This window comes from Polaribacter sp. 2305UL8-11, from assembly GCF_058147165.1.
This window is the reverse complement of the sequence record NZ_JBYVJW010000015.1, coordinates 57,672-109,295: the sequence shown is the minus strand read 5'-3', so window position 1 is coordinate 109,295 and position 51,624 is coordinate 57,672. Positions and strand designations below refer to the sequence as shown.

The window sequence follows — 51,624 nt, the reverse complement described above, 5'->3', positions numbered from 1 at the left end:
ATGTCCTGTTCAAATTAACTTTGGGAATATAACAAATCTTGATGTAAAAATTACCAACCATTTTTTGCCACATTACCTAAAATTTAACTTTAGGAAAAATAAAAAAGATAGAGCCTTTCTACTTCGTACAAAATAAATTCCAAGCATGAAGCAGCTTCAAAAATTAATGCTTTTCAAAAACTTTAACACCCGCTTTTACTTCAACATCTAAATGGTTTTTTCTGGGTGTTAATGGGCAAGAATATTTATCATTATAAGCACAATATGGGTTGTATGTATTGTTGAAATTTAAAGTAACTTTTCCGTCTTTAATATCAGTAATCATCACATCCATATAACGTCCTCCACCATAAGATTCGTTGCCAGAAGTATTGTCTGTAAAAGGTAAAAATAGATAATCTTTGTATTTCTCATCACGCAAATCATCCTGACTTTGGTAAATGGTTAATTCTAATTTTTTATCTTTTAAAGTAAAGTTTAGTTTACCATATTCTTTATAAAGTGGCTTTCTATTTGTAGTTGTTGCCATTTCAAAAACAGGAGCGTTTTCTATTGCAGTAAAAGTAGCCTTTACAATAAAAGCAGAATCTATGGGAAAAAAATCAAGTCCTTTAAAGTTTTTTAAATCCTTCTTTTTTAAAGGAGATTTTGAAGCATCTTTAAAGCGAGCATTTTCTTTTTGTTGGTATTTAGTTTTGCCCATTAATTCTCGTTTGTCTTGAGAATTACAAGAAATGATTAATAGTAAAGTAAAAAATAAAAGTGTTTTTTTCATTTTAATTTGGATTAAAACTTGGTGTTTTTGGAGTGGTTTGATAATTTTGAAGCAATTTGTTAGATAAATTTTCAAACTGATTGGTTTCAGAAAGTTGTTTCAATTGATTTGGATCAAACCTTCCTTTTAAATAGAAAACAGAGGTTTTTGCTAATGTTGAATTAAAAATAATAGCTTGTGTTACAATATTGCCATCTTCTTTTACAGAAATAATTTTTGTTTTTTCTGTAGTATTTGTTCTTAAAATATCTGTGAATTTATTGGAGGTTACCAAATCCATTTCTTGAATTAAAGATTGTTGTTTTAAAGAAGAAATGTTATTAAAAGTGATGAATTTAAAATCTTTAACATTGCCAAACAAACTATTTATTTCTGGAGAAATATTGGTTAACAAAGCTCTCATAAAATTAGGAACCTGAAACGCAGTTACGCCTATGTCTCTTTTGTGATTGTTAAAAAAACTCTGAAAAGATTTTCCACTTCCACAAGAAAAAATTATTAGTAGCACAAGCAATAATAGAGTTGTTTTTTTCATAGTTGCTAAAGTATAAAATTAGTCAATAGTTTTTTGTAAAATTAAAAATTTATCATCCATAACGTTTCCTGTTAAAATAAGGTTTCCAAAAGGAGCAGCAACAGTAGAAGCAGACATTTTACTGCCATCTTCCATATAAATTTGTTTAATAGAATAATCTCCTTTTTTACGATAATTTATTTTTATAATTTCTGATGGAGATGTTTCTTTATCTCCTTTTGCATAAGCAGCAAAATGCAGTAAATTTGGGTGTGAACCAATCCATAAATTGTTTTCTGCATCAAATTCTATATTATCCACTCCAGTTTTACAATCGATATCTTCTATAAAATCAAGTGAATTGTCTTTGTTTTTTTGATAGACTTTTACTAAAAATTTTCTGGGTGAAGCAACAAATAACAAGTTTCTATTTTTATCAAAGTTTATTCCATTTGCGTATGCTATTCCGTCTGCAACTTGTGTGTATTTTTTTCCATCAAAATAAACCACATTAGAAATTGATAAACCTAAATAATCTTCAGCAAGTCTTTTTAAATCTTGTTTGTATTTATGGTCATTTGTAAAATAAAAACTTTTTTCGTCTAATAAAACTAAGTCATTTGGGCTGAAAATTAATTCGTTTTTTAGCGTTCTTAGGTGAATTAATTTTTGATTCACCAATTCAAAAATCTCAATAAATTCTGCTTCTTTGGTATGATTTATAGCAGCTATTGTGTAAGTGCTATCTTTTTTAAAGATAGAAATTCCATGAGGTGCAAAAGGTTTTTTAAAGTTTTTTGTTAAATGAATAGGTGTGTAATCTTTATTTTTTAAATCGATAAAATACAAACCTCCAACTTCTTGTTTTGTATTCGGAAATTTATTTCTTGCAGTAGAAGATATAATTGCAAAACTATCTTTTTGACTAATTGTAATATCTTCTGCACCAACTAAATTAATCTTTTTTAAAATTTTGCCTTCAAAACTATTTTCTATAGTTCTAAAATACCCAGTAGAAATAAAAATATTGGCAACAAAAAGAATTAAAAGTATTAAGATTGAATATAAAATTCGTTTTTTAAATTTCATTTAAATTAAAATTTACCAATCAAAAATACAACATTCAAAAATTTTATGTAGCTTTGGTGCATAAATAATAATAAAATGAAAACTGTCAGAACATTTATTACCCAATTATCGTGGATTTCACGAAAAGATCGGTCTATTTATGTGTTTTGATAATATCAATATAAAATCAAGCAATTGTAAAAGTCCGACTATTTAGTCGGACTTTTTTATTATACAAATATCAACTCAACCAAAAATGAATACACTTTTTAAAAATTACATAAATACTTTTAGAGGACTCTCTAAAGAAGTTTGGTGGTTAGCGCTGGTTACTTTTATCAATAGATCTGGAACAATGGTTATTCCTTTTTTATCATTGTACCTAAATAAGAGTTTAGGTTTTTCATTAGAAAATGTTGGTTGGATATTGTCTTTTTGGGGGATAGGATCTTTTATAGGTACTTGGATTGGAGGAAAATTAACTGATAAAATTGGCTATTATAAAGTAATGCTTTATAGTTTGTTTTTAACAGGTTTGTTTTTTGTTTTTTTACAATACGCATCTACTTTTGTAGAGTTTTCTATAGGTATTTTGTTAGTAATGTTAGTGGCAGATACTTTTAGACCAGCAATGTTTGTGGCTTTAAATGCTTATAGTAAAATAGAAAATAAAACGCGTTCGGTTACTTTAATTCGTTTGGCAATAAACTTAGGTTTTGCTGGTGGTCCTGCTATTGGCGGATTAATTATTACTGGAATTGGGTATTCTGGTTTATTTTGGGTAGATGGCATAACTTGTGTATTAGCTGGTTTTTTGTTGTTACAAGTTCTTCATCCTAAAAAAGTAAAAGAATTGGATGTAATAAAAGTAGAAAACCCAAAATCTGCCTATAAAGACAAAATTTATTGGGTGTTTTTTATTGCCATGTTTCTTTTTGCTTTTACCTTTTTACAATATTTTTCTACAATGCCATTATATTATAAAGATGTAAGATTTATGACAGAGCTAGAGATAGGTTTGTTAATGGGATTTAATGGTTTTTTTATTTTTATTTTTGAAATGCCTTTAATAAAATGGTTAGAGAGTACAAAGTTTTCTAAAATAAAGCTAGTTGCTTTTGGCTTGTTTTTAGTTGCACTAAGTTTTTTTGTACTAAATACTACAAACCTATTTTTTATAATTATTTTAGGAATTTTACTCATGTCTATTGGAGAAATGATTGGTTTCCCATTCTCGAATTCTTTTGCATTAGATAGAGCAAAAAAAGGTAATTCTGGAGAATATATGGCTATGTATAGTATGGCATTTGCGCTTTCGCATATTTTTAGTCATACTTCTGGTTTACAAATGGTAGATAAATTAGGTTATACATCTATGTTAAATATTATTGGTGTTTTATCTTTGGTTGGTGTGGCTGTTTTACTAATTTTATTTAAAATGGTAGAAAAAGAAAAATAATTAAATTTTAATAACTCCAATTTTCATTAAAATAAACATTGTAATACCTGCAATTACTATTGTAATGAGAAATAAAATAACTAAACCAATTAAAAAACGAAGTAATTTTACAAATGTTTTTAATACGGAATGGTTGTAAATTTTTCTAAAAACATACATATAATAGAAAATGTAACCCAACATACTATAGGTGTAAACAGAAGGATGGGTAATCATAGAAACAGTAAATGCAACAATTGTAAAATAGGTAGCAAAGCCATATATGTATGCATTCATAACAATATGTTCTCCAAAATTATAAGGTTTCCAATAGGTCCATTTGCTTAAAATTGCATAAATAAAAAGAAATACAAAGGTTAATAAATTAAAATAGCGAAGCATAAATTGCCACAAATTATGCATAAACTGAAGTTGTAATTTAGCAATGCTTTTATTTGCTTCTATTTTTTTAATTTCTTTTTCAGGTAAATTTTCTGGAATTTCCTTTTCTATTATTTTTGTGAGGTTTTCAATATTTTTTGAATTTACAGAAGTTTGAACTTCTATAAACTCGTCTGCATAATAATTAAAAATAAGTAGAGAAAGTGCAGCACCAATTCCTAAAAAAGCAAACGGATTTACATAGCGCTTTCTAACACCTGTTAAATATTCTTGAATAACTTCATCAGGATGTGTAAGCAATTTTTTAAGGGTAAGAAAAAACTTACTATCTACACCAAAAACATTTATAAAAAAGTCTGTGATTAAAATTTTAAAAGTAATTCTATATGTAATTACTTTTGCGCCACAATTATCACAAAATTGGGCATTTTCTTCTAGTGGATCTTGACAGTTTTTGCAATTCATATTTACTGTTTTTCTACAAAATGTTTAAAATTTTTCAGCCACTTTTCAACTTGTTTTTTAAACATACTTGGAAATAGAAGTTTCATCATTTTTACAGCAAAACCTTTAAATGCTGTATAGTTAATTTCAGCATCGTATTTTGTAGTATTGTTATCAATCGCAGTAAAAACAGATTTCATTGTGTTTTCTGTATGTTTATGATAGTAAAAAGCTGAAAAGGAGTTAGGTAAGTCATTTTTTAAAATGGTTTCTGTTAACTCCATTTCACCTTTTCCCATTTTGTAATAAATCTTAGAAATTGTATTTACTTCTCCAACTCTACCAGAAATTAATTGTTTTCTTAAAAAATTATCTTGGTATTCACCCAAAAAATCTGGGTTTGCAAACAAATTTGCAACCAATTCTTTGGGCCTGTTGATGATTACTGAACAAGTAAATTTCATGTTTCTATTCTTTTAATACAGAAAACTCTATACTAGAATCTGTAAAAACGGTATGTGTTTGGGTTTTAAAGTCTTTTTCATCAGCTTTATAAATGTTGTCTACATAAGTTTGCGGATTTAAATCTATTAAAGGAAACCAAGTACTTTGTACTTGTATTTGTAATTTATGTCCTTTTTTAAACGTGTGAAAAACATCTTGTAACTTAATATTTACATCCGTTTTTTTATTGGGAGTAAAAGGTTCTGGTTTTTCAAAACTATTTCTAAAACGTCCACGTAAAACTTCACTTCTAACCATTAAGTGGTAATTGCTCATTTTTAAATGGTCTTGTAATTTATCATTTTCTTTATCATCTTTTAATTCTGTTGGATGTACATCAATCACTTTTACAATCCAATCTGCTGCAGTACCAGTTGTTGCAACTTTTAACTTTGCTAAAATATCTCCAGCCAAAGTATAATCTTCGGTTAAAATATCGGTTTCAAAAACCAAAACATCAGGTCTTCTTGCTGCAAAACGTTGGTCGTCTGTCATATATTTTCTCGGTGTAAAAACCGTTTTAATATCTTCAGAATATGGTACTGGACGTTTAATGTCACTTATGAAGTTTATTTTAAATATTTTATCATGCCAAGTTTTAGTTAATTTCTGATTTTCAAACATAAACCACTCTTGTTTTACAACATTTTTAGGAGGCCAAGCATCATAGGATTTCCATTCTTTCTTTCCAGAATCGTATACATAAGCTTCTGGTAAACCAGAATTTTTATCGCCTTTTCCTTTTAAGAAATGATGAAAGAATTTAGTTTCTATTTCTTTCTGAAAATTTAAGGAAATAGAATCACCAAAATAATAATTACCCACATAATTTTTAACAGTATTTCTTGCCCATTTTCCATGATCCCAAGGTCCAAAAACGAGTGTATTGTAATTTTCTTTGCCATGTTTTTCAATGCCTTTATAAGTTTCTAAAGGCCCATATAAATCTTCTGCATCAAACCAACCACCTACAATCATAGTTGCTACAGAGCTAGGAACTTTGTCCATGTGCTGTATAATACCTTTGCTTTTCCAAACAGAATCGTAATTTGGATGCTCTGTAATTTCTTTCCAGAAAAAATCATCTATTTTTTCTTTTTTAGAGCTATTTGCAACGTCTAATTTATCATACTGGAAATATTCGTTTAGGTTTTTTAAAGGACCTTTGTCTAAGAAAAACTGATATTGATCTTGAGAATTCATTTTTGGGAAAGAATACCAAGCAGAATCTGTTGGTGTATCTTTATAGGTTCCAAAAAGTGAAATTGCTCTAAAATAGCTCAATAAAAAAGCGCCATTATGATGAAAATCATCAAAGAAAAAATCGCCAATACAAGCTTGTGGAGAAGCTGCTTTTAATGCTGGATGTGCATCTATAGTAGAAACAGTTGCATAATGTCCAGGGTATGAAATTCCCCAAGTACCAACTCTGCCATTGTTGTTTTCTACATTTTTTACCAACCAATCTATGGTGTCATACGTATCTGAAACTTCATCAGATTCGTTTTCTTTTTTATTCGGGATGTAAGCACGCATATTATCATATACACCTTCACTCATCCAACGTCCACGAACATCTTGATATACTACAATATATCCATCTTTCATTAAATGTGTGTTTGGTCCAATTTTAGTTTTCATTCCTTTTCCATAAGGTCTAGAACTGTAAGGTGTTCTTTGCATTAGAATAGGATATTTTTTAGAAGTATCTTTTGGAGCATAAATAGTAGTGTGTAATTTTACACCATCACGCATTACAATATCTACTTCTTTTTTTGTGAAATTATCTACAACATAAGTGTCTTTTTTTTCTATATCATTTTTTGTAGTTGGGGTACAATTAAATAAAAAAAGTGATACTAATAGAAATACAATTGAAGAGAAAAAGTGTTTTTTCATAATTTGTTTAGTAAAATTTGAGAAGTAAATTTACGAAACAAAAAGTATTGTGAAAGATGAAGTTTGTTAAATTACTGTAGAGTTGACTTTAGCTCCTTTTATTAGGGTGATTTTTTGAGTTCCTGATTTAGCTTGTAAGTTTTTATTTATGTAACCAATAAATAATTTTTCTGGATTAATAATATGCTTTTTTTGACCATTTCCTTCAACAGTTAATGTTTCAGCAAAAACTTTGGCTGTTACAGGAGTATTGCTATTATTAGTCATGCTAATTGAGCCATCTATATGAATTTTGGTGGTTTCTATTTGAAAAATATCGTTTAATAATGTGTCAGGTACCTCAAAAGATTTTACCTGATCTATAACAGGTACAGAAGAATTTGTAAATATATCAATTAAAAAACTTGCAACAAATATTAAAATATCAGGAATTAATGTTGTCCAAATAGAATTTTTAGTAGTTAATGTGTTTTTAAAGTCTGTTATTGTAGATAATTCAGCATCAAAATTAAAATTGATATCTGCAGTTGCATTACCAGTAATTGTCATAGTTAAACTATCAATTGGAATGTATCCTGTAGTAAGTTGAGTTTTGGTTGTAGACATTTTTTTAATTTAAATAGCACTAATTTAATTTGTAAATCAGTGCTATTTTTTGGTTTTTTTATAGTGGTACAATATTTAATTTTCCACCAGTTTTTTTAACACCATTTGTGCTTCCAGAAGCATCTGCAACTGTACTATTAGAAGAGTTAATTACATTTAAAGAAGTGTTATCATCAAAAGTAATAGTTGTAACTTCTACAAATACAAAGCCTTCAGTAGGTATAAAACTTGTACCAACAGCGTCTAAAGTTCCATTAATATTTACATTGGTTTCTTGTTGCTGATGCAAACTTTTTAAGAAACCTTGTTGGTGTGAAGAACTCGCAGTTAATTGTTTATTGTGTGTGTTATGGTAAGCCCCAGCAGAACCTCCAAACAACCATCCAAATGCACCACTAGCAGAAAAGCCATCAGAAACACTAGACCACTGTTCGTTAGAAAAAGCACTTTTATTGTCTTTTAACCAAGAAGTTACTGTGTTTTGTGTTAATGTTTTAACATTCATGTTTACATTTAAATGTGCAGTTATTCCTCTTTGTACAGAAACTCCTGCCTTAGAAATTAAACCATAACCGTTTGTAATTTTTGCAGATTTATAAGATGTGTCTTCACCTTGAAATCCTGCCATTGGTGTAGCCACCACTGCTAAATTTGTGTTCATAATAAATAGTTTTAAAGATTAATATTTTACTTTAGTTTGATGACGTAAAGGTATGTTGTTGATAGACTGTATTTTAGAGAGTGAATACGTAAAAGCTAAAATGAGGGTTTTTACTTAAGTAGAATAGCTTGAAAGAAAATTCACGTAAAATGTATACTTTTAAACTTTAAAGGAAATAGAAATGATAAAATATAGATTGTTTTTTTTATTGATGATTACTGCTGTAAGTTGTCAATCTAAAAAAGAAGAGAAAGGAATTTTTAACTCTGTTAAAGATGACATAACTAAAGAGAAAAAGATTTTTCCAAAATTAGAAAAAGATAGATACAATGTTGCTTTTTTAATCATGGATGGAACTTTTAATACAGAGTTAACAGCACCTTTTGATATTTTTCAGCATACCATTTTCAGGAAAAATATAAAAGCAATGAATGTTTTTACAGTAGCAAATACAGACAAAGCTATTACCACTTTTGAAGGAATGCGAATTCTGCCTGACTTTAATTACTTAAAAGACAGCTTACCAAAAATTGATATTTTGGTGGTTCCATCTGCAGAACATCATTTAGATTTTGATTTAGAAGATAAAGCTATGATTGATTTTGTGAAAAAAGTTGATAAGAATGCGATTTACGTAACCTCACATTGTGATGGCGCTTTTGTATTGGCAAAAGCAGGATTGTTAAAAGACAAAGTTTCTACTACTTTTCCTAGTGATATTGATAAAATGAGAGCAATGTTTCCTGATTTAGATATTAGAAAAGATGTTTTATTTGTGCATGATGGAAAATACATTACTTCTACTGGTGGCGCAAAATCTTTTGAAGCTGCTTTGTATTTATGCGAATTTTTATATGGTAAAGAAATTGCAAAATCACTTGCTGGTGGTTTGGTTATAGATTGGAATTTAGAAGATGTGCCACACTTAATTGTAGAGTAATGAGGGAAAATTTAGAAGAATTTCCTTTGTACAAAAAGGCAATGGAAATTTATGATTTAGTTAGGAAGGTTGCAGATTTATTTGAAAAAAATGAAGATGTACAAGATGCAGAACAACAAATGTTGCTGGGTTATAAAGATTATTTGATAGAAAGTTCTTTGATAATTCCTGCAAAAATTGCTGGTGTTTTTAATGAAGATATGTTGTATGATATTAAAATGGAAAATGCAGCTATTATTAGAAAAGAAGCTCGATCTATTTTAGCAAATACATCTGGGATGAAAATGTTGGGTTTTCCTGATACTGATTATTTAGAATTGATAAGAAATGGAATTGAAGAATTTAGAATTTTGTTTGCAGAATGGGTAAAAACATTTGATGAATGGAATTATATTATTGATAGATGGGGGCTTTTTAACCCACCAGGAGTTAACTACGATGATTATGATATTGATGATGATTTACCTTTTGACAATCCTTTTTTAGATGATGATAATTAACTTCTTCTGTAAGGTTTTAAAAACCTTGTAGGTATATTAAAAGTGAAATATTTTTTTAATTTTGCAATTAATTGGCAAACAAGTTTAGCCCAGATCGAACGGTTTGTTTGAGCTCTTTTTTATGCTGAACTCGATTCAGTATCTTTTGTAATAATGAAACATGTTATTAAATAAGTGAGATGCTGAAATAAATTCAACAAAAAAAGCGAGTAGTGAAAGCTGGAAATAGCTTCAAAGAAAGTTCTTGATACAATTTTTCTTGATTCTTTAGAAAAATCACTCTAACTGACAATACTTCAAAAATTTTCTCCTTATTTTTGCAAATTATGCAAGAAACTAAAAAACATCTATTAACAGATTGGTTACCAACCACAAACAAGGAAGTAAAAATTCGTGGTTGGGAGGAATTGGACGTGATTTTATTTAGTGGAGATGCGTATGTAGATCATCCTTCGTTTGGACCAGCTGTAATTGGACGTATTTTAGAAAGTTACGGTTTGCGTGTGGCAATTGTACCACAACCCAATGTGAATGATAACTTGCAAGATTTTGAAAAATTAGGCAAACCACGTTTGTTTTTTGGAGTAACTGGGGGTTGCATGGATCCTATGGTTTCTAATTATACTGCCAGCAAAAAAAGACGCGATAAAGATGCATATACACCAAATGGTGATAAAGGTTTTAGACCTGATTATGCAACTTCTGTGTATTCTAAAATATTAAAAGAAAAGTTTCCAGATATTCCTGTTTTAATCGGTGGAATTGAAGCTTCTTTAAGACGTGTAACACATTACGATTATTGGTCTGACAAGTTATTGCCAACTATTTTGGAAACCTCGAAAGCTGATATGTTGGTGTATGGAATGGGTGAACAACCTTTGCGTGAAATAGTACAATTAATGCAAAAAGGTGTACCATTTTCTAGTTTAAAAAACATAAAACAAACGGCTGTTTTTATTGATGCTAAAAAAGAAAAATTACCAGTTGTAAATGATTGGGAAGATGTAACAATTAACTCTCATGAGGCTTGTTTAAAGGACAAAAAAACATTTGCGTCTAATTTTAAAACGATTGAGCAAGAATCGAATAAATTAAAAGCGAGAAGAATTTTACAAGATGTTGCAGGAAAAACATTGGTCATAAATCCACCTTTTCCAACTATGACAGAAAAGGAAATTGATGGTTCTTTCGATTTGCCTTATACAAGATTGCCTCACCCTAAATACAACAAACGAGGACCAATTCCTGCGTTTGAAATGATAAAATTTTCTATAAATATTCACAGAGGATGTTTTGGAGGTTGTAGTTTTTGTACCATTTCTGCACATCAAGGAAAATTTATTGCCAGTAGAAGTCAAGAATCTGTCTTAAAGGAAATTGATAAAGTGGCAAATATGCCAGATTTTAAAGGCTATTTATCTGATATTGGTGGGCCTTCTGCAAACATGTATCAGATGAAGGGGAAAGTGCAATCTATTTGTGATAAATGCGTGGCACCAAGTTGTATTTCGCCAGTAATTTGTTCTAATTTAGATACGTCTCATAAACCTTTAACGGAATTATATCAGGCAGTTGATAAGCATCCAAAAATTAAAAAATCTTTTATTGGAAGTGGAATTCGACATGATATGTTGGTGCCAGAATTTAATAAAAATGCAGATCCAAAAGAGTTGGATGCCTATACAGAAGAGGTAATGACAAAACACGTTTCTGGGCGTTTAAAAGTGGCACCAGAACATACTTCTGACCCTGTTTTAAAGTTGATGCGTAAGCCTTCTTTTAAATATTTTCATTTATTTAAAAAACGTTTTGATAAGATAAATATCAAGAAACGATTAAACTTGCAATTGATTCCGTATTTTATATCTAGTCACCCAGCAAGTGAAGTAGAAGATATGGCAAATTTAGCTGCAGAAACGAAAGATATGGGTTTTCAGTTAGAGCAAGTACAAGGATTTACACCAACTCCAATGACAGTTGCCACTGTTATTTATTATTCTGGATATCATCCTTATACATTAAAACCAACTAAAACTCCGAAAACTAAAAAGGAGCGCGAAGACCAACATAAATTTTTCTTTTGGTATAAAAAAGAAAACAAAGATTGGATTCGTAACACATTAAACAAAGTTGGGAGACAGGATTTATTAAAAAAATTATTGCCAGAAAATAATTCTTGGCAAAAAAATAAAAAAGCAAAAGCAGCAAAAAATACTTTTGATGATGCTGTTCCTTTTAATAGAAGGAAAAAAAAGGTGAGTAGAGCTCCTAAAAGGAGGAGGTAAATGACCTTTATAGTTTAATTATATAGCGTTTGTTTTTAACTTTTTGTACCTCATCATTTAATAATTTTAAATCATTATGATTTGATTTTTTTATTAAATCTTTTTTTATAGAGTAATAAGACTTCAACTTTAATTCATTTTTTTTATTCAATTTTAGTTCAAAGCAGTATTCGCCAAAGTCCTTTTTAAATTTTACAACCCCTTTCTCAAGACCTAAAATTTTTATATTAGATGGAAAGCTTATATATAATTCGAAGCTATCTGAATAGGGATAATCTAGATAATAGTCTAAACCATTTGAATTATTTTCTAAAATATTATGATTTATTAATTTATCAATTGAAAAACTTACTAAACTATCATTTAAATATGTTAGAATATTGTTTAGTTTTCCTTTTGAATTAATTTTATAAGTATATGGTTTTTTATGACTTAACCTTATACTAATAATAGAATCAATTTGGATAGTATTATCTTTACCTTCAAATTCAAACATAGCATTATAATAGTTATTTGCATCTTCGTTGTTATTAATTTCATTTAAAAAACCTCTTAGTTCTGTTGACAAACCTCCTGACACTGTAAAACGAGATTTAAAAGTAATTTGCTTATCAATTATATCAACTTTACTAAATATAATTTGGTTAATTCTATTATAAACTGAATTCATACCAGGCAAAGTAATTTTTGCAATTGAAACAGAATCTACTTTGGCTAATTGTAAATCTCTTGATATGAATTTACTTTTTTTGGTTTTTACTTTTAAACTAGGTTTAACTAAAACAGCATTAGTGTTATATAAAGAAGTAGGGATTTCATCAATATTATACATAAATGTTTCATTATGAGGGTATAAAAAATTTATTGAACCTTTTTTGTTCTCGAAAGCAAAAAAGATATGGTCAAATTCTCCTTTTCTGATATAATCATAATCAATCACTCCTGATCTTTTACTTTTAGCAAACACAGCCCAATAATCAATTTCTAAGTCTTCTAAAACTTGTCTATAAAACCTTCTTATACTTATTGGGTCAAATTTCTTTTTTTTAAGAAAATAACCACTAGATTTTATAAATTCTTCTTGTAGTGGAGTGTTTATAGTAAAGTTTCTGAGAACTTCATTATACAATAAATTAAATTTATAATATTTTGAGCTATCTTTTGCTTTTCCAATTATTCTTCTTTTCCACCTTTTATAGTAGGATGATTTCTCAAGATCAAGTTTCATTGGCTGAGTAAGAATATTGAATTCATCATTATAAACATCTTTCCAAGTTCTAAACTCAGTTTCTTTTTTTTCTAATGAGTAGTATAAATATGGTAATTCACATGGTAGACAACTATACTTATTTTCTTTAAATCCTTTTACACTGTCTAAAGTAAAACCAAGATATACAAGAGTATCATTACTTATAACTTGAGGTTCAGGAAAATTATTATAAGGTTTATATCTTACTAATAAATCTGGTTTAGTTTTAATTGTATATTGAGTGTTTTTGCTTGGTAAATTTTTGTGTAAACTAGCATAAGCTAGTAAGTTAGATTCTCTTAAATTCTCAAAAAACACGTAAGATGTTTCAATGGTATCTCCAGGTTCAACAGCAGGAATAGGATAGTTTATTTCATTAAATTTTTTATTTTTTGAGGTGTTTTTAAAAACTAAACTAGAATCAAGTTCTATAATTGTACCATTAGATTTAAGAGTTTTGACTTTAATGCTTTGAATGTGGTTGCTTGTGTAATTATCTAATTTTAAAAAAGCATAATTTTCTACACCATTTGAGTTATTTACTACTAATTTGTTATTTATAGAAGTATATTTTTTATACCTTCCCCAGTTTTTTACATAAGTAACATCAGTGTAAAAGTGAGAATAATAAGCATCAGAATTTCTACAAAGTAATTCAAATGAATCTTGAGATTGATTAATTTTTATAAAACCAAAGCAAAAAATGCAGATTGAAAAAATAGTTAGACTAAAGCTTTTTTTTCTTGAATATAATTGGCTCATTTATTATTTTTTTAAATGATTTTAAGATTTCATTTGTTATATTAATATTGTTTTTATTTATAAAAACATCATTAAAAATAAAATCGTACTCTAATAAAATTTCTAAACTAGAAATTGACTTTATTTTTAAAGAAAAAGATATTTCTTTTTCTTTAAAAATATATTCTTTAGGCTTAAAAAGTACAATAGGTTCATCAATTTTAATTCTAACTTTTACTTTTTTATAGAAAGGAGATTTAATATATGTGCCAACCAATAGACTTTCTCTGTTTTGAGTTTCCATTAATTTTGGTAAAAAATCTATGAATAAATATTTATTTAAATCATCATTAAATGTTTTCCCACTTATTTTAATATCTCCTTTAAAACTTAGCTTTTTTAATTTATTAGAAAAAGTTAAATTGGAAATTGATTGGTTACCAAAAATTTCTTCAAAATGTGGTTCTATAAAATTTTTAAAATCTTTTTCATACTTAAGTAGTCTTTGTAGGTAATTATCTGTTATACCATAATAGTTTATTTTAAAAGAACCATCTAAAAGAAGTTTTTTTGATTCTAATTTTAAACTCATTTGATAATCTATTATATTTTGTTTGGGATCAAAGCTTTTGGCTTCTATAAATTCGCCTCCATTTGAATTAACTATTAAAATTGTTCTTCCTTGTAAACTTTGTACAGGAGTTTCTTGGATATGTATTGGGTCTGTAGGGTCTAATAATATTTTATTTTTATCTATATATGCTATACAAATTACATGATTTGCAGAGCTTAATGAAGGGAAATCACAATCACTTGTATGGTCAAATGTAGCAGCTAAAGCAATATCACTATCAATGCCTTTATACTTTAATGCTTCAGATAAAAAGTTTGAAAGATCTTTACAATCTCCTTGTTTATTTGTAAAAACTTCATTAGCATGAGATGGGATAAAAGCTCCCATTCCAATTTCAATAGCTACATACTTAAAATTGTTTTTCACATAGTTGTATATGATATCTAATATTTCGTATTTATTAGTTGTATTAGCAGTAAGTTCGTCTATTTTTGATTTTGAAGAATAACTTAGTCCTCTTTTAGAAGTGATGTTTTTATAATACCAATTGTTCATATATTTAAGAGGTTCTTCTTTGAATTTATTGGGTACTACTATTGTTTTCATTAATGGAACTTCAATTTTTTTGTATATTCCAAAAAATTGAAGGGGGTCATGAACTATTTTTTTAGGTATTACTTTTAAATTCCAAATTGAGTTATAGTCAGTCATAATAGAATCAATTGAATAAAATTCTAGTGACTCTTTCTGTATTGTTTTGTATGATAAATTAAATTTATTTGGGATTTTAATTTGATATTTTAGAGTATCAATTTTATTATATGAAAAAAAATGTATGCTAGAGAAATACATTAATTCATTGCAACTAACTTGATATTTTAGAAGGATTTCTCTATTTTTTGGTATTTCAATAGTTTTAATTTTTTTACTAGCAATATATTCTAATTTTACATCTTCCTCATGAATTTGCAATTTTTTTATTTTCTTCATTCTCTTCCCTTTTATAGTATAAAGTTGAATATTAGAAATTTTTTCTAATTCTGTATCATAAAAGATAGGGTAGACACGAGTAACGTTACTTTTCTTAAATTTAATAGTGATTTCTCTTAAGAATGATGAATCTTTTTTAACCTCAATTTTTTCTTTTTTTAAACCTATTTGGATGTCTTGTCCATAAAAAATGATATTAAAAAATATTAAGGTAAATAATAATAAAAAATGTTTTAAGTATTTCAAAATGCAATTTAAGGAGGCAGTAATTTAAAATGCAATATATTATTTCATATCCGTTTTTTAAAAAAAAGAGCTATTTATTTTAAAAAAGATATATACTCACTAACTATAATTTTGATAAAAAAGACTAAAATCTAATAAATACTTATTATTTAAATAATCACTCTACTTCAACTCCATTTTTATAAGTTGTTATACCAGTAAGTTTTCCATTTTCATCATAATTTTTCCAAGTTCCATTTCCGTTTTTTAAAGTACCTTTTTCCAAAGGGTTTCCTTCTTTGTCAAACATAATTAATACTTCCCAACGTAAACCTGTATAAATGCCTTTTTCACTATATTTATAAACTACAGATTGTTTTAATTGTCCATTTTTATAATACCAATTTGCAACTCCATCTCGTACACCATTTTTCATTTTTGCTGTATGCTGTAATTGGTTACTATTTGGATGATACGTTTTATAAATACCAGTTCCATCTTTTAACGTTCGTTTTCCATTTTCATTATAAGTTTCCATTATTCTCCATCGTCTATTATTTTTGAATATCTGAAAAGCTTTAATTTTACCATTTGGATAATAAAATGTTCTTGAAAAATTTTCATCATTTTTATGGTTACTGGTGTAAATTTTAATTTCTTCTTTATCGTAAGTTGTCCAAATACCAATTTTTGTTTTACTTTTATTGTCTCTGTAGCCTTTAGATTTTATAGTTCCATTTTTATACTTTACAATCACTAAAGTTTTACCTGTATTATCTTTATTACTTTCAGAGTTTTTAAACCCTAAACCTTCTCCTTCTTTAATTAAGTACTTTTTAAAAGCTTTTGCATACTTACCTAATGGTTTTAATTTCTCATCTGTTGTATAAGAGTTAAAAGCATCAGAAAGTTCATAATCGCCAGTTTCTTTCATATATGAAAACTCTAAGGCACTGTAGAAAATATCTATTTTATCATTTAAACTTAAATCTTCAAAATCAGAAAAGTTTAGCAACCATTGTAGTTCAGGGCTATTTAATTTACCTGGAATATTCTTTATTAGTTTATAGAGTTTATAATTTCTTTTGGATGTTGGTGTGTTTAAAAAAATACGATGCAATTCATCATAACCACAAAAAATATCATCACAACCCATTTTTTTTAAGTTGGCATAAAAATTATCAATATCAGAATTCTCTCTTTTTAATAATTTTTCAGAAATTTCTAATACATTAGTATTATCTCCAGTTTTCTTTTCTAAAATTTCGCCATCGCTATTAAACCAGATAAATGCAGGGTAATTTTTTATGCCATTCTGTTTCATGAAATTATATACGTCTTTAATATAAAAATTTCCATAAACAAAGTTTTTATTTAATAAATTGACTAGACTATTTTTAGATGACCAAGTGTCTGATTTTGATACTTTAAAAGAAGCATTATAGAATTTTTGACAAATAACTTTATCTGAGTCGCAAACAAATGCTAAAGCTATAGTATTTTTATTTTTGGCTTCTTTAATTAAATCTTTTAAAGAACCAGAAAACCATTGCATTTTATCATTTGAATCTATGTTGTATTTATATTTTGGGGTATTAGAAACCACTTTTCTTGTTTCCCAAAACTTGTAGTAGTAAGTTGTAAACTTTTCTAATTGAGGTATGTATGAGTTTGACAAGGATTTTAAATCTTGTTTTTCTATTGCCTCACAAGAAGATATTTTATTTTTATAGCTTTTCATTTTAGCTATATATTCATTAAATGCTTTTATTCCATTATTGTATCTAGTAATATATAAGTTTCTAGAATAGTTGTTTGAAGCGCTGTTAATTCCTTTTTTATCTTCTTGATTACTTTTTTTTGTTTTTAAAGCTAAATCCCTATAGAAATAGAAACTTTTAATGTAAGGTTTACACGCTCTAAATATTTTTTTTCCATTAAAAGTTGTTGTTATTCTATATATTTTTCTGTTACTCTCTAAAAACTTTTCAACCTCTCTTTCTTTATTGTATTGTTTCGTTATCTTTTCTATAAAAGATGCAGGAATATTAAAATCTTTAGGAATTATAATTTTCGTAAATTTTTCATAATCTATATCATATTGACAAAAAATGGGTAAACTAAGAAAAATGATTATAAGAGAAAAAAGTGTTTTTTGCATAAAGTTTTTATGTTGAGAAAAATAAACCTAAATATATGAAATAGTTATTTGTTAGAATGAATATACTAATTGTTAAGGAATTTATTTCCTCACAGCAATCATCATATGAGGACTAAAAGGTAACAAATACTCATCATTTTGAGTGATTTTTTGCAGTTCTTTTAGAGTTTTTGACTTTTTTTTATCTAACATATTTGCAAAATATTCGCTGTCTAGCCAAATTAAACTTTCTACAGCAAATAAGTTGATGAACTCTAAATCTTGTTCTAAAAATTCCTTTTTTAGCTCTTTTGGTTTGTGATAATATGCATCTGCCAACAGAAAAGGAAAATCTTTTGGAGCATTATGTATTCCTGTAGTTAATTCTTCTTTACACATCTCAAAAAATGAATTGGCGTGAATCATTCCATTTAGTAAACCAACTAAAGTAGAGGCAGTGTAATTAATTGCGAAACCTAAAATAATTCCGCCTTTTTTTAAAACTCTTTTGGCTTCTAAAATAGCAGTAATTCTATCTTCTTTTTTTTGAAGATGATACAAAGGGCCGTGTAAAATAACTAAATCAGCACTTTCGTTTTGATAAGGTAACTTTTGAGCAATACCTTTAGTAACAGAAAAAGGATTCTTTAATTTTTTAGCTCTTTTTTCTGCAAGTTTTATATGTTTTAAAACTGGTTCAATTAATTGAACTTTGTGACCACTGTTTGCTAACCACTCACTGTATTTTCCTGTACCACCACCAACATCAATAATTGTAGAATTAGTTATAGAAATATGAAGTTCTATAAGTTCTTTTATTCGTTCAAACTCAAAAATTCCCATACCTTTTTCAAGACGGGTTTCTTCTGATGCTTTATTGTAAAAATCTTCTAATTCTTTGCTAATTAATTTTTTATTTTTCTCTTTCATTTCCAAATCGATTCATTTTACAACCACAATTCTTGCAAGTATTACCTCCCCAAAGTATTTCTGTCCAACCTTTAGGTTTTCTAATGTTGGGTTGTTCTATTCCAGATATTGGGCAGAATGTTGTTTTTAGGTTTATTTTTAGTTTGTTATGTTTGAAGATGCTCATTATTTTAAAATTTTATCAAGTAAAATGCATCTTTAATAAAAATAACTCATTTTTTGATGATTTTGTGAACACTATATGAGTTTTCAATTTTTAGTTTTAAAAAATAAATTCCTGTGGGTAAATTTTGAATATCAATTTTTAAATTTTCAATCTTAATGCCATCAATTTTACTACCTAATACATCATATATTTTAGTAGATTCAATTTTTTTAGTTGTTTCTATTTTAATGAAATCTGTTGAAGGATTTGGATGAATCTTAACAATATTAATGTTTTCATCTTTAATAGATAAAGTAGTAGGAGTAAATTCCCAAAATTCAATTCCATTGATTCCATTATTAGCTCTAAAATATATTTTATTATTAAATTTAGTAAAATTATAAGCATTTGAACTTTCAGATCCGGGATTTATATCTGATTCCATTTTAGCAGTTACACCATCACAACTCCAAATTTCGTAACCATTGATATTGTTAGTTGCAGAGAAATAAAAGTTATCATTTAAAGTTTCAAAAAACCTAGGTGTAGAACTACTTCTACCAGGACTTATTTCTATTATTGTTGGTTGGTTTATACCATCGTATTTCCAAATTTCACTACCAAATTCTTCTTTTGAAGCTGTAAAGAAAAGAGTGTTATTTAATTTTGCTCTTGGAACAGGAAAAGAGTTTTCGGCACCAGTATTTAAGTCAATTACCATTTCAGGATCATTGCTTCCATCATAAGCCCAAAGTTCTTTTCCATTAATTCCATTGTTTGCACTAAAATATAACTTATCACTTACTACCATTAAATATCTTGGTTCTCCATCATTACTACCAATATTTATATCGAAAAGTAATGAAGGAGGATTTATAAAATCATACACATACAATTCTTCTCCATTAACTCCGTTATCTGCCATAAAATACATTTTATTTTTAAATAGAGTTAAATATTGTGGATTAGAACTTAAAGCTCCAGAATTAATATCAGCTATTAGAGTAGAGGTATTTGTGCCATCAAATTTGCATAATTCATTTCCCTTATCTGAACTATAACAATTGTAATAAAGCTCATTATTATGAATTAAATAAAAGCGCTTTCTACCAAAACCAACTGCAGATTCTGTAGGAGTATTTATACCATCATATTTATAGCTTTTTCCTACTCCATTATCTGAAGCAATAAAATATAATTGTTCATTATATACTGCAGCAAATTCTAAAGTTGGATTATTGAAATTTAGAAAAATTAATGATAAAGTAGGCTCTCCAATACCATTATATTCAAAAATACCTTTTTCTGTAAAACCACTATTATCAATATACTTTGCTTCAAAATATAATTTTCCTTTAAATTCAATAAAATTATCAGGTTCAGAATCTGTTATACCAGGATACAAATCTGATACCAATCTTACTTGAGAGAAAATAGAACTGGAAATAAGTAAAATAAAAATTAAATTTTTTATTAATTTAGGTTTAGACATATTCATAAGAATATTTAATTTTATAGTAAACCAAATTTAGTTAAAAGTAAATTAACTACAATCTTACTTTTCTTGAATTTCTCCAAACTTATGGCAGTTTACCGTTTTTATATTTACTTTGAGTTTATTGTGTTTGAATATGCTCATTTGTTTTAAAAAGTAAGCTCTTGATTTCACAAGAATGACAGAACTATAATTAAGATTTTAAATGTTTCTTAAAAAAAGCGATGGTTCTTTCCCAAGATAATTCTGCAGCTTCTTCATCATATCTAGGTGTTGTATTGTTATGAAAACCATGATTTACTTCTGGGTAAAAATGAGCCACATGTTCAATATTATTCGCTTTTAAAACTTTCTCAAAAGCTGGCCAACTCTCATTTACTCTTTTATCTAAACCAGCATATTGTAATAATAATGGAGCTTTAATTTTTACAGCATCTTCCTTTTCAGGTTGCCTTCCATAATAGGGGACAGCAGCAGCTAAATCAGGAATTTTTACAGTCATCATATTAGCAATCCAACCACCAAAACAAAAACCAACTACGCCTACTTTTCCATTACAGTTTTTATGGTTTTTTAGATAATTATAACCAGCAATAAAATCTTCTAACATTTCATTTCTGTCTCTCTTTTTTTGCATGGCTCTTCCATCATCATCATTTCCTGGATAACCTCCCAAAGGGGCCAACGCATCTGGAGCTAGAGTTATAAAATCTTCTAAAGCTGCTCTTCTACCAACGTCTTTAATATACGGATTTAAACCGCGATTTTCGTGGACAACAAGAACTCCAGGTAGTTTTCCTTTTCTATTAGTAGGAGTAGAAAGTAAGCCATTCATTTTTTTTCCACCTTTTGGAGATTCATAATGAATTGTTTCCGATTTCAACCTTGGGTCATCTGGTTGTACCAAAATTGCATCTTTATAATTAGGAGAAATAAAACTTAATAATGCTGGTAAAGTTATGGTACCAACTGCAAATAAAGATAGTTTTTGTAGAAACTGTTTTCTGTCTATTTTATTATGTGCATAATCATCATACAAATCAAAAACTTCTTGGCTAATATCTTCTTTTTTAAGTTTTTTCATTTAAATATGGTTTTTTAGTGATACCAAGATAAATAAATATGAAGAATTACTTCGTTAAATTAATTACAAATTTTACAATCTTCTTTATCTTGAATTTCGCCAACCAAATTTCCATTTTCATTCATCACAAAACCACAACAATCCATAAAACCTTGAGCGATTAATTTTCGTGCACGTTGAATTTGAGATTTGGTGGTAGATAAAGTTTGATTTAATTGTTTTGCAACTTCTTGTTGTTTTAAGCCTTTTATATCAGAAAGAAATAGGGGAGTTCTATATTTTTTTGGAAGCGTATTTAAAATACCACGTAAGCAATCCTGCTCTGTATGTTGGTTTTTATTAATTTCTGATTTGGTTTCAATTTCTAAATCAGCAATTTCAAAAGTTTTATTGGTTGCTTTCCAATAATCTAAAATAGAATTTCGAGCAATTGTAAAACACCAAGATTTTAGTTTGCTTTCATCTTTTAAAGTATGTAATTTTGTATGGATTTTTAAAAAAGTGTCTTGCAAAATATCATCAGCAACTGTGGTGTTTTTTACTTTGCTAACGATAAATTTTTGCAAATCTAAATGATACGTATTCCAAACTTTGTGAGTTGTCATAACTATATAAATCTTCTTGTTTCTTTCTGGTAATTTGTATAATAAACACCATGTTGTTTTGTTAAAAAGTCCTCTTCTAGTCGAATTTGAATTTGAATTAGCACATACCCTAAAATTAAAAACATTAATGTTAGGGAGTTAGGTAATGCAAGAAATAACCCTAAAAGGCTTACAATTAGTCCCAGAAAAATAGGGTTTCTTGAAATTTTGAATAAACCAGTTTTAATCAAATCTGTTTTCATTGCAGTATCTATTCCTATTCTCCAAGAATCTTTCATATTATTTTGTGCAATAACTGTCCATATCAATGAAATTAATAACAAGCCAATTCCAATTATTTTTAAGACCTTATTTTCTAAAAATTGGATAGTTAAAAGGTTTTCAAAGATATTTGGGAATATAGAAAATGCTAAAACATACAAAAAAATACAAATAATGGTTACTTTAAAATAGAGCCCAATAATTGCATAAGCTGTATCATCTTTTGGTAATACTAAAGGATTTTTACCTATTTTTTTTCCTGTAACAATTGTTTTTAATAGAAAAACAATTCCAAAATAAATTAAGAAATAAATAGGAAGACTAACTTGTAATAAATATTCCATTTTTTATGAATACACTATTATTAAAAATAAAGTAATCTTTTATTTAATTAAATATTAGATTACTTTACTGTTTATAATTACTATTTTTAACAATTACAATTGCTACAAGTACAGTTTGTACATGTACAATTTTTACAATCTCCTGTTTTGCAACCTTCACAGTTACAAGTACAATTATTATTTTTCATGATATTTATTTTTAATGTTCATACAGTAGACAAACAAGTCTTAAAAAAGATGCAAAATTTTTAATTTTTTTTATCATCGACCTTGAGTAAAAATCTTAAATTAAGCTAAATGATTCATTTACTCTAATTTTAAGATCCAAAATAAAGATTTTTCGACTACACTATGTTACGTTTAAAATGACAAACAAAATGTTATTTCGACCTTGAGGAGAAATCTTAATTTTTAGTTATAAATTCATCTCCTTTAATAAAATTCATTTAAAAGACAGATTTATTTCGATTTTGCACCCACAAAATAATCTGACTTTACTTTAAACAACACATTAAAGGTGGTTAAACTTCCATAAATTCTAGTAATATATTGTTGCAAATCTATTTTATCTTGGTCGTCTAAAGTTTTACTTGAATTTATTTTTTGTTCCATCACACGAATTCGATCTCTTACCATAACTATTTTATGAAAAAACGTATCAATGGGAATTTCTTTGTTTGATAAATTTGAGTCAGCTGGTTGTAATACTAATGTACCTCTTTTCCATTTGTCTGCAATGGGTGCAATTTCTGTAACATCAGACCATTGTCTTAAAATATTCTTCAGGCTACTTTCTACGTCTATAAAAGAAACTGAATCTACTTCATTTTCTACAGCTTCAATGGTTTCAAATTCTTCATTTAAAGGGATAGTTTCCAATCCATTTTCTTGAAAAGTTACCCAATATTGTTTGCTATCTACATTTGTAACGACTCCAAAACCATACTCATTATGATTAATTCTTGAGCCTATTCCTAATAATTTCATTTAATATTTAATTTTAGATTCCTGTTTTTACAAGAATGATAGTTTAACTGAAACTTGAGGCAAACCTTCAAGAGTCTTATTTCTAAATGAAAGTACAAAAACCATATAGGTTTTCAAAACCTGATGGGGTTTAAAATTTGTAAATTTAAATTATTTTATTTTCAATAATTATTGAAAGTTTAAAAAGATATTGTATATTTGCTGTATGGAATTAAATGAAGCAAAAAATAAATACATTCAAACTTGGGGAAGTTTAGCAACTTCTTGGAGCATTAACAAAACCATGGCACAAGTACATGCATTATTATTAGTTTCTACCAAGCCACTTTCTGCAGAAGATATTATGGAAGAATTACAAATTTCTCGTGGAAATGTAAATATGAATGTAAGAGCTTTGATTGATTGGGGAATTGTTACTAAAGAATTTGTAGTAGGAGAGCGTAAAGAGTTTTTTGTGGCAGATAAAGACATTTGGGAATTGTTCAAACAAATTACAAAAGAGCGTAAAAAACGTGAAATTGAACCTGTTTTAAAAGTGTTGGACGAATTGCAACAAGTGGAGGATTCTACAGAAGATGGAGAACAATTTAAGAAAGTATTAGCAGATTTATCTTCTGTAACCACAAAAGTGAATTCCATGTTAGAAAAAGCGATAAAAGCTGATGAGCATTGGTTATTATCTAACTTTACAAAAATGATAAAAAAGTAAAAAAATTTACAAACAAACTTTCAAATATTTCTGAAAGTTTTAAATATTTAGGCTTTGAAAACTAATACATCAATTACAGTTTGGATTAATAGAATTTTAATGACTCCTTTTTTAGTTTCTCTAGTTGTAGGATTATTCGATAATGATTTTTTCTTTTACTCTTTATTATTAGCTTTTGTTTTAGGAATATTTCACTTGCTTTCCCTGTTAGTTTCAGCTATCGACTATCATATGATAGATATGAAATTTAGAAAATATATGAAGGTGTATTTTATTTTTGTTTTAATTTATTTTACAGTTTTTTTTATTTTTTTTAAATATTCAAGCTTTATAAAAAGTGATTTTTTATGTTTTATTTTTAGAATAGTACCTGTTTTATTATCCCTTTTTTGGACATATATTTTAGAATCTATAAAAAAGTAATGATGAAGGGACTATATTATATCAATTTGATTTTCTTTTTATTGGCTGTTTTATGTTTTTTTATAAATCCTCTTGTTGGTGTGTTTTCTTTAATGCCTCTTGGATTTATTCAAGTTGTTACTGGATTGTATTATGTTACAAAACGAAATGTTATCAGTTTTAAAAATCAAAAATTAATAGCTATTTATTTTATGTTAATTTTTGGCTTATTTATTTTAGGCGTTATTATAAGCATTTTACCAAGTAATTTTAAGTTTTTAGCTGAGTTTTTAGTTGTGTTACCGCCTTTAATTCCTATATATTTTCTTTTTGTTTGCTACAGTTTTTATAGAGAAAGTATTAACAGGAAAAACGAATAGACAAAAAATAATTTAATTATAATTACGGATATTATGAGAACGTCAATAAGAACAATATCAAATTTTAAAGAGAATTTAGAATCAAAATCAGTAAAAGAAGAAGTAGTAGATTTCTATAATAACGCAACAGAAGATTATGAGTTTTGGAGCAAAGATTTTAATATGCATTTTGGATATTATATTCCATTTAAGACAAGTTTTTTAAAAAGAGATACAATGTTAAATCAGATGAATGCACATTTATTTTCATTTTTAGATATAAAAAATAAAAAAAAGCATATAGTAGATTTAGGCTGTGGAGTTGGAGGAACTATGAAATATGGTATTAAAAACTTTTCAAAACTCGCTGTAACTGGCTGCTCAATTTCAGATGTTCAAGTAAAATTTGGAAATCAATTTTTAAACTCAAAAAGAGCAACTATTTTTAATAGAGATTATAATGATACTAAATTTACAGATAATTATTTTGACGGAGCAATTGCTGTTGAAAGTTATTGTCATTCAGGTTGTACTTATAAAACTTTAAAAGAGACGTATAGAATTATAAAGCCAGATTCAAAAATTATAATAGCAGATGCTTTTATTAAAAAGGATAGAAATGAAATGAATTTTTTATCAAGAATAGTGTATAAAGGTTTATGTGATTCTTGGAGTTTAGAGAAATTAGGAAATATTATTCAAGTTAAAAAAGATTTAGAAAAATTAGGTTTTGGAGATATAAGCATTAAAAATATTTGGTATCGAGTTGCACCTTCTGTTTTACATGTTCCTTTTGCGATTTCTGGATTTATTTTAAGAAAATTACTTAAAAATAAGCCCTTAGAAAAAGATAGTATCCAAAACATGAAAGGTTCTTTTTATGCTTTACTTACAAGTTTATGTATGCAAGATTATGGTTATTATATAATTACAGCTAAAAAGTAATTTTAAGTTAAGTAAGGTGTTTTTTTAAAGTACTTAAAATGAATTCAGTAATTTTGCCACACAAATAAAAAAAAATGAAAAGAAAATCAGTTGTATTCATCGCCCTTTTAATAGCAGTAGTTAGTTTATTTTCCTGCAAAGTAAACAAGCAATATGTTCAGTATATTTCTAAAAAAGAGGAAATTAAAACACCAGAAACCAAATCTGTAGTTGTTTTTGCAACTGATGATGTAAGGGTTAATGAATTCAAAAAGACGTATGAGAAAAATTTCCCAGAAAAAGGAGATTTTACCTTAAATTTTATGAAGGAGTTTTCTAAAAAAGGACTTGCCAATAATCTCTTTTCTAAAATTTTAATAGATAGCAATAGTTTTAAATATGAAGATGTAAATACAGAAAATGCTGACTATGTAATTTATTTTTCAAATTTTGAAATTGCAAATAGAGTGGAGTGGAGTAATACAGGAGGATTGGGTATGAATGGTGTTGGTGGAATGAACTCTACAACCTCTGTTGAGTATTGTGTTATAAACGTAAAAGTAGAAATTTACGATGCAAAGAACAGTAAAGAAATTATAGACTTTGTAGTTATAGGAGAAGAATCTGTTTTTATGTTCGATTTTACAAAAACATTTAATAAAGCCAAAGAAAGAGCTGTAGATCATATCATTAATTACTTAAAATCTGGTAAAACAGAGTACAAGAAGTATTAAGTTTTAAATATTTAAAACGTATAGATTTCTCTTACTATTTTCTGGATTTATTTGAGTATTATTTTTTTGATGATTTATTTTCAGTAGAAAGACCTCACAGGTTTTTAAAACTTATGAGGTCTGGATTTATAATTAAAAGTTACCTCCCAAAAGCATTGTAAGTGATTTACAAAGAATTTCATAAGAAATTCTTGTTCTCTAGATACTTGCTTTCGCAAGCATAAGCGACCTCTAAAGTTTTTTTACAAAAACTAAGAGTTTGTAGATGTCTGTTTTTCAAAGGTATAAGTTATTTACAAAGAATTTCTGATGAAATTTTGGTTCTCTGCTTACATGTTTCTCCTATATTGCCCTCCAACTTTAAACAAAGCTTCCGTAATTTGCCCTAAAGAACACACTTTTGTGGCTTCCATTAGCTTATCAAATAAGTTTTCATTTTGTATAGCAGCTTCCTGTAAAATGGCAATTTGCTCCACAACTTTTTTAGGGTTTACTTTGTTTAATAATTCTTTAGTCTGAATTTGGAATTGCTTCTCTTCTTCAGTGGCACGAATAACTTCTGCTGGTTGCACTGTTGGCGAACCTTTAGAGCTTAAAAATGTGTTTACACCAATAATAGGGAACTCTCCAGTGTGTTTCAACGTTTCATAATACAAACTTTCTTCCTGAATTTTAGAACGTTGGTACATGGTTTCCATCGCTCCTAAAACACCACCTCTTTCTGTAATTCTATCAAATTCTAGTAAGACAGCTTCTTCCACTAAATCCGTTAATTCTTCAATAATAAATGCACCTTGAATTGGGTTTTCGTTCTTTGTTAATCCTAATTCTTTGTTGATGATTAATTGAATAGCCATTGCTCTCCTTACAGATTCTTCAGTTGGAGTTGTAATGGCTTCATCATAAGCATTTGTGTGTAGGGAATTGCAATTATCATTAATAGCATACAAAGCTTGCAGTGTAGTTCTAATATCATTAAAATCGATTTCTTGTGCGTGTAAAGAACGTCCAGAAGTTTGAATATGATACTTTAGCATTTGTGCTCTAGAATTGGCTCCGTATTTGTTTTTCATCGCTTTTGCCCAAATTTTACGAGCAACTCTTCCAATTACTGAATATTCTGGATCAATTCCGTTTGAAAAGAAAAACGATAAATTAGGACCGAATTTATTAATATCCATTCCACGACTTAAATAATACTCCACGTATGTAAATCCGTTAGAAAGCGTTAATGCCAATTGTGTAATTGGGTTGGCACCAGCTTCTGCAATATGATATCCAGAAATAGAAACCGAATAAAAGTTTCTTACTTGTTTTTCAATAAAATATTCTTGTACATCACCCATTAAACGCAAAGCAAATTCTGTAGAAAAAATACAGGTATTTTGAGCTTGATCTTCTTTTAAAATATCTGCTTGCACAGTTCCTCTAACTTGGGCTAATGTGTCTTTTTTAATTTGTTGATATACATCAGAAGGTAACACCAAGTCTCCTGTTAAACCTAAGAGCATCAATCCTAAACCATTATTTCCTTCTGGCAATTCACCTTGATATTTTGGTCTTTCTAAACCTTTATCATCGTAAATTTCTTTGAATTTTGCTTCAACATCATCTTCTAAACCATTTTCTTTGATGTATTTCTCACAATTTTGATCAATGGCAGCATTCATAAAAAAGCCCAATAACATAGGTGCAGGACCATTAATAGTCATAGAAACTGATGTCATATTGTGGCTCAAATCGAAACCAGAATATAATTTTTTAGCATCGTCTAAACAACAAATTGAAACTCCTGCGTTTCCAATTTTACCATAAATATCTGGTCTGTGTCCAGGGTCGTTTCCATATAAAGTAACAGAATCGAAAGCAGTAGAAAGACGTTTTGCGTCCATGCCTAAACTCACATAATGAAAACGCCTATTGGTTCTTTCTGGGCCACCTTCACCAGCAAACATTCTTGTTGGGTCTTCACCTGTTCTTTTAAATGGATACAAACCAGCAGCATAAGGAAACTCTCCAGGAACATTTTCTTGTAAATTCCAACGTAATAAATCTCCCCAAGCTTGGTATTTTGGTAAGGCTACTTTTGGAATTTGAGAATGAGAAAGCGACTCACTGTGAGTTTGGATCTTAATTTCTTTATCACGAACCTTAAATGTATAAATTGGGTCTTTGTATTTTTTTACTTTTTCATCCCAATTTAAAATGATTTCCCAATTTAATGGATTAAAATTCAGTTTTACTTTTTCAAATTGCGCTAATAATAGTTTGACAAATTCTTTTTCGTCATTCTGAACTTGTTTCAAAATCTTATCTTCATCAAGTCCAGTTTTTACTAATAGAGATTTCTCGACTTCGCTCGAAATGACATTCGTAAGCGATAAGATTGTCTGATAAATTCCATATAATTTTTGAGCAACCACAACTTGCTCATTTACTTTTTTATCATAAGCTCTATTATTTTCTGCAATTTCAGATAAATAACGAACTCTACTTGGTGGAATTACAAATATCTTTTCAGACATTTCTTTCGTAATTTTCATTGATGATTTTAAATCTGCTCCTGTTTTTTCAACCAATTTATCCATAATACTTTTGTATAAAGTATTCATTCCAGGATCGTTAAATTGTGATGCAATTGTACCAAAAACTGGCATATCATCCATATGTACATCCCACAAATTGTTGTTGCGCATGTACTGTTTTTTTACATCTCTAATTGCGTCTAAAGCTCCACGTTTGTCAAACTTATTTATGGCAACTAAATCTGCAAAATCTAACATATCAATTTTTTCTAATTGAGTTGCTGCACCAAATTCTGGTGTCATTACATATAAAGAAGTGTCTGAATGTTCTATAATTTCGGTGTCCGATTGTCCAATTCCAGAAGTTTCTAAAATGATTAAATCAAACTCAGCAGCTTTTAAAACTTGTACAGCTTCATTTACATATTTAGAAAGGGCTAAATTAGATTGACGAGTAGCTAAAGAACGCATATAAACACGAGAATTGTTAATTGCATTCATTCGAATTCTATCACCTAAAAGTGCGCCACCTGTTTTTCTTTTTGATGGATCTACAGAAATTAATCCCACAGTTTTTTCTGGAAAATCAATTAAAAATCTTCGAACTAATTCATCAACTAAAGAAGATTTTCCTGCACCTCCAGTACCAGTAATCCCTAAAACTGGAGTTTTCGAATTTTTATTTTTCTGATGAATATCATCTAAAGTTTCTTTAGCAATTTCTGGAAAATTTTCTGCAGAAGAAATTACTCTCGCAATTTTACCAGCTTCTTTTTTAGATAAATCATCAACATTTACTTGTAAACTATCTCCAATAGCAAAGTCCGATTGTTTTGCCAAATCATTTATCATTCCTTGTAAACCTAACTCACGACCATCATCAGGAGAATAAATTCTTGTAATTCCATAATCCATTAATTCCTTAATTTCTTCTGGGAGAATTACGCCTCCACCACCACCAAAAATTTTAATGTGGCCAGCACCTTTTTCTTGTAATAAATCATACATATATTTAAAATACTCATTATGTCCTCCTTGGTAAGAAGTCATTGCAATGGCATTTACATCCTCTTGAATGGCGCAGTTTACTACTTCTTCTACAGATCTGTCATGACCTAAATGAATCACTTCTACACCTGTAGATTGAATAATTCTACGCATAATATTAATGGCAGCATCATGTCCATCAAAAAGAGAAGCAGCAGTTACAATTCTAACTTTGTGCTTAGGTTTGTAAGGAGTAATTTGTTCCATTCGTAATAAATGTTTGATTTTAGACTCGCAATTTACGATAATCTTAAAAAATATTAATGATGATTAATAAATTCTTAATAATTATTTTAGCAATTCTGAATTGATTCCGTTTACATAATTTTTGATAATACCTATTTCTTTGGTATAGTTTGCTCCTTTAAAACCAGTAATATCATTAGCTGTGATATGTGTATTGTAATAATTTAAATAAATAGATGAGAGTGGGAAATACGTCCAATGCCATTTTTCTTCATGATAACCAGTTCTGCCATTTTTTTTGGATGTATATACTTGATAAAAACCATATTTAGAGCCATTTTTTACCAGCCAATTATACTCTTTTAATCCTTTCCCTTTAGTAAAATAAGTGTTATTTAGATTGTTGATGTCTAAATCTGTTCCCCAATGATGTCTAGAGGTTGATGGCATAGCACTAAATTCTAATATCTTTTTTACTCTTTTTAGTGGAGTAAGGTTTTTGTATTTCGTACTCCATTTATAATTCCAAATTCTTTTTTGATGTTTAAAATTTCGAGTTCCAGAAATAATGGTAAAATTGATGTTTTCTTTTGCTGCTGCACTTTTCATTTCTAAAAAAGCCTTTAAAACTTCTTTTCTCAAATATATTTTCTTTTTAGAAATTTCTTTAGGAACTAATATGAAGTCAGCATTTTTGGTGTAGTCAAACTTTCCCAAAACATAACTTTTAGTTAAATATTTTGGTGTTTTTATAATCGTATCATCTTTTATAAAATCATTTTCTAAAATTTTTTTTTGTATAAAATGGTTATTGTTTATTAAGAAAAATAAACAAAAAGAAAGCTTTATAAATAATTTAAAAATGCCCAAAACTTTCTTTTTTTAATGTAGTTAAAATCTGTTTCATTTTCATAAGATTCACGCTCAAAACTAATGTTTCTATAGGCAAGATAGCTGTTTTTATACTTTATAAGTTTAATAAACCATTCTAACGCATATATAATGTAGAAAAGAATTATTAATAACTCTAATTGTTGTTTAAGGTGAATTCTTTCATGATTGATCAAAACTTTATCTTTTTTAAAAGATGTTTTCTTTAAAAAAATAAAAGGGAAAAGTGTAATTCCTGTAAACCCTTTAGGAACGATAAATTTTGAAATTAAAATCATAACCAAAAGTAAACAAATATCAGACCAAATTAAATATATTTGTAGAAACCTACAAGATGGATTTTATCAACTTAAAATATAAAAAAAGAATTGAAGCTCAATATCATAGAGCAGATATTCGTTATCCATAGTTTTTGTTATTTTTTACAAAGAATTTAATCGATTTTAATTTTAAGATATCCTTTTTTAAAAGGAGGTAAAAACGTATAAAATGACATTTAAAGAACAAATACAACAAGGAATTCCAAATATTCTTCCACCAAAAAAAAAGTATGATACAGCAATCAATCATGCACCTAAAAGAAAAGAAATATTAACTGCTGATGAAAAAAAATTAGCGTTAAGAAATGCGCTTCGTTATTTCGATAAAAAACACCATGCAGAATTATTACCAGAATTTGTAGAAGAATTAGAAAAATATGGACGAATTTATATGTATCGTTTTCGTCCAGATTATGAAATGAAAGCTAGAGATATTACAGAATATCCTGGTAAATCTAAGCAAGCAAAAGCCATTATGTTAATGATTCAGAACAATTTAGATTATGCAGTGGCACAGCATCCTCATGAATTAATTACTTACGGAGGTAATGGAGCCGTTTTTCAAAATTGGGCACAGTATTTATTAACCATGAAATATCTGTCTGAAATGACAGATAAACAAACGTTAACCATCTATTCTGGACATCCAATGGGTTTGTTTCCATCCAACAAAAATGCACCAAGAGTGGTAGTTACTAATGGAATGGTAATTCCTAATTACTCCAAACCAGATGATTGGGAAAAAATGAATGCTTTAGGTGTTTCTCAATATGGGCAAATGACAGCTGGAAGTTATATGTACATTGGACCACAAGGCATTGTGCATGGAACAACAATTACAGTTTTAAACGGATTTCGAAAAATAAAAAAGGAACCCAAAGGAAATTTATTTGTAACTTCTGGTTTAGGAGGCATGTCTGGAGCACAACCCAAAGCTGGTAATATTGCAGGTTGTATAACAGTTTGTGCAGAGGTGAATCCAAAAATTACGCAAGTACGTTTAGATCAAGGTTGGATTGATGAAAAAATCACAGATTTAAATGTTTTAGTTGAAAGAGTAAAATCTGCAAAAGAGCATAAAGAGACTGTTTCTATTGCCTATTTAGGGAATGTTGTGGATGTTTGGGAAAAGTTCGATGTAGAAAATATTCATATCGATTTAGGTTCAGATCAAACATCATTGCATAATCCTTGGGCTGGAGGATATTATCCAGTTGATATTTCTTTTGAAGATGCCAATATTATGATGGCTGAAAATCCGAAGTTATTCAAAGAAAAAGTTCAAGAAACTTTAAGAAGACACGCAACAGCAATTAATAAACATACAGCTAAAGGAACGTATTTCTTTGATTATGGAAACGCATTTTTGTTAGAAGCAAGTAGAGCAGGAGCAGCTATTATGGCTAAAAATAATATCGATTTTAAATATCCAAGTTACGTGCAAGACATTATGGGGCCTATGTGTTTTGATTATGGTTTTGGTCCTTTTAGATGGGTTTGTACATCTGGCAACCCTAAAGACTTAGCAAAAACCGATAAAATTGCTTGTAAAGTTTTAGAAAAAATCAAACAAAATTCGCCAGAAGAAATTCAGCAGCAAATGGCTGATAACATCCAATGGATAAAAGGCGCTCAAGAGAATAAGTTAGTGGTGGGTTCTCAAGCTAGGATTTTGTATGCAGATGCAGAAGGTAGAATAGAAATTGCAAAAGCATTTAATAAAGCTATTAAAAAAGGAAAAATTGGAGCTGTTGTTTTAGGTAGAGATCATCATGATGTTTCTGGTACAGACTCTCCTTACAGAGAAACGTCTAATATTTATGATGGCTCTAAATTTACAGCAGATATGGCTATTCAAAATGTAATTGGCGATAGTTTTAGAGGTGCAACTTGGGTTTCTATACATAATGGAGGTGGAGTTGGTTGGGGAGAAGTCATAAATGGAGGATTTGGCATGCTTCTTGATGGTTCTAAGGCAGCATCTAAACGTTTAAAATCGATGTTATTTTGGGATGTAAATAACGGAATATCAAGAAGAAGTTGGGCAAGAAATAAAGAAGCTGTTTTTGCTATTAAAAGAGCAATGAAAGCTGAAAAAAGTTTGCAGGTTACACTTCCTAACTTGGTTGATGATGCTTTAATAAATTCAATAATATAAATTTTTTATGATGAAAAAAATATTCTTATTAGTAGTTGGTGCTATCACTTTAACTTCTTGTAGTAGTATAAAAGTTACTTCAGATTATGATACAAAAGTAGATTTTAATCAATATAAAACCTTCGCTTTCTATAAACCAGGAATAGACAAAGCAGAAATCTCTGATTTGGATAAAAAGCGAATTTTAAGAGCTATAGAAGCTGAATTATTAGCAAAAGGTTTCTCTAAATCCGAAAACCCAGATATGTTAGTGAGTATTTTTACAAAATCTAGAGAAAAAGTAAATGTTTCTCAGAATAATTTTGGTTACGGATTTGGATGGGGTTGGAACCCTTGGATGTGGGGAGGTATGAATAACAATATAAATGTATCTCAGTTTACAGAAGGCACTTTATTTGTAGATTTTATAGATAAAAAGAAAAAAGAATTGGTTTGGCAAGGAGTAGGTACAGGCGCACTAAAGATACAGAATAGAGAAAAAAAAGAAGCTAGAATTAAAGAATTTGTAAAAGAAATAGTTTCTAGATTTCCTCCAGGCCAAGAAAAACAATAGATAAAATTAGCGTTCGTGAGAACGCTTTTTTTATGATTTAAAATGATATTTTTGCAAAGTGTATAATAAAAGAGTAGAGTTAGAAGAAGGTGATTATTACTTGAATGAACAAGGGTTTCGTGTTTTTACAGAAAAATATCACTTAAAAAGAGGTTATTGTTGTAAAAGTGGTTGTAAACATTGTCCTTATGGATATGATAAAAAAACAGATACTTTTAAATAAACAGTGACTTTTTATAAAAAATAGTTTCATAAGATTAGATAAATATAGAATAATGATAAAAAGAATTTTAGTTTTAGTTATTGCAATTCAGTTTGCAGGTTGTGCAGAATTACAAAAAGTAGTTAATAATTTGCCAAATGGAGGTTTGTCTCAAGAACAAATAGGTAATGGTTTAAGACAAGCTTTAGATAATGGAATTAAAAATCAGGTATCTAAATTAACTTCTAAAGATGGGTTTTATAGAAATCAATTGGTAAAAATTTTATTACCTCAAGAGCTACAAGCAGTAGATAAAGGGTTACGTAAAATTGGTTTGAGTAATTTGGCAGATGAAGGAATTAAAGTTTTAAACAGAGCTGCAGAAGATGCTGTAAAAACAGCTACTCCCATTTTTGTAAATGCAGTTAAAGAAATTACATTTACTGATGCAAAAAATATTTTATTAGGAGATCAAAATGCTGCAACTTCTTACTTAAAAGGCAAAACATCAGATAATTTATTTGCAAGCTTTCATCCTGTAATAGATAAATCTTTTTCTAAAGTTGGTGCAGATAAAGTCTGGAGTAATTTAATATCTAGATATAATTCAATTCCTTTTGTTAAAAAAGTAAATCCAGATTTAACACAATACGTTACAAACGAAGCTTTGAAAGGAGTTTTTACGATGATAGAGGTTGAAGAAAAAGGAATTCGTGAAAAAGTGGGTTTAAGAAATACAGCTTTATTAAGGCAAGTTTTTGCGTTGCAGGATAATAAGTAATATTCATTTTATAGTTTTTAACTAACATATACAAAGCTTTTGGAATTTAATTCAAAAGCTTTATTATTTTACCCTCGTCACATATTTTTTTATTAATGCAGTGTTAATTTTTTTTTAAATTTAACGTAAAATTACCATATCAGTTAAATAAAAGTTAAAAAACACTTAATGGTCTAAAATTTTACTGTTAAATTTAATTTTTTTTATGGTTTATTTTAACAAAAGATTTAGATTCGTTTAGTATAATTATAAATCAATTCAAATTTTATGAAACAAATTTACAAGAATGTGTTATTGATGCTACTCTTTTTAGGTTCAGTATCAATGATTAATGCACAATCAGTATCTATTAACGGTACTGTTAAGGATGCATCAGGGCCTTTGCCAGGTGTTAGTATTTTAATAAAAGGAACAACTACTGGAACTGAAACTGACTTTGATGGGAATTACAAAATCAACGCCAAAAGAGGTGATGTACTTGTATTTAGATATTTAGGCTATAAAAAAGCCGAAAGAACTGTAGGTAATTCTAATACCATTAATATTAGTATGGTAGAAGATAGTAGTACTTTAGATGAGGTAATAGTTGTAGCTTATGGTACAACAACTAAAGAAGCTTTTACAGGGTCTGTTGATGTTGTAGGTTCTAAAGATTTAGAATTAAGGGCAGTTACTTCTCCAATTGCTGCTATAGAGGGTAAGGCAACAGGTGTCCAGTTTTTATCTGCATCAGGTCAACCAGGTTCTTCGCCAGGAATTGTAATTAGAGGTGTTGGAACATTAAATGGTAATACTGCTCCATTGTATATTGTAGATGGAGTTCCTTTTCAAGGAGCTTTGAATTTAATTAACCAAGAAGATATTGCTTCTTTAACGGTTTTAAAAGATGCTGCTTCAACTTCTTTATATGGAGCACGAGCTGCAAATGGTGTTGTAATTATTACAACAAAGACTGGTAAAAAAGGAAAGTTACAAGTTAATGTATCTACTCAGTTTGGTGTTATTTCAAGAGCAATTGATGATTATGAAACAGTTAATGCTGGGCAATATTATGAGTTAGCATGGGAAGCATATAAAAATACTTTAAGTGGTGCAAATCCTGAAGTTCAAGCTTCTGCATCTATTTTTAATCGTTTAGGATATAATCCTTTTGACGTTCCAAACGATCAAATAGTGGGTACAGATGGTAAATTAAATCCAAATGCAAACTTAATTTACGAAAGTTTAAATTGGAGAGACATTTTAGAAAGAACAGGAACTAGGACTAATCACTCTATGAGTATTGCTGGTGGAGGAGAAAATCATAAAGTATTTTTCTCAAGTTCTTACTTAAAAGAAGAAGGCTATGTGATTGAAAGTGATTTTGAACGTATCACAACTCGTCTTAATGCAGAATTTACTCCAACAAAATGGCTAAAAGTGGGAGGTAATTTAAATATTACTTTAACAGATTCTCATGGTCCATCTAGTGGTGGTACAGGTTCAATTGTAAACCCTTTTAATTGGCCTTTAAATTTAGCGCCTATTTATCCAGTTTACGAAGTAGATACAAATGGAAAAATAATAAGAGATGCAAGTGGTAATCCTGTTTATGATCTGGGAGAAACTAAATCTAGACCATATAATCCTGGGCGTCATGGAATTGCAGAGTTAATTTTAAACGAAGAGCAAAGAACCCTAAATAATATGAGTTTTAGAAACTTTGCAGAGTTTACATTAATGGATGGTTTAACAGCAAGACTTAACTATTCTAGAGATATTCAAGATCGTATAGAAAAAGAGTACGAAAACGAAATTGTGGGTGATGGAGCACCAACAGGTAGATACCAAGAAGAAAGATATAGAAGAACTGTAGAGAACTTTAACCAGATTATCAACTACAATAAAACATTTAATGATGTTCATAATGGAGAAATTACTTTAGGGCATGAAAGTTACAGAAGAGATTATTCAGAATTAAATGGTATTGCAAATACTCAAACTGCTACTGGTATTTATGAGTTTGCAAACTTTTCTGCTGGAGATAACGTAGGTGGTTTTTCTACAGCTCATAGAATAGAAAGTTATTTTGCAAGATTAAATTACAATTACGATAATAAATATTATCTTTCAGCATCATATAGACGAGATGGTACATCAAGGTTTAGTTTAGACAAACGTTGGGGTAATTTTTACTCGGTTGGAGCATCTTGGAGAATAGATCAAGAAAAATTTATGGAAGATGTTTCTTTTGTAGATAATCTAAAATTAAGAGCCTCTTATGGAGAGGTTGGTAATGAGAATTTAGGAAACTTTTTCTTGTATCAAGCACTATATGGTATCTTACCAAATGCAGGTGCACCAGGACTTTTCTGGTCAGACCCAGGAAATGCTGATTTAGTTTGGGAGAATCAAGTAAACTGGGATGTTGCCTTAGACTTTGCTTTATTTGATAATTTAATTGAAGGTACAGTAGAATATTTCAAAAAATCTTCTGTAGATTTATTATTTAACCAACCAATTCCATTAACAGAAGGACAAAACCAAGCTCCTTTTAATATTGGAGACATGTATAATTCTGGTTTTGAAGTAAGTTTAACAGGTCATATATTTAATAAAACTGATTTTGGATGGGATTTAACTGTACAAGGTTCAACACTTAAAAATGAGATCACTAGGTTAGCTGCACCATCAGATGCTGGTTCTAAAAGATGGGAAGAAGGTAGAAGTAGATACGATTACTACATTTATCACTGGGCTGGTGTAGACCCTGCTAATGGAGACTCATTATACCTTATGTTTGAAGATGATTTAACAACAGGTCAAAGAGTACCAGTTTTAGATGCAAATGGGGTTCAAATGACAACAAATGATTTTCAAGCTGCTGGAGAAGCTTTCACAGGAGATAGTAGTATACCAGATTTAATTGGTTCTGTTTCTAATGCTTTTAGATACAAACAATTTTCTTTAGACTTTTTATTTACATTTAGTGTAGGTGGTAAAATATTAGATAACGGTTACTCTAATTTAATGCATCCAGGTACTTACGGTCGTAATATGCACATAGATCAATTAAATGCATGGAAAAAACCAGGAGATATAACTTCTGTACCAAGATTAGAAACTGGAGATCCAAACCAGACAATTGGAGGTTCCACTAGATTCTTAACAGATGCTTCTTTTGTAGCTTTAAGAAATGTTAACTTAGGATACAGATTAAATAGTACTTTAACTGATAAGTTAGGGTTAAATAGTATGCGTTTATTTGTAACTGGAGAAAATCTTTTTATAAGTGCAAAGAGAAAAGGGATTAACCCTCAACAAGGTTTATCTGGTGTACAAGGAGGTAATAGCTTTCAACCAGCAAGCGTTTTATCTCTTGGTTTAAATGTTTCCTTTTAACAAATTAATAAATTAATAAATATAAATATTATGTTACGAAAAATAAGTATACTATTTCTAGTAGTTTCTCTCTCTCTCTTTGTTGGGTGTAGTAAAGAGTTTCTAGAAACCAAACCAACAGATTCAATTTCTGAAAAAGATGCTTTTGGTAGTGCCGACAATATGTTTTTGGTTTTAAACGGATTACATAGACAAATGTATGCGCAATCACCATTGTCAGGAGGTTCATCAAGTAGAGCAGGTCAACAGTATTTTATCCCTATGTTTGATGTTTATTGTGGGGATTTAATTCATACAGCAAGAGCAAATGGTTGGATGCGTGCAGGTTTACAATGGTTAACTCACACAAATGCAAATTCACTAAGTGTTAGACAATTATGGTATCAGCGTTATCATTTTATCGCAACTGCAAACAATTTAATTAATAATATTGCAGATCAGGGTTTACCAACAAATGATCCTAAAATTGCAAATATTTTAGGACAAGCTTATGCTTACAGAGCTTGGGCTTATCATCAATTAGTTACTACGTATGCAAAAGGTTATATTATAGGTAACCCAGCAACAGATCCTGGAGTTCCATTACTTACAGTTGCAGGTGCACCTTATACAAGTGAACCAAGATCTTCTGTGCAGGTTGTATATGATCAAATGGAATCAGATATAAATGCTTCTATTAATTCTTTTAAACAAGCATCTGCTCCTGCAAATAAATCGCATTTATCTATAAATGCTGCTTATGGGATAAAAGCAAGAATTGCTCTATCTAAAGGAGATTGGGCAACAGCTGCATCTGCTGCAGTGTCTGCAAGGCAAGGTTTTCCTTTATTAAGTGAAGCTGCTTGGAAATCTGGTTTTAATTCAGTTAATCTTTCAGAAGTAATTTGGGGAAGTACAGTAATTGATTCAGAAACTACTTTTTTCCGTTCTTATTTCTATTTAATTTCTCCAACTTTTAATGGAAGTCAAAATAGAGGTAACCCAAAAATTATCAATATAGAAAGATTTAACCAAATACCTACTACAGATTATCGTAGAGATGTATTTTTACCAATGGCTCCTAATACAAATTCTGCAGCTTCAAATGGTCAAGGAGGTAGTTTTACTCAAGATCCTAATTACAATGATAAAGCTTCATTTGATGCTGCAAAAGCAGCTATTATAAATAAGTATGGGATGACTTCTAGGCATAATACACACCCATATATGCATGTAAAGTTTTTACAGAAAAATCCTGGAACAATCGATCCAGATGATGTAATACATATGCGTGCTTCTGAAATGTATTTAATTGAGGCTGAAGCAAAAGCTATGTTGCCTACGCCAGATATTGCTGGAGCTCAAGCTGCATTAAGTACTTTGGGTGGAGCTAGAGATTCTGCTTATGATGCTACAGTTTTTGATACTCAAGCTAAGTTAATGGATCAAATTAAATTTCAAAGATATGTAGAATTATATGGTGAAGGATTTAGCTGGCATGATCATATTCGTTGGGATGTTGGAATAGATTTAACTAATTCAGGTGCTTCTCAAGTATTGTATCAGAATGGATTTATGCAAGCTAAGCCATCTGTTAATAATGCTTGGATTTGGAAAATACCACAAGCAGAAATAGATGCTAATCCAAATTTAACAGAAGCAGATCAAAATAAATAATAGTTAGTATTTATAAATTAAAACCACCTCAATGAGGTGGTTTTTTTATAGAAAAATTTTTATAATAAAAGCATATTTATTTCTAAATACATTTTTTTAGATATTAAATTTAAAGAAATTGCCTAATTAAACAACAAAAGACTATAAAAATAAAGCCATTTGAGCTTGCAACTCTTTCGCTTTTAAAGCAGCATCTTCAGCAAAATTATGTTCTTTTGAAGCATAAATAATTCCACGAGAAGAATTAATTAAAAGTCCAATGTTTTTGGACAACCCAAATTTACAAACATCTTCTAAACTTCCACCTTGTGCACCTACCCCAGGAACTAGTAAAAAAGAATTCGGAACAATTTTTCTAATTTCTTTAAAATATTCAGCTTTAGTAGCTCCAACAACATACATTAAGTTTTCTGAGTTTTTCCAGTTTTTAGAAGTTTCTAAAACAGTTTTATACAACTCTTTATCATCTATTTTTTTAGTTTGAAAATCGAAAGCACCATCATTTGAAGTTAAAGCTAACATAATGGTATGCTTATTTTCGAAAGCTAAAAATGGTTCTACAGAATCTTTACCCATATAAGGAGCAACAGTAACAGAATCAAAGGCTAAATCTTCAAAAAAAGCTTTGGCATACATGGTAGAAGTATTGCCAATATCTCCACGTTTTGCATCAGCAATTGTGAAAATTTCTGGATGATTATTATTTAAATATTGAATTGTTTTTTCTAAAGATTTCCATCCCTTTAAACCATAAGCTTCATAAAAAGCGGTGTTAGGTTTATAAGCCACACATAAATGATGAGTTGCATCTATAATTGCTTTGTTAAATTCAAAAATAGGATCTTCTTTAGTTAAAAGATGTACTGGTATTTTGTTTAAATCTACATCTAATCCAATACATAAAAAGGATTTCTTTTTCTTAATTTGAGCTACTAAATTTTGTGTTGTCATCAGATAATTATAAGTTATGCAAAAGTAGGTATTTTTGTTGTTAATTATATTTGCAAACTGTAAGTAAAATAGAATTTTCAAGACAGAAATTATAAACCAATATATGTATAAGAAGTTATCAATATTAATTTTATTGGCATTAATGAGTTGTAGTTTAGAAAAGCCAACTCAATTTTCAGAAAAAGCTTTAAATGATAATATAGTTTCATTAGATAATAACACATATTCTTTTCAAGAAATAATCAATCAACACAAAGGAAAAAAAATTTTGATAGATTTTTGGGCTTCTTGGTGTAGAGATTGTATAGAGGGGGTGCCAAAAGTGAAGGAATTACAAAGCCAATTTCCAAATGTTATATATTTATTTTTATCAGTAGATAAAAGAAATGATTCTTGGAAAAGAGGTATACAGCGTTATAATATTAAAGGAGAACACTATAATTTGCCAAAAGGAATGAAAGATGGAGATTTAGTAGATTTTATTGGTTTGGGTTGGATTCCTAGATATATGGTTATTGATGAAAATGGAAAAATAGCACTATTTAAAGCAACAAATGCATCAGATAAAAAGATAGCAGAAGCTTTAAAAGCTGCTATATAAATCGTTTTAGTAACTATTTACATTTCTCAATGATTTTTGTTTTTCCATTTCTTAAATTTACATCAAAATTAAAGTAGATAATAAAGGCCTATTTTTTTAGGTGATAAAATACCAATTATGAGAACTAAGATTGTAGCAGGAAACTGGAAAATGAATAACAACAAGAAAGAGAGTAAAAAATTGATTAAAGATTTGAAAAAATCGATCAAAAAAGAAGAACTAAAAAATACTCGAGTAATTGTTGCTCCTACATTTGTAAACTTATCTTCATCTGTAAAAACTGCCAAAGGTTCTAAGGTAGAAGTTGTAGCGCAAAATATGCACCAAGCTAAAAACGGTGCTTACACAGGAGAGATTTCTGCAGATATGTTAAAAGCAATTGGTATAGAAACAGTTATTTTAGGACATTCAGAAAGAAGAACCTACTTTAATGAAACCGATGAAACATTAGCTAAAAAAGTTGATGCAATTATAGAAAATAAATTAGAAACTATTTTTTGTTTCGGAGAATTATTAGAAGACAGAAAATCTGATAATCATTTTGCAGTTGTAGAAAGTCAACTTTCTAACGCATTATTTCATTTAGAATCTGATGCTTGGAAAAGCATTATTTTAGCTTATGAACCAGTTTGGGCTATTGGAACTGGAGAAACTGCAAGTGCAGAACAAGCACAAGAAATGCATGCTTTTATTAGAAGTATTATAGAGAAAAAGTATACTAAAGATGTAGCAAATGGAGTTTCTATTTTATATGGAGGAAGTGTAAAACCAGCAAATGCAGAAGAAATTTTTTTAAAGCCAGATGTAGATGGAGGTTTAATTGGAGGAGCAGCCTTAAATGTAGATGATTTTACAGGAATTATTAAAGCCATTTAAGCAAAGAAATTAAAGATATTTACAATAAATTTGCATCAAGATTTTTTAAATCTTGATGCATTTTTTTTGAATAACAATTATGGATAATATTTACCTAGAATACAATTTTACAGTTTCACCCAAAGAACCAGCAACAGAAATTTTAATTGCAGAATTAGGCAATGTAGGTTTTGAAAGTTTTGTAGAAAATAAAGATGGAGTTACAGCTTATATTCAAAAAATGGAGTGGAATTCAAATTTTTTAGAAAATATTTTTGTTTTAAATTCAGACGAATTTTCTATTGAATATAATCTAAAAGAAGTAGCACAAACCAATTGGAACGCAGAATGGGAAAAGAATTTTACACCTATTCAGGTTGATGATTTGGTAAGTATTCGTGCGCCATTTCATGAGAATCCTAATTTAAAATACGATATTGTTATAGAACCAAAAATGAGTTTTGGTACAGGTCATCATGAAACAACACACATGATGGTGCAACATTTATTGCAATTAGATTTAGAGAATAAAAAAGTATTAGACATGGGGTGTGGAACAGGAATTTTAGCCATTTTTGCTGAAATGAAAGGAGCAAAACCTATAGATGCAATAGATATTGATAATTGGTGTTATGAGAATTCTATAGAAAATGTTGAAAGAAATAATTGCAATCACATTTTAGTTTACGAAGGAGATTCATCACTTTTAATTCATAAAAAATACGATGTAATTATTGCCAACATCAACAGAAATATTTTGTTAATGGACATGAAAATTTATACCAACTGCTTAAATGAAAAAGGTGTTCTATTACTAAGTGGTTTTTATCAAGAAGATATTCCAATCATAGATGCAGAAGTATCTAAATATGGATTAAAATTAGAGAACCATATAGAAAGAAATAACTGGGTAGCTTTAAAATATAATAAAGAGTAAAAAATATTCGTTATTTTTGTAAGATGAGTACAAAAGAAAAAATTCAAGAAGAAGTTGATGTTTTAGAGCAAGAAACACATCAACATGAAATTGTTTTGCACAATGATGATGTAAATACTTTTGACTTTGTTATAGAGTCTTTAATAGATGTTTGCGACCATACTTTAGAGCAAGCAGAACAATGTACTATTTTGGTACATTATAAAGGAAAATGTACTGTAAAATCTGGAGAATATAAAGATTTAGAACCAAGATGTTCTAAACTATTACAATTGGGCTTATCTGCAGAATTGGTTTAAAATGGAGAACGTTTTTAAATATTACGAATTTTCAGATTTCTTTGCTGATGAATCTCACACTTTTTCTGGAAATGAAATTAGCTATACAGAGTTAAATGCTACTCATTTTTTGATTTTTGAAAAAGAAAACAATTTTTATAATTTATATGTTGCTAGGTATAAATCTATCCAAGAAATTGGCTTTGAAGCACCAGAAATACTAGAGTTGTTGGTAAAGAAATACGATAAAAGTATTCCCGAACATCGACTAATGATTAAGCAATATCTTCACTAAACTGCATCTCACCGAAAAAAGTATTTAAAAAGATACTTTTTATTTTTATTTGTTGTGACTTTTAGAAATAAAAAGGGTCATATAAATAAGAAAAGATAAAAGGTGTTTAAAAGAATTTTAATAATAATATTAATTCTATTTCCGTTAGTTGGATATGGTCAAGTAGTGCCACCACCAATGCCACCTCCACCACCTCCAGGTTTACCTATAGATGGTCTTACAGGTTTGTTATTTATAGTAGCAATGATATACGGATCAAGAAAAATACATAAAGATAGTAGTAGTTAGTTTTAATGCTAAGTTTGGTTAGACAAAAAGGCCTTGAATTTTTTTCAAGGTCTTTTTAATTTTCGAATAATTTTAGTCTAAATAAAAAAAAACTCACCTTTAAAAAAGATGAGTTTTTGTGACCATGGCAGGATTCAAACCTGCAACCTCTTGAGCCGTAATCAAGTGCGCTATTCAGTTGCGCCACATGGCCTTTTTGCGGGTGCAAATATAACTGCTATTTTTTGAAATATAAAAACAATTCATGTTTTTTATGAATTTATTTCTTTCTTATATTCATTAACAATAGTTGCTGCCTTAGCTTTATCTGTAGTTAAAACATGTAGCTCTACAGAATTCATTTGTTCTCCAAAGCCTGCTAATCTTGCAGACTCAAACTTATCTTTAATAATATAATGAATTTTTTGTTGGTCCAGTAAGTTTTGTAGTCCTCTAACTAAGATAGAAGAGCCTGAAAATACTTTAATGTGTTCTGTTGCCATAATAATTAGTTTAAGTGTTAATCTAGAGAATTTTGAGTTACAAAAGCCCTCCAGCCAATTATTGCTAATTGTACTTTTGATGCTTTAGAAATATCCAGCCCTTTTTTTGTATAAGAAGGTAGTATCAATTTATTTATTTTCGCAAGAATCTTAAAAAGCTGTTTTTTCATCAATTGTAAATTATAAATCAAATTTACTGAAAAATTAACAACTCAACCTTACAAATAGATTGAGTTGTCTAAAATCAAGTTTTCTTCTTCTTCTTCTTCTTCTTCTTCTTCTTCTTGTAAATAATTGGTTAGTTGATGTTTTTTAAATAATTAAAATAAAATTTGTAAAATAATTAGAGAGATTGTTTTAATAAACTTTAGTAAGATTAGTATCATAATAGTTAGAATTTTTAGTTAGTAAATTAGGTTAATTTCGAAATTGTTTTCACAATATATGAGGATTGAAATAGTTCTACCAAACGATTTCATAGGTATTTGTCAATTTGATTTTCTATTTATAATACAAAAAGCTATTTTAGTTTAAATAATAAACCATTATACCTTTAATTTAGTTTTAAATTAAAACTAAAATGTATTAAAAAAATAAATTATGTAACAAAGTAAAGGGGTAAAAAGTTTGTTTTTTAAAAAGTAAAGGAGAAATGGTTTTTAAAATACCTTTTTTTTCTCTTTTCATTTTTAGCTTTACTCTAAAGTGATAAAAATGTATCTTCGTCAAAAAATAAATTTGATGAATTTTTTATTAATAATTGGCGGTTTATTATTGTTGATTTTTGGTGGTAACTGGCTTTTAAAATCAGCAGTTGCATTATCCTTAAAATTAGACATTCCTAAAATAGTAATAGGAATGACTGTAGTTTCTTTTGCAACTTCTGCACCAGAATTAATAGTTAGTATTAGAGCAGCTTTAAGAGGCTCATCAGATTTAGCGTTAGGAAATGTAATTGGTTCTAATATTGCAAATTTAGGATTGGTATTAGGAATTACCTTATTATTAGGTACAATGCAGGTACAGAAAAGCTTTTATAAAACAGATTGGCCACTCATGATGGTTGCATCTGTACTATTGTATTTTTTTTTAAGTGGAGATGGGGTAATTACACAAACAGAAGGTATTATTCTGTTTGCTTTTTTAATTGTTTCTTTAATTTACTTATTGCGTTTTCAAAAAGTAGCTGTTGTAGATGAATTACCAGAAGATGATGAACCCTTAGCTTTATATAAAATTGTTCTTTATTTGGTGCTTGGAGGAGTGGGTCTTTGGGGTGGTTCAGAATTATTGATAAAAGGAGCAACCTCTTTAGCAGAAGAGTTTGGTGTTAGTGAGAGGGTAATTGGTGTAACTGTAGTTTCTATAGGAACCAGTATACCTGAATTGGCAGCATCTGTAATAGCTGTTTTAAAGAAAGAAAAAGCTATTTCTTTAGGTAACCTAATAGGTTCTAACATGTTTAATATTTTAGCAGTTTTAGGGATTACCTCTATAATAACTCCAGTTACTGTAAAAGATCAAGGATTATTAACAAATGATATTTTTTGGATGCTAGGAATTTCTTTTATAATTCTTCCTCTGGTATTTTTTCCAAAAGGATATCGCTTAAATTGGAAAGATGGTATTATTCTATTAGCAGCTTATGGTTTGTTTATCTTTTTAACTATCTAAATAAGAAAGAAGAGTATAAAAAAAGGTTCACTTTTGTAAAAGTGAACCTTTTTTTATGTTTATAAAATGCGGCTTAAATATCAGCAGACTTTACAGTCTTAATAATTCTACCAGCAATTTTGTATGGATCTCCATTAGAAGCAGGTCTTCTGTCTTCTAACCAACCTTTCCATCCTTTTTCTACTGTAATAATAGGAATTCTAATAGAAGCTCCTCTATCTGAAACCCCATAAGAAAAATCAGAAACATGAGCAGTTTCATGTAAACCAGTTAAACGCTCGTCATTAAATTCTCCATAAACATCTATATGTTCTTTTGTAACAGGTCTAAAAGCTTCACAAATTTTTTCATAAACCTCTTTAGAACCACAAGTTCTTAAAGTAGTGTTAGAGAAGTTTGCATGCATACCAGAACCATTCCAGTCTCCTTTTACAGGTTTTGGGTGATATTCAATATAATATCCGTATTTCTCAGTTAATCTGTCTAATAAATAACGAGCAATCCAAATTTCGTCCCCAGCTTTCTTTGCTCCTTTAGCAAATAATTGAAACTCCCATTGACCTGGAGCAACTTCTTGGTTAATACCTTCAAAATTTAAACCAGCTTCAATACATAAGTCTGCATGTTCTTCAACAAAATCTCTACCCCAAGTATATCTACCACCAACAGAACAGTAATATTTACCTTGTGGACCTGGGAATCCTCCACGTGGGAAACCTAAAGGTAAATCTGTTTTCGTGTCCATTAAGAAATATTCTTGTTCAAAACCAAACCAAAAATCATCATTATCATCATCAATTTGAGCTCTTGCATTAGAAGGATGTGGTGTTCCATCTGCACTTAAAACTTCCGACATTACTAAATATCCGTTAATTCTAACAGGATCTTTGTAAATAGCTACAGGTTTTAATAAACAGTCAGATGATCCACCAGAAGCTTGTTCTGTAGAACTTCCATCAAAAGACCAGTTATCTAACTCTTCAACAGTACCTTGAAAGTTATCATGTTCTTCTACTTTTGTTTTGCTTCTCATGTTCTGAGTAGGAAAATGACCATCAAGCCAAATGTATTCTAATTTAATTTTTGCCATAATATAAGTAATTGTTTATGTGATGTTTCTGATGCAAAAATCAAATAATTTAACTACATATCAAAAAAAAGAGGGGTAAAATTTTAAAAATCAATTAAAAATAATTTTATCCCTAATTTTGAAAGGGTATATTTGTATAAAATTAAAAATAAGTACAAAATATTACTAATATGTCAAGGATTAGATTTAATGCATTGCAAGAAACACTGCATAGAACACCTTTAAAAGTGGCTCAAGTCGAAAAAAGATCGACCCTTTTTGGTAAAAATGTCTTTAATAAACATGCTATGCAACAGTATCTTACACGTTCTGCTTACGAAAGTGTAATGAATGCTATAGAGCATGGAACTAAAATAGATCGTAAAATTGCAGACCAAGTTGCAGTAAGTATGAAAGATTGGGCAATGTCTAAAGGCGCAACTCATTATACACATTGGTTTCAGCCACTTACAGGAGCTACAGCAGAAAAACATGATGCTTTTTTTGAGTCTATAAATGGTAGTTTGGCAATGGAAAAGTTTGATGGAGAGCAATTAGTACAACAAGAGCCAGATGCCTCAAGTTTTCCTCATGGAGGTATTAGAAATACTTTTGAAGCAAGAGGCTACACAGCTTGGGATCCAACATCACCAGCATTTATTTACGAAACAACTTTATGTATTCCTACTATTTTTGTAGCTTATACAGGAGAAGCTTTAGATAATAAAACCCCATTATTAAGAGCTTTACAAGCCATAGATACCCATGCAACAGCAGTTTGCAAATACTTTGATAAAAATGCGTCTAAAGTAAGTGCTACTTTAGGTTGGGAACAAGAGTTTTTTTTAATTGATGATGCACTAGCACTTTCAAGACCAGATATTCAATTAACAGGTAGAACATTATTAGGGCATATCCCAGCAAAAGGTCAGCAGTTAGATGATCATTATTTTGGAACTATTCCTGCTAGAGCCATGAGTTTTATGCAAGACTTAGAGCAAGAATGTATGTTGTTAGGTATACCTGTAAAAACTAGGCATAATGAAGTAGCACCTAATCAATTTGAAGTAGCACCCATTTTTGAAGAAGCCAACTTAGCTGTAGACCACAATTCTTTGTTAATGGATGTAATGCAGAAAGTTTCTCGAAGACATAAATTTAAAGTCATATTCCATGAAAAACCTTTTGAGGGGGTAAATGGTTCTGGTAAACATAATAATTGGTCTTTGTCTTCAGACAAAGGAACCAATTTGCTAAGTCCAGGAAAAACTCCAATGAAAAACTTACAATTTTTAACCTTTTTTGTAAATACTATAAAAGCAGTTTACAAGTATGAAGAATTGTTAAGAGCCTCAATAGCCTCTGCAAGTAACGATCATAGATTAGGTGCTAATGAAGCCCCACCAGCTATTATTTCTGTATTTATTGGTAGTCAATTATCTGCAGTGTTAGATGAGTTAGAAAACGTAACTAAAGGAAAATTATCACCACAAGAAAAAACAGATTTAAAACTAAACATTATTGGTAAAATTCCAGAAATATTGTTAGACAATACAGATAGGAACAGAACTTCTGCATTTGCCTTTACTGGTAATAAATTTGAATTTAGAGCAGTAGGTTCTTTAAGTAATTGTGCAGTGCCAATGACCGTTTTAAATACTATTGTAGCCAAACAGCTAAAAGAATTTAAAATAGAAGTAGATGCTCTAATAGATAAAAAAGGACTAAAAAAAGATGAAGCCATTTTTAATATTTTAAGAGAATATATAAAAGATTCTAAAGCCATTCGTTTTGAAGGTGATGGATATGGAGCTTCTTGGGAAAAAGAAGCTAAAAAAAGAGGGCTAAGCAATAATAAAAATACTCCAGAAGCATTAAAAATAAAAATTTCTAAAAATAGTATCGATCTTTTTGAAGAAATGGAGGTAATGAGTAAAATAGAAATAGACGCTCGTTACGAAATAGCACTAGAATCCTATACTAAAAAGTTACAAATAGAAAGCAGAGTTTTAGCAGATATTTCTAGAAATCATATTATACCCACAGCTATTATTTATCAAAATACACTGTTAGAAAACACCAAAAACCTAAAAGAAATTTTTGAAGAAGAATATAAAAATATTGCAAAAGAGCAAATAGAATTAATCATGACTATTTCTAATCATATTACAAAAATTAATGCATTGGTAATAGAAATGGAAAACGAACGTAAAAAAGCAAACAAAAAAACAGGACTAGAAATTGCAGAGCACTATTGTAAAAAAGTAAATCCGTTTTTATCACAAATTCGTTATCATTGTGATAAGCTGGAAACAATGGTAGATGATAATTTATGGCCATTAACTAAGTATAGAGAATTGTTGTTTACTAAATAAAATTATTTGGGCGTTCCCTAAAGGTCGGGCTTTCCACTATATCTTTTTATGCTGAATGTAGTTCAGCATCTTTCATTTAGACAAAAGTATTTGAATTTAAATGGACAGACTCAGAATTGAGTTCTGCATAAAAAGGATGCTGTTTCAATCCCTAACGCAAATTGCAAAACCGATAAGGAAGTTTTTTAAAAAGTACTAAAGGCTTTTTATACACAAGGCTCTGTGATAACTATTATTTATAAAAAAAACACATAGTCTAGTCAATATTTCAAATAACAAAATTCCTGCTAATTTTCTTCTGTTTTTTTTAAGCAAAAGTCTAAATTTGCAACTTACAACACAACAACATGAGTCAAGAAGTTTCTAAACGTTATGCACAAAGAGGTGTATCTGCATCCAAAGAAGACGTACACAATGCTATTAAAAATATAGACAAAGGTTTATTTCCGAAAGCATTTTGTAAAATAGTACCCGATTATTTAACCAATGATGATGATTATTGTTTAATAATGCATGCAGATGGAGCAGGAACAAAATCTTCTTTAGCTTACATGTATTGGAAAGAAACTGGAGATGTTTCTGTATGGAAAGGCATTGCACAAGATGCGTTAATTATGAATATAGACGATTTATTGTGTGTGGGTGCAACAGATAATATTATGTTATCGTCAACTATTGGACGTAACAAAAGCAAAATTCCAGGAGAAGTATTATCAGCAATTATTAATGGTACAGAAGAATTGATTGATGATTTGAAAAAATTTGGAGTAACCATACATTCTACTGGAGGAGAAACTGCAGATGTTGGTGATTTGGTAAGAACCATTATTGTAGATAGTACAGTAACTGCAAGAATAAAACGTACTGATGTTATAGACAACGCAAATATAAAAGCTGGTGATGTAATTGTTGGTTTAGCATCTTTTGGACAAGCAACTTACGAAACAGAATATAATGGAGGTATGGGCTCTAATGGATTAACTTCTGCAAGACATGATGTTTTTCATAAATATTTGGCAGACAAGTATCCAGAAAGTTTTGATGCAGCAGTTCCAGCAGATTTAGTGTATTCTGGAAATACAAAATTAACAGACAAAGTAGCCAATTCTCCTATTGATGCTGGTAAATTAGTGTTGTCTCCAACAAGAACGTATGCACCAATAATCAAAGAAATTTTATCAAAAT

General features: G+C 29.0%; 48 protein-coding genes and 1 tRNA gene (1 of these 49 cut by a window edge). 23 read left to right on the top strand and 26 right to left on the bottom strand.

Annotation, left to right across the window (positions count from 1 at the left end):
- Positions 1 to 163: 163 nt before the first annotated feature.
- From ACY2RW_RS13805 to ACY2RW_RS13795, 3 genes are read right to left on the bottom strand one after another with little or no spacing between them, the layout of a single operon-like run.
- On the bottom strand, positions 164 to 775 hold the full coding sequence (locus tag ACY2RW_RS13805) for a DUF1684 domain-containing protein (protein ID WP_490123319.1): 612 nt from the start codon (positions 773 to 775) through the stop codon (positions 164 to 166).
- A gap of 1 nt (position 776) precedes the next feature.
- Positions 777 to 1,310 (bottom strand): DUF4252 domain-containing protein, encoded by a 534-nt coding sequence (locus ACY2RW_RS13800; RefSeq protein WP_490123318.1) that lies wholly within the window; start codon positions 1,308 to 1,310, stop codon positions 777 to 779.
- A gap of 18 nt (positions 1,311 to 1,328) precedes the next feature.
- Positions 1,329 to 2,378 (bottom strand): hypothetical protein, encoded by a 1,050-nt coding sequence (locus tag ACY2RW_RS13795; RefSeq protein WP_490123317.1) that lies wholly within the window; start codon positions 2,376 to 2,378, stop codon positions 1,329 to 1,331.
- A gap of 235 nt (positions 2,379 to 2,613) precedes the next feature.
- On the opposite strand from ACY2RW_RS13795, the gene ACY2RW_RS13790 reads away from it, so the two are divergent.
- Positions 2,614 to 3,816, top strand: a complete 1,203-nt coding sequence (locus ACY2RW_RS13790) for an MFS transporter (protein WP_490123316.1) — start codon at positions 2,614 to 2,616, stop codon at positions 3,814 to 3,816.
- On the opposite strand, the gene ACY2RW_RS13785 is transcribed toward ACY2RW_RS13790, so the two are convergent.
- The 5 genes from ACY2RW_RS13785 to ACY2RW_RS13765 all read right to left on the bottom strand — a co-directional run bounded on the left by ACY2RW_RS13785 (position 3,817) and on the right by ACY2RW_RS13765 (position 8,311).
- Positions 3,817 to 4,662 carry a DUF3667 domain-containing protein gene (locus ACY2RW_RS13785; protein WP_490123315.1) on the bottom strand — a complete coding sequence of 282 codons (846 nt, stop codon included), beginning with the start codon at positions 4,660 to 4,662 and terminating at the stop codon, positions 3,817 to 3,819.
- 2 nt (positions 4,663 to 4,664) lie between these two features.
- Complete coding sequence (locus tag ACY2RW_RS13780; RefSeq protein ID WP_490123314.1) at positions 4,665 to 5,105, bottom strand: SRPBCC family protein; 441 nt, start codon at positions 5,103 to 5,105, stop codon at positions 4,665 to 4,667.
- A 4-nt stretch (positions 5,106 to 5,109) separates the two neighbouring features.
- A complete protein-coding gene (locus ACY2RW_RS13775) occupies positions 5,110 to 7,044 on the bottom strand; it encodes a CocE/NonD family hydrolase (RefSeq protein WP_490123313.1) in 1,935 nt (644 codons plus the stop codon).
- Positions 7,045 to 7,110: 66 nt separating this feature from the next.
- Positions 7,111 to 7,650, bottom strand: coding sequence for a hypothetical protein (locus ACY2RW_RS13770; protein ID WP_490123312.1), 540 nt, complete (start codon positions 7,648 to 7,650; stop codon positions 7,111 to 7,113).
- Between the two features lie 58 nt (positions 7,651 to 7,708).
- Positions 7,709 to 8,311, bottom strand: coding sequence for a hypothetical protein (locus ACY2RW_RS13765; protein WP_490123311.1), 603 nt, complete (start codon positions 8,309 to 8,311; stop codon positions 7,709 to 7,711).
- Between the two features lie 181 nt (positions 8,312 to 8,492).
- Between ACY2RW_RS13765 and ACY2RW_RS13760 the strand changes: the two genes are divergently transcribed.
- The 3 genes from ACY2RW_RS13760 (at position 8,493) to ACY2RW_RS13750 (ending at position 12,036) form a co-directional block, all read left to right on the top strand.
- Positions 8,493 to 9,251: a DJ-1/PfpI family protein gene (locus tag ACY2RW_RS13760; protein WP_490123310.1), complete on the top strand. Its 759-nt coding sequence runs from the start codon at positions 8,493 to 8,495 to the stop codon at positions 9,249 to 9,251.
- Positions 9,251 to 9,751 (top strand): hypothetical protein, encoded by a 501-nt coding sequence (locus tag ACY2RW_RS13755; RefSeq protein WP_490123309.1) that lies wholly within the window; start codon positions 9,251 to 9,253, stop codon positions 9,749 to 9,751. Before ACY2RW_RS13760 ends, ACY2RW_RS13755 begins: the two co-directional genes overlap by 1 nt.
- A 326-nt stretch (positions 9,752 to 10,077) precedes the next feature.
- Complete coding sequence (locus ACY2RW_RS13750; RefSeq protein WP_490123308.1) at positions 10,078 to 12,036, top strand: YgiQ family radical SAM protein; 1,959 nt, start codon at positions 10,078 to 10,080, stop codon at positions 12,034 to 12,036.
- 7 nt (positions 12,037 to 12,043) lie between these two features.
- Here ACY2RW_RS13750 and ACY2RW_RS13745 read toward each other — a convergent pair whose 3' ends face one another.
- From ACY2RW_RS13745 to ACY2RW_RS13700, 10 genes are all read right to left on the bottom strand, one after another.
- Positions 12,044 to 14,047 carry a DUF3857 domain-containing protein gene (locus tag ACY2RW_RS13745; RefSeq protein ID WP_490123307.1) on the bottom strand — a complete coding sequence of 668 codons (2,004 nt, stop codon included), beginning with the start codon at positions 14,045 to 14,047 and terminating at the stop codon, positions 12,044 to 12,046.
- Complete coding sequence (locus tag ACY2RW_RS13740; protein ID WP_490123306.1) at positions 14,013 to 15,836, bottom strand: transglutaminase-like domain-containing protein; 1,824 nt, start codon at positions 15,834 to 15,836, stop codon at positions 14,013 to 14,015. The genes ACY2RW_RS13745 and ACY2RW_RS13740 overlap by 35 nt, the downstream gene beginning before the upstream one ends.
- Before the next feature lie 157 nt (positions 15,837 to 15,993).
- Positions 15,994 to 17,976, bottom strand: a complete 1,983-nt coding sequence (locus tag ACY2RW_RS13735; protein WP_490123305.1) for a toxin-antitoxin system YwqK family antitoxin — start codon at positions 17,974 to 17,976, stop codon at positions 15,994 to 15,996.
- A gap of 81 nt (positions 17,977 to 18,057) precedes the next feature.
- The gene (locus ACY2RW_RS13730) at positions 18,058 to 18,885 is read right to left on the bottom strand and encodes a class I SAM-dependent methyltransferase (protein WP_490123304.1); all 828 of its coding nucleotides are present in this window, start codon (positions 18,883 to 18,885) and stop codon (positions 18,058 to 18,060) included.
- On the bottom strand, positions 18,869 to 19,051 hold the full coding sequence (locus ACY2RW_RS13725; RefSeq protein ID WP_490123303.1) for a hypothetical protein: 183 nt from the start codon (positions 19,049 to 19,051) through the stop codon (positions 18,869 to 18,871). Before ACY2RW_RS13725 ends, ACY2RW_RS13730 begins: the two co-directional genes overlap by 17 nt.
- Before the next feature lie 46 nt (positions 19,052 to 19,097).
- A complete protein-coding gene (locus ACY2RW_RS13720) occupies positions 19,098 to 20,522 on the bottom strand; it encodes a T9SS type A sorting domain-containing protein (RefSeq protein WP_490123302.1) in 1,425 nt (474 codons plus the stop codon).
- Positions 20,523 to 20,718: 196 nt separating this feature from the next.
- Positions 20,719 to 21,609 carry a dienelactone hydrolase family protein gene (locus tag ACY2RW_RS13715; RefSeq protein WP_490123301.1) on the bottom strand — a complete coding sequence of 297 codons (891 nt, stop codon included), beginning with the start codon at positions 21,607 to 21,609 and terminating at the stop codon, positions 20,719 to 20,721.
- Between the two features lie 59 nt (positions 21,610 to 21,668).
- Positions 21,669 to 22,214 carry a sigma-70 family RNA polymerase sigma factor gene (locus ACY2RW_RS13710; protein ID WP_490123300.1) on the bottom strand — a complete coding sequence of 182 codons (546 nt, stop codon included), beginning with the start codon at positions 22,212 to 22,214 and terminating at the stop codon, positions 21,669 to 21,671.
- 2 nt (positions 22,215 to 22,216) lie between these two features.
- Positions 22,217 to 22,819, bottom strand: coding sequence for a methyltransferase family protein (locus tag ACY2RW_RS13705; RefSeq protein ID WP_490123299.1), 603 nt, complete (start codon positions 22,817 to 22,819; stop codon positions 22,217 to 22,219).
- A 459-nt stretch (positions 22,820 to 23,278) separates the two neighbouring features.
- Complete coding sequence (locus tag ACY2RW_RS13700; RefSeq protein WP_490123298.1) at positions 23,279 to 23,806, bottom strand: DUF8685 domain-containing protein; 528 nt, start codon at positions 23,804 to 23,806, stop codon at positions 23,279 to 23,281.
- A 205-nt stretch (positions 23,807 to 24,011) separates the two neighbouring features.
- On the opposite strand from ACY2RW_RS13700, the gene ACY2RW_RS13695 reads away from it, so the two are divergent.
- The 4 genes from ACY2RW_RS13695 to ACY2RW_RS13680 all read left to right on the top strand — a co-directional run bounded on the left by ACY2RW_RS13695 (position 24,012) and on the right by ACY2RW_RS13680 (position 26,934).
- Positions 24,012 to 24,515 (top strand): GbsR/MarR family transcriptional regulator, encoded by a 504-nt coding sequence (locus tag ACY2RW_RS13695; RefSeq protein WP_490123297.1) that lies wholly within the window; start codon positions 24,012 to 24,014, stop codon positions 24,513 to 24,515.
- A gap of 422 nt (positions 24,516 to 24,937) precedes the next feature.
- Positions 24,938 to 25,297: a hypothetical protein gene (locus ACY2RW_RS13690; RefSeq protein ID WP_490123296.1), complete on the top strand. Its 360-nt coding sequence runs from the start codon at positions 24,938 to 24,940 to the stop codon at positions 25,295 to 25,297.
- A 33-nt stretch (positions 25,298 to 25,330) separates the two neighbouring features.
- The gene (locus tag ACY2RW_RS13685) at positions 25,331 to 26,221 is read left to right on the top strand and encodes an SAM-dependent methyltransferase (protein ID WP_490123295.1); all 891 of its coding nucleotides are present in this window, start codon (positions 25,331 to 25,333) and stop codon (positions 26,219 to 26,221) included.
- A 74-nt stretch (positions 26,222 to 26,295) separates the two neighbouring features.
- Positions 26,296 to 26,934 (top strand): hypothetical protein, encoded by a 639-nt coding sequence (locus ACY2RW_RS13680; protein ID WP_490123294.1) that lies wholly within the window; start codon positions 26,296 to 26,298, stop codon positions 26,932 to 26,934.
- A gap of 329 nt (positions 26,935 to 27,263) precedes the next feature.
- Here the strand turns inward: ACY2RW_RS13680 and ACY2RW_RS13675 are convergent, their stop codons facing one another.
- The 3 genes from ACY2RW_RS13675 to ACY2RW_RS13665 all read right to left on the bottom strand — a co-directional run bounded on the left by ACY2RW_RS13675 (position 27,264) and on the right by ACY2RW_RS13665 (position 31,861).
- Positions 27,264 to 30,713 carry a methylmalonyl-CoA mutase family protein gene (locus ACY2RW_RS13675; protein WP_490123293.1) on the bottom strand — a complete coding sequence of 1,150 codons (3,450 nt, stop codon included), beginning with the start codon at positions 30,711 to 30,713 and terminating at the stop codon, positions 27,264 to 27,266.
- A gap of 81 nt (positions 30,714 to 30,794) precedes the next feature.
- Positions 30,795 to 31,409 carry a M15 family metallopeptidase gene (locus ACY2RW_RS13670; RefSeq protein WP_490123292.1) on the bottom strand — a complete coding sequence of 205 codons (615 nt, stop codon included), beginning with the start codon at positions 31,407 to 31,409 and terminating at the stop codon, positions 30,795 to 30,797.
- Positions 31,410 to 31,537: 128 nt separating this feature from the next.
- On the bottom strand, positions 31,538 to 31,861 hold the full coding sequence (locus ACY2RW_RS13665; RefSeq protein WP_490123291.1) for a hypothetical protein: 324 nt from the start codon (positions 31,859 to 31,861) through the stop codon (positions 31,538 to 31,540).
- Positions 31,862 to 32,072: 211 nt separating this feature from the next.
- Between ACY2RW_RS13665 and hutU the strand changes: the two genes are divergently transcribed.
- The 6 genes from hutU to ACY2RW_RS13635 all read left to right on the top strand — a co-directional run bounded on the left by hutU (position 32,073) and on the right by ACY2RW_RS13635 (position 40,634).
- Positions 32,073 to 34,061 carry a urocanate hydratase gene (hutU, locus tag ACY2RW_RS13660; protein ID WP_490123290.1) on the top strand — a complete coding sequence of 663 codons (1,989 nt, stop codon included), beginning with the start codon at positions 32,073 to 32,075 and terminating at the stop codon, positions 34,059 to 34,061.
- 10 nt (positions 34,062 to 34,071) lie between these two features.
- Positions 34,072 to 34,614 carry a DUF4136 domain-containing protein gene (locus tag ACY2RW_RS13655; protein WP_490123322.1) on the top strand — a complete coding sequence of 181 codons (543 nt, stop codon included), beginning with the start codon at positions 34,072 to 34,074 and terminating at the stop codon, positions 34,612 to 34,614.
- 58 nt (positions 34,615 to 34,672) lie between these two features.
- Complete coding sequence (locus ACY2RW_RS13650) at positions 34,673 to 34,837, top strand: C1orf53 family protein (protein ID WP_490123289.1); 165 nt, start codon at positions 34,673 to 34,675, stop codon at positions 34,835 to 34,837.
- A gap of 52 nt (positions 34,838 to 34,889) precedes the next feature.
- Positions 34,890 to 35,597 carry a DUF4197 domain-containing protein gene (locus tag ACY2RW_RS13645; RefSeq protein ID WP_490123288.1) on the top strand — a complete coding sequence of 236 codons (708 nt, stop codon included), beginning with the start codon at positions 34,890 to 34,892 and terminating at the stop codon, positions 35,595 to 35,597.
- Between the two features lie 267 nt (positions 35,598 to 35,864).
- The gene (locus ACY2RW_RS13640) at positions 35,865 to 38,978 is read left to right on the top strand and encodes a SusC/RagA family TonB-linked outer membrane protein (protein WP_490123287.1); all 3,114 of its coding nucleotides are present in this window, start codon (positions 35,865 to 35,867) and stop codon (positions 38,976 to 38,978) included.
- 30 nt (positions 38,979 to 39,008) lie between these two features.
- Positions 39,009 to 40,634, top strand: a complete 1,626-nt coding sequence (locus tag ACY2RW_RS13635; RefSeq protein WP_490123286.1) for a RagB/SusD family nutrient uptake outer membrane protein — start codon at positions 39,009 to 39,011, stop codon at positions 40,632 to 40,634.
- A 141-nt stretch (positions 40,635 to 40,775) separates the two neighbouring features.
- On the opposite strand, the gene pyrF is transcribed toward ACY2RW_RS13635, so the two are convergent.
- A complete protein-coding gene (pyrF, locus tag ACY2RW_RS13630) occupies positions 40,776 to 41,585 on the bottom strand; it encodes an orotidine-5'-phosphate decarboxylase (protein ID WP_490123285.1) in 810 nt (269 codons plus the stop codon).
- A gap of 103 nt (positions 41,586 to 41,688) precedes the next feature.
- Between pyrF and ACY2RW_RS13625 the strand changes: the two genes are divergently transcribed.
- The 6 genes from ACY2RW_RS13625 (at position 41,689) to ACY2RW_RS13600 (ending at position 44,839) form a co-directional block, all read left to right on the top strand.
- Complete coding sequence (locus ACY2RW_RS13625; RefSeq protein WP_490123284.1) at positions 41,689 to 42,186, top strand: TlpA family protein disulfide reductase; 498 nt, start codon at positions 41,689 to 41,691, stop codon at positions 42,184 to 42,186.
- A 117-nt stretch (positions 42,187 to 42,303) separates the two neighbouring features.
- Positions 42,304 to 43,062 carry a triose-phosphate isomerase gene (gene tpiA, locus ACY2RW_RS13620; RefSeq protein WP_490123283.1) on the top strand — a complete coding sequence of 253 codons (759 nt, stop codon included), beginning with the start codon at positions 42,304 to 42,306 and terminating at the stop codon, positions 43,060 to 43,062.
- A gap of 79 nt (positions 43,063 to 43,141) precedes the next feature.
- The gene (gene prmA, locus ACY2RW_RS13615; protein WP_490123282.1) at positions 43,142 to 43,978 is read left to right on the top strand and encodes a 50S ribosomal protein L11 methyltransferase; all 837 of its coding nucleotides are present in this window, start codon (positions 43,142 to 43,144) and stop codon (positions 43,976 to 43,978) included.
- 23 nt (positions 43,979 to 44,001) lie between these two features.
- Complete coding sequence (locus ACY2RW_RS13610; protein WP_490123281.1) at positions 44,002 to 44,277, top strand: ATP-dependent Clp protease adaptor ClpS; 276 nt, start codon at positions 44,002 to 44,004, stop codon at positions 44,275 to 44,277.
- A 1-nt stretch (position 44,278) separates the two neighbouring features.
- On the top strand, positions 44,279 to 44,551 hold the full coding sequence (locus tag ACY2RW_RS13605) for a hypothetical protein (RefSeq protein WP_490123280.1): 273 nt from the start codon (positions 44,279 to 44,281) through the stop codon (positions 44,549 to 44,551).
- Between the two features lie 102 nt (positions 44,552 to 44,653).
- The gene (locus ACY2RW_RS13600) at positions 44,654 to 44,839 is read left to right on the top strand and encodes a PID-CTERM protein-sorting domain-containing protein (RefSeq protein ID WP_490123279.1); all 186 of its coding nucleotides are present in this window, start codon (positions 44,654 to 44,656) and stop codon (positions 44,837 to 44,839) included.
- Positions 44,840 to 44,958: 119 nt separating this feature from the next.
- Here ACY2RW_RS13600 and ACY2RW_RS13595 read toward each other — a convergent pair.
- The 3 genes from ACY2RW_RS13595 to ACY2RW_RS13585 form a co-directional block, all read right to left on the bottom strand.
- A tRNA-Arg gene (locus ACY2RW_RS13595) sits at positions 44,959 to 45,032 on the bottom strand.
- A gap of 58 nt (positions 45,033 to 45,090) precedes the next feature.
- Entirely contained in the window at positions 45,091 to 45,321 is a 231-nt protein-coding gene (locus ACY2RW_RS13590) for a putative signal transducing protein (RefSeq protein ID WP_490123278.1), read from the bottom strand.
- A gap of 17 nt (positions 45,322 to 45,338) precedes the next feature.
- Positions 45,339 to 45,491, bottom strand: a complete 153-nt coding sequence (locus ACY2RW_RS13585) for an SsrA-binding protein (RefSeq protein WP_490123277.1) — start codon at positions 45,489 to 45,491, stop codon at positions 45,339 to 45,341.
- 571 nt (positions 45,492 to 46,062) lie between these two features.
- On the opposite strand from ACY2RW_RS13585, the gene ACY2RW_RS13580 reads away from it, so the two are divergent.
- A complete protein-coding gene (locus ACY2RW_RS13580; RefSeq protein WP_490123276.1) occupies positions 46,063 to 46,995 on the top strand; it encodes a calcium/sodium antiporter in 933 nt (310 codons plus the stop codon).
- A gap of 73 nt (positions 46,996 to 47,068) precedes the next feature.
- On the opposite strand, the gene ACY2RW_RS13575 is transcribed toward ACY2RW_RS13580, so the two are convergent.
- Positions 47,069 to 48,085, bottom strand: coding sequence for a glutamine synthetase beta-grasp domain-containing protein (locus ACY2RW_RS13575; protein ID WP_490123275.1), 1,017 nt, complete (start codon positions 48,083 to 48,085; stop codon positions 47,069 to 47,071).
- A 170-nt stretch (positions 48,086 to 48,255) separates the two neighbouring features.
- On the opposite strand from ACY2RW_RS13575, the gene ACY2RW_RS13570 reads away from it, so the two are divergent.
- Positions 48,256 to 50,439, top strand: a complete 2,184-nt coding sequence (locus ACY2RW_RS13570) for a glutamine synthetase III family protein (RefSeq protein ID WP_490123274.1) — start codon at positions 48,256 to 48,258, stop codon at positions 50,437 to 50,439.
- Positions 50,440 to 50,786: 347 nt separating this feature from the next.
- A protein-coding gene (locus ACY2RW_RS13565; RefSeq protein WP_490123273.1) for an AIR synthase related protein crosses the window boundary here: on the top strand, positions 50,787 to 51,624 show its 5' portion. Its footprint extends 341 nt past the window's final position; 838 of the gene's 1,179 nt are visible here — the first part of the coding sequence; it begins with the start codon at positions 50,787 to 50,789; its stop codon lies beyond the right edge, outside the window.

What these genes read in the sequence shown, in the direction of transcription:
- pyrF (WP_490123285.1), bottom strand. Translation starts at nt 41,585, where the DNA reads ATGACAACACAAAATTTAGTAGCTCAAATTAAGAAAAAGAAATCCTTT.
- ACY2RW_RS13705 (WP_490123299.1), bottom strand. Translation starts at nt 22,819, where the DNA reads ATGGAATATTTATTACAAGTTAGTCTTCCTATTTATTTCTTAATTTAT.
- ACY2RW_RS13640 (WP_490123287.1), top strand. Translation starts at nt 35,865, where the DNA reads ATGAAACAAATTTACAAGAATGTGTTATTGATGCTACTCTTTTTAGGT.
- ACY2RW_RS13610 (WP_490123281.1), top strand. Translation starts at nt 44,002, where the DNA reads ATGAGTACAAAAGAAAAAATTCAAGAAGAAGTTGATGTTTTAGAGCAA.
- ACY2RW_RS13700 (WP_490123298.1), bottom strand. Translation starts at nt 23,806, where the DNA reads ATGAAATTATTAGGAATAGGCTCAAGAATTAATCATAATGAGTATGGT.
- ACY2RW_RS13690 (WP_490123296.1), top strand. Translation starts at nt 24,938, where the DNA reads ATGATGAAGGGACTATATTATATCAATTTGATTTTCTTTTTATTGGCT.
- ACY2RW_RS13570 (WP_490123274.1), top strand. Translation starts at nt 48,256, where the DNA reads ATGTCAAGGATTAGATTTAATGCATTGCAAGAAACACTGCATAGAACA.
- prmA (WP_490123282.1), top strand. Translation starts at nt 43,142, where the DNA reads ATGGATAATATTTACCTAGAATACAATTTTACAGTTTCACCCAAAGAA.
- ACY2RW_RS13805 (WP_490123319.1), bottom strand. Translation starts at nt 775, where the DNA reads ATGAAAAAAACACTTTTATTTTTTACTTTACTATTAATCATTTCTTGT.
- ACY2RW_RS13645 (WP_490123288.1), top strand. Translation starts at nt 34,890, where the DNA reads ATGATAAAAAGAATTTTAGTTTTAGTTATTGCAATTCAGTTTGCAGGT.
- ACY2RW_RS13605 (WP_490123280.1), top strand. Translation starts at nt 44,279, where the DNA reads ATGGAGAACGTTTTTAAATATTACGAATTTTCAGATTTCTTTGCTGAT.
- ACY2RW_RS13750 (WP_490123308.1), top strand. Translation starts at nt 10,078, where the DNA reads ATGCAAGAAACTAAAAAACATCTATTAACAGATTGGTTACCAACCACA.
- ACY2RW_RS13735 (WP_490123305.1), bottom strand. Translation starts at nt 17,976, where the DNA reads ATGCAAAAAACACTTTTTTCTCTTATAATCATTTTTCTTAGTTTACCC.
- ACY2RW_RS13765 (WP_490123311.1), bottom strand. Translation starts at nt 8,311, where the DNA reads ATGAACACAAATTTAGCAGTGGTGGCTACACCAATGGCAGGATTTCAA.
- ACY2RW_RS13575 (WP_490123275.1), bottom strand. Translation starts at nt 48,085, where the DNA reads ATGGCAAAAATTAAATTAGAATACATTTGGCTTGATGGTCATTTTCCT.
- ACY2RW_RS13675 (WP_490123293.1), bottom strand. Translation starts at nt 30,713, where the DNA reads ATGGAACAAATTACTCCTTACAAACCTAAGCACAAAGTTAGAATTGTA.
- ACY2RW_RS13695 (WP_490123297.1), top strand. Translation starts at nt 24,012, where the DNA reads ATGGAATTAAATGAAGCAAAAAATAAATACATTCAAACTTGGGGAAGT.
- tpiA (WP_490123283.1), top strand. Translation starts at nt 42,304, where the DNA reads ATGAGAACTAAGATTGTAGCAGGAAACTGGAAAATGAATAACAACAAG.
- ACY2RW_RS13725 (WP_490123303.1), bottom strand. Translation starts at nt 19,051, where the DNA reads ATGAGCATCTTCAAACATAACAAACTAAAAATAAACCTAAAAACAACA.
- ACY2RW_RS13715 (WP_490123301.1), bottom strand. Translation starts at nt 21,609, where the DNA reads ATGAAAAAACTTAAAAAAGAAGATATTAGCCAAGAAGTTTTTGATTTG.
- ACY2RW_RS13745 (WP_490123307.1), bottom strand. Translation starts at nt 14,047, where the DNA reads ATGAGCCAATTATATTCAAGAAAAAAAAGCTTTAGTCTAACTATTTTT.
- ACY2RW_RS13785 (WP_490123315.1), bottom strand. Translation starts at nt 4,662, where the DNA reads ATGAATTGCAAAAACTGTCAAGATCCACTAGAAGAAAATGCCCAATTT.
- ACY2RW_RS13685 (WP_490123295.1), top strand. Translation starts at nt 25,331, where the DNA reads ATGAGAACGTCAATAAGAACAATATCAAATTTTAAAGAGAATTTAGAA.
- ACY2RW_RS13590 (WP_490123278.1), bottom strand. Translation starts at nt 45,321, where the DNA reads ATGGCAACAGAACACATTAAAGTATTTTCAGGCTCTTCTATCTTAGTT.
- ACY2RW_RS13730 (WP_490123304.1), bottom strand. Translation starts at nt 18,885, where the DNA reads ATGAAAGAGAAAAATAAAAAATTAATTAGCAAAGAATTAGAAGATTTT.
- ACY2RW_RS13665 (WP_490123291.1), bottom strand. Translation starts at nt 31,861, where the DNA reads ATGATTTTAATTTCAAAATTTATCGTTCCTAAAGGGTTTACAGGAATT.
- ACY2RW_RS13680 (WP_490123294.1), top strand. Translation starts at nt 26,296, where the DNA reads ATGAAAAGAAAATCAGTTGTATTCATCGCCCTTTTAATAGCAGTAGTT.
- ACY2RW_RS13655 (WP_490123322.1), top strand. Translation starts at nt 34,072, where the DNA reads ATGAAAAAAATATTCTTATTAGTAGTTGGTGCTATCACTTTAACTTCT.
- ACY2RW_RS13775 (WP_490123313.1), bottom strand. Translation starts at nt 7,044, where the DNA reads ATGAAAAAACACTTTTTCTCTTCAATTGTATTTCTATTAGTATCACTT.
- ACY2RW_RS13635 (WP_490123286.1), top strand. Translation starts at nt 39,009, where the DNA reads ATGTTACGAAAAATAAGTATACTATTTCTAGTAGTTTCTCTCTCTCTC.
- ACY2RW_RS13710 (WP_490123300.1), bottom strand. Translation starts at nt 22,214, where the DNA reads ATGACAACTCACAAAGTTTGGAATACGTATCATTTAGATTTGCAAAAA.
- ACY2RW_RS13770 (WP_490123312.1), bottom strand. Translation starts at nt 7,650, where the DNA reads ATGTCTACAACCAAAACTCAACTTACTACAGGATACATTCCAATTGAT.
- ACY2RW_RS13780 (WP_490123314.1), bottom strand. Translation starts at nt 5,105, where the DNA reads ATGAAATTTACTTGTTCAGTAATCATCAACAGGCCCAAAGAATTGGTT.
- ACY2RW_RS13795 (WP_490123317.1), bottom strand. Translation starts at nt 2,378, where the DNA reads ATGAAATTTAAAAAACGAATTTTATATTCAATCTTAATACTTTTAATT.
- ACY2RW_RS13800 (WP_490123318.1), bottom strand. Translation starts at nt 1,310, where the DNA reads ATGAAAAAAACAACTCTATTATTGCTTGTGCTACTAATAATTTTTTCT.
- ACY2RW_RS13585 (WP_490123277.1), bottom strand. Translation starts at nt 45,491, where the DNA reads ATGAAAAAACAGCTTTTTAAGATTCTTGCGAAAATAAATAAATTGATA.
- ACY2RW_RS13720 (WP_490123302.1), bottom strand. Translation starts at nt 20,522, where the DNA reads ATGTCTAAACCTAAATTAATAAAAAATTTAATTTTTATTTTACTTATT.
- ACY2RW_RS13760 (WP_490123310.1), top strand. Translation starts at nt 8,493, where the DNA reads ATGATAAAATATAGATTGTTTTTTTTATTGATGATTACTGCTGTAAGT.
- ACY2RW_RS13790 (WP_490123316.1), top strand. Translation starts at nt 2,614, where the DNA reads ATGAATACACTTTTTAAAAATTACATAAATACTTTTAGAGGACTCTCT.
- ACY2RW_RS13625 (WP_490123284.1), top strand. Translation starts at nt 41,689, where the DNA reads ATGTATAAGAAGTTATCAATATTAATTTTATTGGCATTAATGAGTTGT.
- ACY2RW_RS13755 (WP_490123309.1), top strand. Translation starts at nt 9,251, where the DNA reads ATGAGGGAAAATTTAGAAGAATTTCCTTTGTACAAAAAGGCAATGGAA.
- ACY2RW_RS13580 (WP_490123276.1), top strand. Translation starts at nt 46,063, where the DNA reads ATGAATTTTTTATTAATAATTGGCGGTTTATTATTGTTGATTTTTGGT.
- hutU (WP_490123290.1), top strand. Translation starts at nt 32,073, where the DNA reads ATGACATTTAAAGAACAAATACAACAAGGAATTCCAAATATTCTTCCA.